This is a genomic window from Paenibacillus sp. FSL R7-277, from assembly GCF_000517965.1.
Classification (GTDB): Bacteria; Bacillota; Bacilli; order Paenibacillales; family Paenibacillaceae; genus Paenibacillus_AQ; species Paenibacillus_AQ silagei.
Genome location: NZ_ASPX01000108.1, coordinates 57,672 through 109,060, shown reverse-complemented (window position 1 = coordinate 109,060; position 51,389 = coordinate 57,672). Strand labels below are relative to the sequence as shown.

Below are 51,389 nucleotides of genomic sequence, written 5' to 3'. Positions count from 1 at the left end.
CCCCCCCTCCTCCCCCCGCCAGTCCCCGCGTCACCGCCGATAAGCCGGACAGAGACCGGGGCCGCTACAGCGGCTTGTCCGGTCACTGCCGGAAGCGGGCTGGGGCTGGCCACCGGCGCAGCTGTATCCTTGCCGCGTCCCCCTAGCTGGCTAAGCAGGATAACCGCCGCAATCAGAATGATCCCGAGGATGCTCCCTGAGATCAGGATTTGAAATCGGCTGCGGCTGACCCACCGCGCCAGCGGCGAAGCCAGCTGGGCGCGGGCTTCATTGTAGACAGTCTGCATAGCAGGCGTTGCTGTGTCGAGATGGGTTTTGCGGAATTCCCGGTTCTTGAACGCCTCGCGGTCACTCTTCAGGAAATATCTCAGCACAGCCCGCTTGTAATTCGGCCACAGCTTCTTGCCTGAGCTTGCGAACAGCCAGCTATGCTGCGACCAATCCAGGAACCGGTACACCGTCTCCTTGTCATTGCCCGCCTTGCGGACCACCAAATCCAGCAGCGCATCATAATCCAGCGGCCCGCCTTCACGTTCACTGCTGTGATAAAAGGCCAGCGGCAGCCGGTCGAACGGCTCCAGGCTCCGCGCTTCCTTCAGCCACCTCGCACCGAGCAGTTGTACATCGTCCAGCTCACGCGGCGTCAGTCCGGCAAAAATCTCCTCGTCCGGCGACTCCTCCCCGAACCAGCGGTAGGCCGCGCACAGCGCATTCGCTTTGCGCTTCGCAATCGCATCGAGCGGCGGCTGCCAGTCTGCCGTATCCCGGTAACGCAGGAACGAGATCTCTAGCAGCTGCTCCATAGTCAGCTCGTCCAGCGAGAGCCGGTTCAGCAGGAAGCGGTCAGCAACCGTGCCGAGCTCCTCCATAACGGACAAGGCCTCCGGGTATACGCCGCCTCTGCGGCGCTGCTTCTCTGCCTGCTGGACCGCTTCATGAACAGCCGTTACCGCCGCTACCGGATCGGATTCCCGCTGCAGCTTCTCCAGCAGATATTCCTTGAAGGTATCCCGTACCGCTGCCTGCTGAAGCACCTCCGGAAGACTCCGGCCGAAGTGGCCCACGAGGCGGAGGATATCCGCCGTTCCGGCAGCGGCAGCCAGCCGGGATTCCAGATACGGCTCGAACAGCGCCCTGCGGAAGAGAGATTGGGACAGCACTTTTTTGAAGAACGCCTCACTAAGCTCCGCATCGCTCTCAATAATCCCGTAAGCCGCCGCCAGCACATCCTCCCGGCCCCCGGACTGGCAGTTCAGCATCCCGTTGATGAAGTAATCGACGATCTTCACCCGGTAATTATGGCCCGGCAGCGCGTAATACGCCTTGAACTGTTCCAGGATCTCCGTTGACGGAATCCCCTTCTTACGGATCAGATCATATTCGCGGTCGAACCGCTCCAGGAACATATCATTCAGCCGCACCCGCGAGTCCAGCTTCCCCTCCGGCTTCAGATAGGACAGCAGGCCGCTAAGTATAGCGTTCTTGTTGTCTGTATATAAGGCTTCATTACCTTGCTCGATTTCATAAAAAACCGCCAGCTCATTGTAGAGCGCCAGCGACAGCTTACGCTCCGCACTCTCCCCGAGCAGCAGGCTATCGGCAAACTTAGCGAAATCACGGAGGCTTCCGCCCTTCTCCACCAGTGTCTTCCAGGCCAGATCGGCATAGATCTTCCGCGACTCGCCGAAATCGGTATTCAGGAACCTTGCGCCGGCCAGATCGAAGATATAATCCTTCTCGATATTGCGGTCGCCCGGACGCAGAGAGCCCTTCTCCACGAAGGTCAGGTGAATGTATTTGCGGCTCTGCGGCTCCTTGGCATACGTGATCACTCCCAGCCTGCGGCGGAAGTCATACGGCAGCGCAGCGAAGATGACCTCCGTCAGCCGGGCCGCACGCTGCGACAACTCACTGATCGGCACATCCAGCGCTACATAGATTTTCTTCTTCCCGGCTACGGACAGCATCACCGCCTGCAGCAGGGCCTTGAACAGATCTTCTGTGAATCCTAGACCTGACAGCACCGTACGCGGATCAGACGGCTCGTCCAGCTCGCGGGTTGCCACGGGAATCGACTCCAGCTCAGGCAGTGTCCCGCCAGGTTCCCCCTCATAGCTCCGGGCAAACCCCGCATGCAGCCAGCTTCCATACCCTTCGACAATCTCTTCGGAGCGGATAGGCGGCACCACGAAATTATGAGCAAAAAAAGCGCTCCGCTGCCCCGTGAAATCCGCCGCCAGATAACGGCTCTCTCCGATCACTGTCTCGTTGCTCTCCGTATGGAACAGATGCAGCGCAGCCGGATACAGCTCCTCATCCTTCTCGCCGCGTGCCGTAAGCTCAGCCGGGGCATCGTAGAGGCAGAAGGGGTGCAGGATTTTTTTGACAAAATTATTATCGAGACTCTCCGATTTCGCCACCGTATCGAAGCCCTCTGTCGAACGGTATACACCGCGGCGCTCGCGGGTATACATCTGCTGGGTGATCATGGACCCTGACAATCTGTTCACGGCCCGTCGCTCCCCTCAATATAATTCAGCTTGTGCAGCAGCCAGATGAACGGCTCATCGACCCGGATCGGACTGACCACGCCTTCCACCTTCTGATTGACCGGATTGCTGCCCAGCGCAGACACGGCGAAATACCCCGTATTGGCAAAATACACATCCATCGTATCCTTGAACGGCCGGTCCACCTTCTCAATGAAGCGGCGGATTTCACCGTCGATGTTGTGGAACTCGTCCAGGTTCAGCGTTTTGCGGTGTACATAGTTGTTGAACACATTGCTGTTCGACTTGATATAGTCGCCATCCTCATCCTTGAGGGAGTGGAGCATATCGCTTTTGGCCAGGACGACTGCGGTCGGAATCTCGGTCTTGCTCTTCTCCTGATAGGCGATGAAATCACCGAACATGGTCAGCACCACATCACGCGGCTCATCATACTGAGATACCCACTCCCCCGGACGGTCACCGAAGTTAATGCGGATCTTCTCCCGGACCGAACGGATCTGCAGCGGATCGACCATGAACAGAATCCCTGCGGAGTTCTTGATATGCTGGCCGTGCAGGCCCAGGTAATCCTGATCGACCATGCCTTCACCGGCCACATCGAAGAACACCAGCGTCAGCGGGGGCTTGGACTCGTCCTTGAACACGAACTGGAAAATAAACGGCTCCTGCATCTTCTCCTTCTGGGTAGACGCCAGCAGATCCCCCCGCTCGAACAGCGGCTCCTCATACAGGGTGCGGAATTTGCGGCTGATCTCGGCATTCAGCGGCATACAGGCTGCGTCGAAATGCCCTGCCGTTGTATGCTGGAGCGTATGGATCAGCGAGGTCATATAGACAGACTTCCCGACCTGGGAAGCTCCGATAATCGAGATAATATTGCTAGGCACCTTGCCGGCTGTTACAGGCAGCTCGTTATGGCAGGACGGACAGAGCCGTCTGCGGGTCATCACCCCATAGCGGTCGGTGAGCCCGGTCAGCACGTTGTCGGTATAATGATGGTACTCCTCCGGGATATCCGCCGGATGCAGAACCGCTTCCATATCATCTACCGTATCGAGGCCGAAGCGCTCCCGGTATTTATTCAGCAGATCATCCTCACCGAGCGCATAATTCTCATCATCCTCACGGCTGTGCATGGCCCGGAACACCACTTCCTCCGGCTCAAAGCGCGTGAAGCAGAAAGGGCAGACAATATCGTAATACAGCGGCCTCGCTGCGGGCTGATTCTTCTTCATGAAACGGCTAAAAAAAGACATCTCTCATCCTCCTCAGGGTTGTGTCAGCACCCGGTATGCTGCTCCCGCTCACTCGGGAACCAGCTCATAATACGCCCCGTATTTAGGCCCATCGGTGAAAAAAATACGGATAAAGTCGTCCTTGCCGACCTCAATCGGCGGGAGCTGGTTGCGCCCGGGAGCGAAGTCCTGGACGAACGGGAACCTTGCACCGTCCTCCTTGGAGGATGGGTGCGCATCCCGCTTTTTGACGTAGCAGAGCACTTCCTTCGGCACCGGCACCTCGGCAGTAATCGTCATCTGCACGGTTTTCAGCTTGCTGAATAACCCTTTTTTGTGCTGGACCGCGTAGTAGATCCTCGCTTTACCCGCGCTGACGAGCGCCCGGTTACCGCCATCCTGCTGGCGGACCAGCAGCGTCTCCCCATTCCCGCTAAGCCGCACGTAAATGGTATAAGCCACCATCCCGATCTCGTCCAGCCGGTCCCGGTACCCGTTATTCGCTTTGTACTCTTCACGCGTATAGAGCTTCATGCCCGAAGGCGGATGCTCATGACTGTCCGGTGCCTCCGCGGAGGCCTTATGAATATATACCGCCTGTACACCGTCCGGCCAGCGCCAGCGCAGCGTACAGAACCGGTCCTCCACTCTGGATACAACTTCGGTAATCACCGGTGCTCCAGCGTCTGCCTCGGCGTACTTCATGGCAACCTGCCCCTTTCCCTGCATCTGGCTTAGAACCCTTTACTGCCGCGGTTACGGCGGGGTGAATGAATACTGTCAGCAGGCGCATTAGCAGCTCCGGCAGCTCTTCCCCGGCGCGACAAGCGCCCTTCCCCTACAGGCACGATATATGTGAACAAGGTGAGAATAGCCGCCAGAACGAGCAGCGCCAGTAGCCGGGTCATAGGGTCCCAGAGCGTGTCGCCGTTCAGGCCCGATTCCAGAATCAGCCCCGCCACAAGTCCCGATACCGCGCCCCCGATACTGAAGCTCCGGGCCAGATGGCGGTTATCGAACACAATGCCAAGGCCCAGACCCAGCGCCGTGCCGAGCAGCATCAAGGCCAGCACACGCACCACAGCATAATATGGGCTGTCCGCAGTCTGGTCGCTGCGTTCGGTCAGCAGTGTCCGGTCTCCCAGACGGTCATAAATCTGCTGGAATACGTCACCGAGCCGGTTCGCATCGGCCACATCATAATACTGTCCACCGGTGCCGCTGGCGATATTCTGGAGCAGACTTGCGCCGGACGGATCATCCAGGGCCAGCCCGATCGTATTCACTTTTATTCCCCGTGCCACATAGTCTGTCAGCTCCGTAGAGGTATTGAACTGGCTGACACCGTCGGATAAAAGAATAACCATCGCCCCGCGGTCCGCGCCGTCTTCATGAATCACCTTCATCGCTTCGGCCAGCGCGCCGCTGATGTTCGTTCCGCCTTCGGTCGTCTTCAGACTGCTGATGACCTCCATGACCTTCTCGCGGTTCGCCGCTTTGGAGAGCGGGAGCAGCGGCTGGACCACGGAAGCCTCATTGCTGAAGGTAACTACAGCGACTTTGTTGTCTTTTTTGAGCTGCTGCACCAGATTCTTGGCCGCCGCGTAGCGCCGGTCTGACGGGTCGCTCTGCATCATGCTGCCGGAATCGTCAATCACCATGACGACATTCTTAACCGGCTTGCTGCCGCCGAAGTTGAGCTCGTACACGAACTCAGTCAATGTGCCCACGCCGAGCAGCAGCACAACCATGAGCGGGAACATTTTCCATGAGGTACCCAGATAACGCAGCTTCCAGGACTGTCCGTTCAGCCTCGGCGAGATCGTCTCTGCGACCAGAGCGCCTATTCCAACACATAAGGCCACGATGGCAAAATAAATGCCAACCAGCACCATCTGAGGTAAATCATACGGCCTACGGTCCAGCAGCAGCTCACCGAGCACAAACGCTACACCCGCGCCGAGCAGACTGAACAGCAGCAGGAGCAGATTGATTTTTCGCTGCATTGCATTTCATCCTTTCCGGGAAAAGCTTGATCAACACACGCTTCCCCATTCCATTCTGTTGCACATCCGGCAGCAGAATGAATGAGAATTGTCCTACAAAGCCTGTTAGTGTAGGCCCGTACCCAGGTCCGAGACCCGGAGCCTGGGCATTATTATGGTGAACCCTCGGATTTCGGCCGCACCCCTGTAATCAGGGGCATTAGTGCTCCTCATTTGGTGGTTCGGCGCACTTTCGGTAAATTCAGGGGCACTAGTGCTCCTCATTTGGTGGTTTGGCGCACTTTCGCTGAAATCAGGGGCACTAGTGCTCCTCATTTGGTGGTTCGGCCTACTTTCGGTGAAATCAGGGGCACTAGTGCTCCTCATTTGGTGGTTTGGCGCACTTTCGCTGAAATCAGGGGCATTAATGCTCCTCATTTGCTCATCTGGCGCGCGTACGGCGAAATCGAGATCACTATTACTTACACACGTCAGCACCAGAGGGATTCATCCCCTTCATTCAACCATCCAGCCCACTTTCAGCAACATTAGAGGGATTTATCCCTCTGTTTCCACCATCCGGCCCACTTTCAGCAACATTAAAGGGATTTATCCCTCTCTTTCCACCATCCGGCCCACTTTCAGCAACATTAAAGGGATTTATCCCTCTCTTTCCACCATCCAGCCCACTTTCAGCAACATTAAAGGGATTTATCCCTCTCTTTCCCGCCATCCGGCCCATTTCCACCAGCATTAAAGGGATTTATCCCTCTATTTCCGTCATCTGGCCCAATTTCCGCAGCACCAAAGGGATTTATCCCTCTCATCCCGCCGTCCAGCCTACTTTCAGCAGCACCAAAGGGATTTATCCCCTTCATTCCGCCATCCGGCCCATTTCCACCAGCACACGGTCAGCCGCCGAACTCGCGTGGACTATAGATCCTGCGGTTGTGTTAGCCTGACCTAATATGTTTGCGATAGTCTGACCTAATATGGTTGTGATAGTCTGACCTAATATAATAGTTTGTCATAGCACTCATCTAATCTAGTCCGCTCATCAGCACTCCGCTCATCTCATCCCGGCTCTGCTCATCAGCACTCATCCCATCTATTCCCTACTCATCGCATCTCCGGCAGTTTCTCTTCTTCCAGACCGTGTAGCTGGTATCCGTTGCCGGCATAAGTCTCGTAATAGACCTTGCCGTTGCGGTAGTAGAGCAGATCCTCCAGGTGGAAGCCGCCCATCAGGTTCAGCTTCTCCACGCCGCTGCGGCGCTGCTCATGTACGAAGCCGAGCCGGTAGATGCGCGTGGTCTCGTCTGCACTGAAGGCATAACGCAAGAATTCAGAGGAGCTGTCGCCGAAGAAGTACTTCTCCTCGTGGCGGTGCTCCTGCGTGTACTCGAACAGGCGGACATTCATCGCCGCCTCCTCCTCCAGACTGCGGTAGAGCTGCTTGAACAGCTCCTCCTTGGAGACGATATCCCGGTTCTCGTAAGCGGCTGCAACATTGGCGCGCCGCAGTAGCTCCTCCTCGAACGGGAGCGTGAACGGCCCCGCCGTAAGCAGCTCCCGGCGGCACAGCCCGATCAGCCGCTCAGCCACCGCCTGGCCGCCTCCGTTCACCAGCAGCCCGGAGAGACTGCCCATGAACCGCTCGCTGAAGAATATCCCCGCCCCGCGCCGGTTCTCGATGTCCTTCATGACCTCATCCGTCACCGTGCGGTAGTACTCCATAATATTCTGATCTACCGTCTCCTTGCTGCGGCCGATGCTGGCCAGAGCGACACTCTGCAGCTCCTCCTCCAGCGCTTCCATCTTCGCAACCTTGGTCTTGCTGTCTGCATGCAGCTGCTCCAGTGCAGCGTCATAGCGGAGACAGAGGGCCAGCTCGCTCTCCAGCAGCAGAAGCTCATACTTCTTGCCGTAGACGGACTCGAACAGGTAATGAATGAAATTGCGCACCGTCCGTTTGTCCAGCAGCGGCACCCGCTGGAACGGCTGGCGCTCCACGCTCTCCGCATAGAGCCGCTCCAGCTCCTCCTGACCGGAGAGCAGGGCGGAACGTAGTCCGCCCATATGCTGGCGCAAGGCCTGCAGGACGCTGCCTCCCTCACCTGTCTTCTCACTGGTCCATTCCGCCAGCTGGTAGAAGGTGACCGGGGAGGCTCCTGCTTCCCCGGCAGCCAGCACTCCGGCCCACTCCCGGGCCGGATCAATCCCGGCAGCCCTACGGGCAGACACCTCCGCAAAATTACTGCGGAAGTAAGCCTGCGCCCCTTCCCCGAAGAGCAGCTCCTCAGCCTCGCGCAGCGAGAGCATCCGCAGCTGCGAATAGGACGGGCGTCCATGGCTCATCAGCCCGGTCATCTCGGCAAGAGCAGATGCCTCCGGCAGCAATTCCGCCGCGCGGTCCCGCAGGGTATCCGCTCCAAGGCCAAGCATCGCCTGCCGCTCCTTGAGACTCCGGGTATGGCCTGCACGCAGCCGCCCGGACAGATAATGCAGCGCATGGTACAGCACCGCCAGCGCAATCTGGCGGTTCGGCCGCCGCACCGCCGAGAAGCCGGCAGACGCGTAGCCTTGTCTGCCTGTGCTGCCGCGGATGCCGCTTTTGAACGTCATATTATTGTAGCCGCCGTGCCCGGAGGCCTGATCGGCCGCAGGCCGGACCCGGTTCTTCAGCAAGCTGATGTGGGCGATAATCTCGTAATTATCGTCCATGCCATGGACGGACATGAGTCCGCGCTCGTTCTTGTCGGAGAGCAGATAGACCAGGTCGAACAGCGGAGAAGGGCCATGCGTCACCGGAATGGACAGCCCTTCCTCCGTCACCAGCAGCGGAGCGCTTAAGGCATAATCCGCCGCCTGCATCCCGTCCAGCTCACGCAGACAAGCCAGCCCGACCGAGCTGGAATAGCCGAAGTTATCCCCCTGCTCCCGTTCGTTAATCAGCGCATACAGATCCATCTGTACCGATTTGAATGACTGGCTGAGAATTGCGCGGGCCAGCAGCACGATCTCCGGCAACAGCACATTCTGCGGGTCATCGACCCGTGTAATGACAGACAGATGGATGACGTCAAAAGAAGAATATAGCCGCCCGTAATCCGCTATGCTATTGCTTAACTGACGCAGCGTCCGGTTCATGCCGGCCAAATACTGGCTATCCTCATGAAATTCACGGTATAGCTCACGCCGGACCGTACGCGGATCACGCCCTGCCGTATCCGGCAGGGTCATGTGCATCACGCGTTCATGGACGCTGCTGTTTCCGCTGCCGATCCGCCCCTTGACCCCCTCCTTCTCCTGTGTACTGCCGCTGCCGTTATGCGAACCGGCATGCAGTGCCATCACGCCGCCTGCATTGTCCCATTTACGCTGGCAGCGTTCCAGCACCGGACCGATGGCCGGGGTCACCTTATCGCCCAGGAACAGGAACAGCGCAGGGTAATGGATACTGCTGCGCCCATCCCCCTTATTATGCTGTGCTTCCTCCTGGGCAGCGTATTGCTCGGCATATTGTAAGGCCTGATCTCTGATCATAGGCCTACTTCAGCTTTCTGCGGATGCTGCCAAGCTTGCCGGTCAGGCTCTTGTAGAAGCCGTACATTTCATCTCCGTTGGCATGCTCTACCCGCTCATATTCCAGAGCGTCACGCGCCTCCAGGAACGAGACATACATCCCTTCCAGCTTATACAGCAGCGGAGTTACATCTTCAGCTGCGGTCATTTCTCCGGCCCGGCGCGCTGCCTTGCGGAGCAGGAGACTGCGGCTTTTCTCATCCAGCTCACGGAAATGGCGGTAGACGGCATACTCCACATAGCTGCGTTCCTTCATCAGATTCGCGAACGGCTCCCAGGCATCCTCGTCCTCGTCACGGTCATAGACATAGAGCGCGCCTTTTTTGGTGATGGTATCGGTGTACAGCGCTTCGATGAACTGGTCCAGCCATTTGTCCTCATCCAGATGCTGATGCACCAGCGCTTCCAGCTCCGCAGATTTGGCCGCCAGCGCATCGTATTTCGCCAGCTCCTCACGGACACGGGCAATGAGCTGCGGGGAACGGATCAGGTTCTCCTGGGCCAGCTCCAGATTAATGCTGCCGAAGATATCCTTCACGGCTTCGCGTTCAATACCTCCTGTGCGGAGTGCTTTGAGCTCCTCAGCGGCCTTGCGCACTTCACCCAGATTCGGACGCGGCGCATCCAGCTGCAGATCATAAGCGCCCAGCAGCTTGCCCAGATCCAGCGGCTTCGTGAAGATGACGGAGAAGCGGCTGCTGGTGTTCTCGTCCACACCCTTCTCTATGATCACACCGGATTCCAGCGCCCGGCCGAAATCCGCACGCACTCTGGCATTGTACTCACGGACCCGCGGATTCGCATACGTATCGCCCCAGGATTTCTCCGGGATCGGCGAAGGCAGATAGGTCCAGTTGTCCTTGTCGGTCATCACCAGATGGCGGCCGATGCCTTCCTTGTCGAGAATGGTCCGCTCGTAGTTCTCCTCGTACACCCGCAGCGGCGTATATACGAACAGCGGCACCCCGTTGCGTGTATTCAGCCAGAAAATCCGGTTCTTGACCTCGCTCTCCTTGATCGTAAACTGCGATTTGCCGAGTGCATTATTCTGATAATTCCGCACACCCTTCAGAATCCCCGGCGCCTTCACCGGCACAGAGACGAAGCCCCAGGACGGGAAGTGCAGACTGCCGGAGCTGTTGCTGAGGTGGAAAATCGGCACCGCATCCTCATCCAGACGTCCGGCAATAATCCGCTCCACGAACTTATCCAGCGGCTCCTCACGCCCGTATTTCATCACCAGGAAGTCCTCCATCGAACGGGTAATCAGATCCCCGAACTTGTCGCTGAGGAACTCGGAGATGGAGCGGACAATATCAATCTCCTGCTCCCTTACCCAGCGCCCGGAATGCTTCAGCATCTCGCGTGTGAAGTCACGGATCAGATCATCGCCGTCCTTCTGGTCCATGATTTTGGAGATGGTCGCCGAGATATCCGGCACGTTAACGATATTCCAATAGTAGGTTTTGTTGCCCTTGTGGTCTGCCTGCTCTTCGCCGTTAATCAGAATGTCGCCGTTCTTCTCGAAGATCGAGCTGAGCGCGGTCAGAATCTCGGTGAACACCCCATAGATCCGGCTGTTCTCTTCATTCAGCAGCTCATACAGATCCTCATAGAACTGGATCATCTGCTCGGTGCGCTCCACATCGGCATGCAGCCAGTATTCATTGATTTTGGCTTCAATATAGGCGTTCTTCTTCTTCTCCTTGGACACAAAAGCGCTCCGCGCATCGCCCAGCTTATCCTCTGCACTCTCCTGTGCGGTCTCAATATCACGCGGCAGGCGCAAGAGACTCTCGCGCAGCGCTTCAATATAAGACTGGATCAGCTTCAGGATGCAGAAGCCCTTCTCGGTGTAGAGCAGCCGCGACACATAGAACGGCCCCTGCTCAGGATGCAGGAAAATGCGCTCCAGCTCTTCGCCGAACCGTCCGGCAATCTCACCCGGAAGCTGCTTCTTGGATTTGATATATTCCTCACGCGCACGGGCCAGGAAGTTCTGCTCCAGCTCCGTATCCATGCTGACGACCTGATTCTTGACGACATTCGCATGGCTGAGGCGCTCGCTGTTCTGATAGCCCGGCAGCGGCTCCGGCACACGGGACTCGAACGTCTTGATCATCGTATCGAGATCGATGCCGAGCTTGCGCGCCATCTTCTCCACATCCTCCTGATTCGGGGCGTGATGGAACATCTTGTCCATTTTGTCGAAGAGGCGGTAGGCCAGGTATGTTGTCATTTCCTCAATCGGCAGCACGGCCGAGGATGCCCCGATAATGTTGTATTCATAGTTGGCAGGATAAGTCTTGTTCATCTGGGCAATGTTCGTGCGGATGTTGCTGATATAGTCATGGATGGCGAATTCCTCGCCGGAGGCCTTCTCTTCACTGGCCATGAAGTTGGTGATGTTCTCAGCCGTCACGTTCATGCAGTAATCGTAGGCATTCTCCAGCAGCTTGCCCTCCGTATTGGTTGCGGAGATGAGATGACAGAGATTGAACGGCGGCAGCGGCGAGTTAACGCTCAGAATATTGCCGTATTTCTGGCGGAAGCGTTCGCCCCGGCTGTCCACGTTCATCCAGTAGTCCAGCTCTTTGAGCGCGGCATACCCGTTCTTGCGGATATACTCGCGGGTATGCTCGCTGAGGCTCTTGTTCGACAGATTGACGTCCGGTGTGAACAGATAGCCCAGCGTATTGACACGGTCTATCCCGGCTGCGCCGTAGTCACGTTCAATGATGCCGCGCACGATGTAGGCTATATCCAGGAACGCCCCGCTGCCCGTTCCGCCGGACAGACCGGTAAGCAGGAAGACCATGAGCTTCTTGCTGGTGCCGACAGACAGCGTCTTGATCTTCTTGTCGATGGCGGCAACCACCTGGTTGATCTTCGTGAACAGCAGCAGGCGTCCGGCCTGGCGCACCCCGGCAGCTCCGTTCATGCCGTCTGTGATGCTCAGCTCCGGCGACAGCCAGTCTGTAATGTAAGAATCCAGGATGCTGCGGTTCTGCAGCAGTCCGCCGATCTCGGCATTGGCCAGCAGCACGAATTCATTCTGCGGGTCGAGGCCGATGCCCTTGTATTTTTTGCCGCGGTCCTGTTCATTGGTCTCGAACGCCAGGAATTCCACGTTATCGGGCTTATCCCGCTTCTTCTTGGACAACGGATCTTCAGGCAGCTTGAAGCGGCGGTTAATCTGGTATTTGAGCCGCAGCAGGGCATCGATGCCCGTGCCGCCAAGCCCGATAATGAGGATCGGGTTGTCGATGGTATCCACTCTGATCTTGTCGCTGACGATCCCTCCGCCAAGCGATACATCCAGCTGTTGAATATGTTCTCTTACTACCGGTTTCATAGGTTCTCCCCCAAAAGTTGTGATAGCCTACGCATCCCGAATCACTTCGCATGATTGCTTCGGGAGCGTACACTTAGCCTGCTTATCAGATCAAATATTCCAGAGAAATCGTCTTGTCTACCGTCTGCAGAGAGACCGTCACCCGGTCACCGCTCTTCATCTCCAGGCCCCGCGACGTATCGGCGGCACGGCCTGAGCGTTCTACAGTAATGCCCTCGCCGCTGCGCAGCAGCAGGCGGTCATTCGTTCCCGGCGTGAAGACCAGCTTCTCGCTCTCCTTCAGCTCCGGGGCCAGCTGCAGCAGCTGGTGAAGTGTGAATTTGCCGCGGAAGCCGGAGAGCTTCTTGTACTGCGGATAGGTTTTCTCCCCTGTGTTGTTGTCCAGCACCTCTACCACCATCTGTCCGACGAACCCCCGGTTCGCCTTACTGCGCAGCAGCCAGAATGCGGCTGCAGCAGCCAGCAGCAGCACAATGCCGCCGATGATATAGTACAGCGTGTTCGAGGTCTTCTCCTCAGCAGGCTCTTCGCCCGCAGGAGTGCCTGCTGACTGCGGGGTGGTCGCTACCGTTCCGGTCTTGGCATTGATGGTCAGCACATCGCTCTCCCGATAGAAGCTGCTCTCTTCGGCCCGGACCTTCAGCTCGTATTCATGATTATCCTTGATTTCAAAAGCACCCTTGAACTCGGCACCCGAGTTATCCAGCGGAATCTCCTGCACCTGGCCGGTGTCCTTATCGGTAGCCAGCAGCACAGCCTTCATATCCTGGTACAGACTGCTCTCCGTTACCTCTGTCCCGTTGCTGAACAGATGCGAGGAGATATCCACCGTGTCGCCTTTGCCGTAAGACTTGGAGGGCAGGGCATCCAGCTTCAGCTCCAGATCGTAGTTGAATACCAGATTGATGTCGATCTTATCCTTCGGCACTCCCTTGACCTGGAGCTTCCAGTCTCCCTCCTCCGGCGACAGCAGCTTGATCAGCGTATAGCTGGAAGACTTGGATAACAGCACTTTATCGGAGGGTATCGCTACTTCCTTCCCAGCAGGGTTACTGAGCTTCGCGGTCACCGGCTTCGAGGACATGATTGAGATATTCGCTTCGAGCACACTGCCGTTAGGCACATTTACCGTAACTTCCTGATAATCGCCGTTTGCCGTAATGGACGGCACCGGCACCACCTTCAGCTTCAAGTGGCTGGCAAAAATCTCGCTGAGAATCTGCGGCAGATCATCCGCGGAATTTGTGGTGAACGCCTTGCCGCCTGTCTCGGTGGACAGTCCGGCCAGAATATTCTTGTTCAGCTTGCCGTCTGCATTCAGTCCTATGGTATATACGGGATACCCCTTCTGCTTGGCAGCCTCTACTGCCGCCTTCAGCTCCTTGTCGGAATCGGACTGCTTCCGGCCGCTGGCTTCATTCAGGTCATTGTTGCCGTCCGCCAGCATGACGATCATCGGCTCATGGCCGGGATCGCTGCCGTTCTCCAGCACCTTCACCGCCTCTTCCATCCCGACCGCCAGGTCTGTGTAGGGTCCGCGGCTAAGCCCGTCGATGAAATTCTTCAGATCCTCCTTGTCGCCGGCGGATTTGATGCCAAGCAGCGCCTTCTCGCGCTGCACCTTATCGGTGTAGGCCACAATGCCTACCTTATCGCCTTGGGTGGACAGCATATCTATGAACATCTTCATCGCTTCATTGGCAATCTTGTTCTTGTCGCTCTTGTTCATCGAGTTACTGACATCGATCAGCAGCACAGCGTCAATATGCGAGGGTGCGGCCGAAGCCGCGCTGGCTCTCGAAGCAGCATATGGGGACAGAGTGATACATAGAATCATGAGCAATACAGGCAATATGCGCTGCAGTCTATTCTTGGCCTTGCTGAAATTACGTTCGTTACGAAGCATAAATAGGGCTCCTCTTGTGTGAAATTAGGCGGATATGGCAGATCCGTAACGCATAGCTAAATTCTGTCAATAGCATGCCATTATGATATAATTAAACCTTGTAAACTTCAACATAGTGACCGCTGGACCGGCACTTCCGCGAGTAACAATCGCCATCCTCAGCCGGATAGACTATTCTAAGTATACGCCGCAATCCTGAATATTTGATTAAAAGACCGTAACCAGAGCAGAAAGGAAGAGTTCCATGATTACATACGCCATACTCGGGATAACGTTTCTCTATGCTGTGATTCAGATCATTCTATATGCTTCCCGCCAGCGGAAGCCGCTCACCCGTGAGGATATCGACGAGCGCCTGCTGGCTGCATTGAACGGAGGGGATACGGCCCGTGAGTAAAAAGAAACCCGTCATCTTCCGTCCCTTCAAGGCCCCCCGTTACGCCTTCGAGAAGCTGCGCATCTGCCGCCGCTGTCACCGTTACACAGCGCTGGGCGAGGAACGCTGCACCCGCTGCGGCCGCGCCTCGCTGACTCCGGTGGAGAAGTATGCAGTGTCCCAGGCCGGGCGCAAGGTCCAGACCCGGCTGCTCGTTATCCTCCTGCTGACCCTGGCCGGAATCTATTTCGGGCAGAATCTGCAGCAGATGGTGCTGTGCGGCGCAGGCGGCCTCGTATTAGCCGGACTGGTCTACTATACGCAGCGGAAAGTCCGGCAGAACGAAAATCTGTATGCGCTGAACAAACTGCTTGGCCGTAATATCTATAGCATCAAGGAGGATCTGGAGCTGAACCGCCAGGAAGCCGTGACGGTGCTGCGTGAGAATGATGTGCTCGCTTATGAGAAGCTGCGCGAGATCTCCGTGCTGCTGCGCGGAGACCGGATCTCCCGCCAGCGCGTCGCCCTGCTGCACGGCTTCCAGCTGCGCAAGGACATGACGCTGGAGCTGGAGCAGCTGCTGCTGAAGGACTTCGAGCCGCTGCTGGCTGAATATATCGGCGAGATCGCCAGGGTCCGTCCCGAGCTGATCAAAGACCGCACCCTGCGCTATGTCAAGAATTACGAGGTGCAGATTCTCGAAATGGATAAGGGGCTGGACATTATGACCGCCGTTGCCAGTGCTGCGGTCCGCATGAAGCGATACGCGCTGCTCTACTCCGGCATGATCGGCCGCTATGTGCAGGAGCTGCCCAAAGACCGGTTCCTGCGCTTATCCAGACTCATTGCCGCGAATCCCTATGAGCCGTGGAACGGCCTGGATGTCAAGGTGGAGGAGATCCGTGAGCTTAAGTACCGCTGGGACCCTGAAGTATAAGGTTAGAAGCCGACTGCCGCTCTAATCCTTATCTATCTATAAAGGGGCTATATTATATGACGATCATACGGGCTATAACCCTGCGGAATATTATGATTATTCTGTGTATTTTGATGCTGCTCCCGCTGGGACAGAAGGCGCTGGGGATTAAGAATAAGCTCCAGGATGTACAAGAAGCCGGAAAATTGTACGCCGTCGGGGAGCTTATTGCTGCCGAGAACCGGTACCGCCAAGCAGCGGCCAATCACGCGATTTCTTATAAAGAAGAAGAAATTTCGGCAAGACTGGCAGAGCTGGCTCCCATCACCAGTATCCGCAGCAGTCTAAGCAGACTGTCCTTAACGCTTGCGGACCAGCTGACTGTGAAGGATTTCGCAGGGATGATGGAGAGCTACGCCGCTCTGCTCAGTCTGAAGAGCAAATATATGACGCCGGGCAGTCCCTATGAAGCCTATTATCGCCAGCTCTCGGCAGATTCAGGTCTCTCAGACAGGATGACAGCCGGGTTCCGGCTGTTCAAGGAGGAGTATCTGGCCGGGCTCGCCGCAGGTTCGTCTAAGGGAGCAGATTCGGGGACGGGCAGCGACAGTACGGACAGTCTCAAATGGAGCCTGCTGCAGATTCCGGCAGACTATTACGGAGGGGTGGCGGCCAAAGAGGAGTTATTGGCTGCGAGCTTCAAGGCCCATGATACCGCGAGGCTCAAGGCTCTGGCCGCAGCCGGAAGCTTCGGGCCTATGCTGGAGAGCGCCCTCTCTATGGAAGAAGCTTATAAGAATCATAGCTATACAGCGCCCTGGCTTAGCAAGCAGGTTCAGGAGAGCGCTTCGATCATCCTGAACAAGGATCTGGACGGCGGCAACACCGCCGCCTTCGCCGGACATGCCGCCCGCTACCGCAGCTATGCGGCATCTGCCGGCATTACCAGCTCCAAGGTGCTGAAGCTGATCGACAGCAGCATCGCCCGGCTGCTCCGCGAGGGCGCGCGCCATGTGCGCGGCGGCCGGTATGCGGATGCCATCAGGCTCTATGCGGAGCTGGCCCCAGTGCAGGACACCTCCGGGGAGACCGCTGCGGCAACGCTGGCCTGGAACCTGGCCGAGCCGGTACGGCTGCTGCCGGGCGGTGAAGTGCAGGGCAGCTATTCGCTTACGGCCTCCGTCACTGACAAGTACGGTGCCAAGGTGGCAGTAGCCGGAGTAGATGCTGGCGGCAAGCTGGTCTACGCCGAGATGAGCGGGGACGGCACGGTCTCCACCCGGACCGGGGAGGTGATCCCGGGTTCGGGGATGCTGAGCGCTCTTTCTTTTGACGAAGCGTTGTCTGCTTACTCCGAAGTTCCAGTAGTTGTAGCTAACAGCGGTGAGACTGACGGACGCAGCACCTTCACAGGCTATGCCATCCGGCCGGAGGGAATCTCCCTGCTGTTCAGCTTCACAGGCAGCAGCTATGAGCTGATGGCGGAGGATGGCTCCATCCGCGTAATTAACACGGATCTGGCCGATGGTGCTGCCGGCAGAACCGCTATCTTCCGCCAAGTGAACGGGGCATATGAATTCTCGGAACTCTATCAGGAGTCCGCCGCCACCTATACTCCAATTGATGCGGCACAGCTTGAGCTTCATCTCAATGAGAAGGTGATGTTCTCCTGCGAGATTATCATCGACTCCGCCGGAAGAACCGTTGCACGCGCAAATGGGCGTGATCTGCTCCTCCAGGGCGAGGTGCCGCTGTTTACCGGCCCCGCCGCAGTCAGCGGCCAGTTCGGGAATGAATTCGGAGAGGTGGAGACGGAGATTGGGGTACAGTCTGTGCCTGTGTTTATGGTCGATTCGGCGCAGAGCTTAAGCCTGATGGCACCTTGATGGCGGCCCGGCTGAATGCTTGGTGGACTGTGAGGACGCTATTTGATCAATAAGACAACTTTTCTGCCCGTCGCGGACTGGGAGGCCGTTAAACGGCGCGTTGACACTGAAAATGAGTCGATACAGGTTAGTTAAGGTCCTCTGAGTCCGGATAGGTTACTGGAATGGCGTAAACGGACCAAATAAAGGCCCTCCAGTCCGCATGGACCGAAAATCCCAAAACGGAACACAAAGACGCAAGCGTCGGACGGCACGGATGCCGCTTGACGCTTGCGTCTTCTTTTTGGCGCGGGAGATGTGTGATTATCGTTCACGAACGGCGGGCCTTGGCAGCCATCTGACGTCCCTTCTTACGGCTGAACAGCCTGAGATACCGCTTCCGGGTAGACAGCACCTCCGCCGATGCGCTCAGCGTCTCCTTCACCTCGCCAAGCACCTCCTGAGTGTCCTTGACCGACTGCATCATCCGCCCAAGCTCCGACTTCACCCCGTCACTCCGCAGCTTCGCCGCCTCCACCGTCTCCTGCATATTCGCTTTGAGCTCATCGACCGGAGCCTTCAGCCCATCGACGGATTGCTTTACCCCGTCCAGTGACTGCTTCAGCCCATCGATGCTGCTCTTGAATTCCTTCAACGGATTGCCCATATCGTCGTCCCTCCTAAGCTCTCTTTCTCTATATTACCCAGAATGAAGGGGGCGGGATTCAGCTCACCTGAAACTCAACTCTATTACGGTATGTGCAGATGCTCCGCACCTTTGCGCTTGCTGCTGTGCCGGAAGGAGTACAGCGGCCAGACGGAGGACAGACCGACTGCCGCTGCACAGGCTACGAACACCGCCACATAGCTTCCGTTCGGCCTGTTCCCCCCACTGATCATCAGACCGCCGGCCGCCGTTCCGAACATCATGCCGATGTTGCGGGATAACGCCAGTAGACTGCTGACCCGGCCAAGCTGCGATTTTGCCGCCAAACCCATAACGATGCTTGTGTTAGGAGAAGTAATCATCCCCATAGCACAGCCTAGCAGCACGACCGGCAGCACCATCGCACCTGTTCTCAGAGCAGGGGAGCCCAGGCCAAGCGCCAGCAGCGTGACACTCATCAGCAGCAGGCCTGCGGTCAGAATGCCGAGCGGCCCTTTGCGGTCCGCGATGTTCCCGCTGACAGGGGCAGTTACCACCAGCGCCAGCGGATAGCCGATCATGATCAGCCCCACCCACGCAGGCTCAGCTCCCGATAGACGCAGCAGCGAAGGCAACGCCAATTGTGCGGCAAAAGCAGCCATATACGTGATAACCGTAATCACAATCCCCGCGGCAAAGCTCCGGTCCGTGAACAGGCTGAAGCCGTTCTCCGCAGGCGGGGAGATGCGCTGAGCGAAACGGGCGTATCCCGTATAACCCGCTGCCAGCCCTACCGAGACCGCGAGCAGCAGCAGTACGGATACAGACAGGAATGAGGAGCGGCTGCCGAGATCGACGGCAATCATCAGCGAAGTAAGGCAGGCCGCCATCCAGGCTGCGCCGGCCAGATTCAACTGGCCTCCGGCGGTCTCTGTATCCCGGGGAATCAGCCTATGTGCGAGCACACCCACGGCTCCCGCAACAACGGCCAGCAGCCAGAAGTTGCTCTCCCAGGCAAACCACTGGATCAGGAAGCCGCCTAAGGCCGGACCTGCCATCGAACCCGCAGCCACGAAGGTGCTCATCAGCCCCAGCGCCCGACCCCGCTGCTCCGCCGGGAAGAGCGAGACGATCAAGGCCATGTTGGTTGCCTGATACATGGAGGCTCCCGCTCCCTGCAAGACTCTGAAGCCCAGCAGCATCGCTTCATTCTGGGCGAGCGCGCAGCCCAGCGCCCCTGCTGCGAAGGCGAACAGCCCCAGATTATGCACCTTACGGCGGCCGAATCTGTCCCCCAGCCTCCCCATCACAGGCAGCAGCACTGAAATGACCAGCAGATAGATGCTGACCACCCACTGTGCAGAGGCCACGGGAATCTGGAGATCAGCCGAGATATCAACCAGCGATATATTGAACATCCCGGCGGACAGATTGGACAGGAACGCCCCGAGACAGATGACCACCTTAACCGCCGTGAGGTTTACGGCCCGTTCCGGTGACGGCATCGCGAGGCTCATGACAGCTGCTGCAGCACAGGCTGGTTCCAGATCTTCCAGCCCGCTTCAATCTCTGCGGCTGAAGCAACCACACCGAAGTATCCCTTCATATTTTCCAGCGTCATGTCATGCGCCGCCCGGGAATAAGAGGCACATGCGTCCTGAACCATCACAATCTGATAATCCAGCATGAACCCGTCCCTTGCGGTCGACTCCACACAGACATTGGTGCTCACTCCAGTCATAATCAGGGTTTCGATCCGCAGCGAACGCAGCACCGAATCAAGCCGGGTGTTAATAAAAGCGCTGTACCGGTGCTTATTGACAATAATCTCCTCCGGAAGCGGGGATACCTCGTAGAATTCAGCCCCCCAGCTCCCCCGGCGGCAGACGCCCAGCGAGCCGCGCCCGGAGCGGGAGGTCCAGACCTGGGAATCGGTCGCTTTTTCATGGTAGGTCTGGATGTAAATGATCGGCACTCCCTGCGTTCTCGCCGCCGTAATCAGCCCGTGGAGCTGCGGCATCATCTCCCGCACAGCGGATACATCATTGCCTCCAGAAGCCAGTGCGCCCTCCTCATGGCAATAATCATTCTGAACATCTACTATAATAAGCGCCGTTTTATCAGGGATAATCAGATCGGCAGTTAACTCCATTTTGGTCACCTCTTTCATTTTTGAAGACCTGTGGGTCTCAGCTTACTTCGCTGCTGTTTGGTTCACAAACTGCATATCGACCAGGTCATCATAGGTATACTCGCCTTTGTAGATTCCGGTCTTGATCATTACATCCATATCCTTATCCAGCGCCTCCTGCGAGATCACCCCATCCGGACTCCAGAGCTGGTCGTCATACGCCCGGTCAAGCGCAGCTTGGGCAGCAGCATCGGAGAGTGTAGGGAATTCCGCCTTCAAGACACGCATCGCCAGTTCTTTATCCTCCTGGATAACCTTCAGCGCCTTGACGACAGCATTAACCGCCTTCTGTACCGTTTCCGGGTCCTTCTCCAGGGTAGACTTCTTCACGCTCAGCACCGAGTAAGCATAGTCACCCAGATCATGGAATTTGTAAAAAGGTTCATCCCACACCCCCTTGCTCATCCCGTCACTGATCTGCGGCTCCGCGCCGTTCGCAATATCCGCGGCCCCCTGCTGGACCATCGCCACCACCGTGGAGCCATCCGCAGGCTCCAGCAGCCGCACATCCTTCTGCGGATCAAGCCCAAGCTCCAGCAGCAGATATTGGGTCAGCAGGTTCGGCGTTCCGCCATGCCGTCCGGCATTCAGCTTCTTGCCCTTCAGGAAGGCTGCCAATTCTTCAGCTGAGCTGCCTGCCGGGGCTGTCCCTTTTTTGGCCATCAGATAGACATTCGCCCGGTTCACCACATTGCTGACCGAGACGATCGGGTCTGAGTTGCCGATATTCGCCAACGCATTGGACTCCGGCCCGCCGATGACCGCCCAGGCATCCCCGCTGACCACCGAGGTGACATGCGTGCCGCCCGCAGCCTGCAGCATCTCCACCTCAAGACCCTCCTCGGCAAAATACCCCTCACGCTGCGCCACATACAGCGGCAAATAACCTGTATAATGCAGCGGCTCGGCGATAACCAGCTTCTTCAGCTTCTCCGTACCGTTCCCGGCAGCGGCCGCTTCCACTTCAGCATTGCCTTTACCGCCGCAGCCGGACAGCAGAATTACAGAGGCCAGCAGGACGGCCGACAGCTTCATTGTAGTAACATTCTTCATTGGCTTCTCTCCTCTATCTTGTTGAAATGATTGCCCGCTTCTTAAGCCTTTTTCATCCCATATCCCTTAGACAACCACTTCTCCAGCAGCACCACTCCCGCATACATGACCATCGACAGCGCAGACAGAACGACAACCCCTACCCAGACCAGATTAATATCGAGAATAGTACCGGCGTAGATGACCATACGGCCAATGCCATGGCTCGAAGCAATGAATTCTCCGACAATCGCACCGGCCAGCGAGAGGGCAATATTAATCCGCAGACTGCTGATCATCCAGGGCATCGCCCAGGGAATGACTACTTTGGTAAATACCTGATGCCGCTTGGCCCCGAGCGAATACATCAGCTTCTCCATGTCCTTGTCCACACTCTGCACGCCGCTATGCGCCGACAAGGCCGCCACAACCACAGTCATGGCAAAAGCTAGCGCCACCTTCGAGAAGAAACCAATGCCCAGCAGAATCACCAGCACCGGGGCAAGCGCCAGCTTCGGCATGGCGTTGAGCAAGATCAGGAACGGTTCACTGATGCCGGCAAATTTGCGGGACCACCAGAAGGACAGACCGAGCAACGAGCCAATCAGCGTTCCGCCGATGAAGCCGAGAATCGTCGAGCTTGAGGTATAAGCGATATCCTCCAGCAGCGTCCCCTCTGTCATCTGAGTCCAGGTTGTGCTAATAATCCGCAGCGGGCTGCTCCAGTAGTACGGGTCCATCCAGCCGATCCGGGTGAACAACTCCCAGCAGAGCACGATCAGCAGCGCCACAGACAGCCGTCCAATCCCGATAATCCGCCGCGTCCGCCGTCTGGCGGCTTCTTCATCAATGATGACGGGCACTTTCTGCATTTTGTCCGGCTTGACTGAATAGACCGGGGCAGCTTCCAGCTTGTGAATGACATAGCCTTTCTTGTGTACACTCTCCATGGTTGTCCTCTCCTTCAACAGTTTATGAGTTCTAAGAGATACGGGTGGCTGGCTCCTGGTCCCCGCTTGACAGCAGATTCAGCAAATGGGCTTTCAGCTCCATGAATGAAGCAGATACCGTATCCTCCTGGTGTCTTGGACGCGGCATATCTACAGAAATCTTGGAGATGATCCGTCCCGGCCGCCCGGAGAAGACATAGATGTCGTCAGACAGATAGATGGCTTCATCAATATCATGGGTGACGAATAACACTGTCTTGCGGAAGTCTTCCCAGAGCTCCAGCAACCAGTTCTGCATAGTCAGCCGGGTCTGGGCATCCAGTGCGCCAAAGGGCTCGTCCAGCAAAATAATATCGCGCTCATACAGCAGCGTACGGAGCAGCGCTGCCCGCTGGCGCATCCCGCCGGACAGCTCTGCCGGGTAATGGCCGTCGAAGCCCTTCAGTCCATAGCGGTCCATCAGGGGCTTGGCCCGGGCTACCGCTTCCTTGCGCGGCACCCCGCGGATCTCCATGCCCAGAATAATGTTGTCCAGTATCGTCCTCCAGGGCAGCAGCATATCCTTTTGCAGCATATACCCGACATATCCGGTCTTCCCTACGATATCCTCTCCGTCTGCAAGCACACGGCCGGTGGAGGGCGGAATCAGGCCCGCGATAATATTGAACAACGTGGACTTGCCGCAGCCGCTGGGGCCGATAATACTGACAAATCTGCCTTGTTCTATGGAGAGATTCGTCTCCTGCATGGCCATAATCTCCTGGCCGTCACGGCGGAACCACTTGCTGACACCGGCAATCTCAATTTTGGTTTTCATAGAATCAGCTCCTTAAGAAAGTAATAGCATAGTTACGATAAACAAAAAGCCGCCAGTTCTGGACACAGCCCCGCAGGGAAATGTCCGAAAACTGACGGCAGGCCGGCTCTCCGAAAGATCAGAGTTCCAACGTAGCGTTCAGATAATGCTCAAGGTCCTTCTCCAAAATTATGATCGTACCGGAATACTCGGTCTCCACATCATAATCTTTAAGAACGGCCTTAATATTGACTTGAAATTCATCCAGAAATGCCTGCTTGATCTCGGCTTTGAATACTTCATGCAGCACCAGATTCATCTGGCGGCTTGCCGCAGGATCATGGGTATCCAGCACCTTAAGTACGGGCACCCGGCTATTAATGGATAAAATAATAATCTTGTTGCCCACGAAGTCGACCTTCTGCTGCTTAACGCCGGCGTTGAACAGCTTCTTGTTGATTTCGTTGTAAATCCGTAGAATATCCTGTTTCCATTGTCCGGCGGAAGCGATCATTAGCGATCACACCTTTGCTGCAATAGATTATGTTATGAAATGTGACTTGTAAGCAACTATATCGCCTGTGTGCCCACCGCTTATACATCATTATAGATAAATATAAAGACTTGTCAATAAAAATACGGAAGATAATATCACATAATTAAAATAAAAATATATATTATGGCAGAATATATAACATTTAAGTCGCCGGGTTCACGCGAAGCTCCTCTAGCAGCTTCATGACTGCCGATTCTTCAACCGGAACAGAATAAGAACCGTCGGCAAAACGCTTCATCCTCCCGATACCGTCCTGAAAGACGACGCGGATGCGGCCATTGCGTACTTTTTTGTCTGTGTACATGTTGTCCACTAGTGCCCGGTTTGAAATGTACTCTGGAAGCTCTGTTGGCAGGCCTGCCTTCTTCAGCAAAGCCACCTCACGGCTAGCCTGCTCTTCCGTCATATAACCAAATTTCACACCCAGCTTCGCCTGGATGACCAGCCCCACTGCAACTGCCTCGCCATGCAGCAGCCGGTAACCGCTGAGCGCCTCAAGCGCCCGGCCTGCCGTATGCCCCAGATTCAGAATCTGCCGCAGATTACTTTCATGCTCGTCCTGCTCTACCACTTCATATTTGATCCGGCAATTCGTCAGCGCAAGTTGCTCGCATACCCCGGCATCCAGGATCAGCTCCCCTTCTTCCGTAATAATTCTGTCCATATTCGCTTCCAGATAGCTGAAGAACTCCTCATCACTCATGCAAGCGTGCTTGATGGTCTCGGCCAGACCGCTTCTGAATTCACGGGATGGAAGTGTCCGCCAAGCGGCCAAATCTATGTATACTTTACGGGGCTGGTGGAATACGCCGATTAGGTTGGTCGCGACAGGGGTATTCACGCCTGTTTTGCCGCCAACAGAGGCATCTGCTGCTGCCAGCAAGGTGGTAGCATAATTCAGGGAAGGCACTCCCCGGCCAAAGGTCCCTGCCAGAAACCCTGCCAGATCAGTCACCGCTCCGCCCCCTACCGCGATAATACAACAGTCTCTGCCGTAGGCTTGGCTTAGCATTTGGTCCTCCAGCAGCGCTTTGGTCTCACGGGTCTTCGAGCTCTCCCCCGCCGGAAAAGAGAATAAGTCCACCTGGAATCCCTCGCGCCGCAGCAGCTCCAATAAAGGACGGCCATACAACGGCTCCACCGTAGAGTCTGCAATAATAGCATATTTGCTGACTCCCGTAATCAGCCCCTGCTTCAAATCTCGGACTACTGAGGCAAACAGATGCTCACCGATTTCAATAGAGTACGAGTGATCGACTACTTTTTGGAGGGTTACTTCAAAGCTCTTGGACATGGGTTGAGCCCCTTTCATCAATAAACTGTAGCTTGCAGGAGAATGCACCTTGAAGATTTCATTTACGGATCATCGTCCGGTAGACGAACTTCGGCAGCGCAGATTGTCTGCGCCAGCGTGACTTCTGGCCTTTGGCGACGGGTGAGAATAACAGTCTGTGCGCCCACTCCAGATTCATTTTTTTCCAGATGGCCGGTGCCGGTCTTACTTTCCCCGAGATCACATCCAGACTTCCGCCCACGCCAAAACCAAGCTTAATTCCCTGCAATTCATCCTTGTGCTTATACAGCCATTTATCAGAGTAAGGCGCTCCCATGGCAAGAATGAGCACATCCGGCTTGGACTGCTGAATACTGGCGATGATCCCTGACTCTTCATCTGGCGCAAAGAACCCGTGATGCCTCCCGGCAATCTTCACCTGCGGATAGCGCAGATTAATCTGCTCCACCGCCAGTCTGCTAGTAGGCTCATCTGTTCCCAGAAAATAAAAACTCCAGCCCCGCTCATTTCCTTTCGCAAGTAAACTCAGCAGCAGGTCGTAGCCGGTCACCCGCTCCGTGATAGGATTTCCTTGTCTTCGCGCAGCCATCACAATGCCGATCCCGTCAGGGACAATCAGGTCTGCCGAATGGATAATTTCCCGCAGCTGTTCGTCCGTCTGACTCGCCAAAGTAATCTCCGGATTCGCCGTAATGAGATGAAACAGCCCTTCCTGCCCGTCCATGATCTGCTCGTCCAGCAGCGAAGTTGTCTGTTCCAGCGTCAGTTTGGAGAAGGGGACTCCCAGAATATACACCTTGTCCTTCATCATCTCACCTCTCCCATTTGTCTAATCCCATTCATTCCTCAAAGTACTTCCACCACTCCACCAGCCAAGGCTCATCTAAGCCGCGCAGGCGGAATTCCTCCAGCAGCACCCGGCGGACCCGCTTCTCCATCTTCACAAAGCTGTTATCCTCCTGATACATTGGCGCATAGGACAGATCTTCTGATAGGTATTGCCGGAAGTCCTTCATGCAATCAAGCACCCTTATCCCCACTGGAAGGTGCTCTGCTACCTGTACAAGCCATTTATCATACGGATAGGGGTGGCCTTCCACTGTGATGGCACAGCGTAGGGCCTGCTTGAACACCTCCACCGCCTGAAAAAGAATCGGAAAAGCCTCTCCCCGGCGCACGGGATTATCCAGGCTTTTGGCAGCACTCCGAAGGTCTATGTATGTCTTCTTCCGCAGACTCATCAAATGTTCTGAAGGCAGCGGAACCGCTTGCGCAAACAGCGCCTTCAAAGCCAACGGGTCATGATAGAGACAGGCGACTGCTGCATTCCACAACCAATCCAGTTGTCCCTTCTCCAGCGCCTGCTCCAGCTCCGATAATGTGAGCAGGGTGTAGTGTCCTGTTTTGCCGCTGGGCAGATGCACATCTACAAACAAGCTGCTTCTCTCCGGGATCAACTCTGCCCGTTCGAAACGGCTCGTAATCGGCTCATAGCATTCATCCCGGCAGACCAGGATCAGATCAATATCCGAGCTGTCGTCCACAATCCCGAGCGCCGTTGATCCATCCAGCAGGATGCTGATATGCCCGCAATCCTCCGCAAGCAGCGGGTGATTCAGAATGTGCGTGCTGATATAGCTGCCAATTTCACGAAGTAATTCATTGTGCCGTTGCCGGTTGTCCGGCTTCAGCAGCAGACTGGCTAGACTTGCCTTCCATAGCACACGCTTCCCTCCCCCTCATAGAAATTCCGCTCCCTGCAACCAACCGCACAGAACATATTTCCGGAATATTATAACATAATTTAGGAGAGTTACCGTCTGGATTATCTCATAATCGTACTTTGGGTTTACCACAAGCTAACAGGAAGGGAGACCTTGAGAAGAATGAACGATGAAACGATTTATAGCCATGAGGACACGCTGAGGATGCTGGACTCTTTTTTCCGGGACGAGGGGGAATGGTGGGATGGTTTCTATGCGGATAAGGAGAAGGGCATTCCTTTTTTCCCGGATTGTCCCGATGAGAATCTGGTGGAATGCTTCAGCGAAAGGGCGCTCCTATGCTGTAGGCGCTGGAACAGTAGTAACTGTATTTTGTACAATGGAATGCTGTAAAAAGGGCATCGAAATAGATTCTATTGTATTCGGTACATTTGAATTTTGAATAAAAGCCATTTTTCGCTCAATAAGCAACATTCCACTGTACGAAATACAATAGAATCTCATTTCATGGTCAAATATGAGTTTTCTATTGCAGGAAATACAATCAGCTGCTTTCAATTCAAGCGTAGAAGTCGGCGATGGGTGCAGTATCTGCCTGATATCATCGTTCATGCCTCCATTAAGGTACAAGCGATTAGCTTAAGTGCAATCTGTACAACTAAAACGTCTGATGTACCATCGAATCGCGTTTTAGCTGTATTTCGTACATCTAAAATACCTTCATACCCCGGTTCTCAACCATTCAGGCAAATTTAGTTGTACAGACTACAGTTAGGAGAGGAATGTTTGCCATTTCACGGTTTTTAATTGCGTAGAATACACTTATCTCAGAATAATGTCTTTCAAAAATCGCCTCGCACATTACCGCGTTAATGCAAGAACCCACTTCTATAGTTCACATGAGTTCACACACGAAACTCCGCATCATCCTGCACAACAAACAGGCGGGGTGCCTTGTGACCCATGCGCCCCGCCTGCCACATGCAGCTTAACTACCTCCGCTTACTGTACCCGCTCCGTAAACAGCCGCCCCGCGTAATCGCTGATCAGCCCGCGCAACGCCAGCTTGCCGCTCCAATCGGCCGGAATGCCGCTCAGGCCATAGTAGGCTCCGGCGATCTGGCCGTAGATGGCGCCGGTGGTGTCGGCGTCATTGCCGAGATTCACAGCAAGCAGCGCGCCCTCTGCGAAGCTGTCCGACTTATGGAACGCCCACAGCGCGGCTTCCAGCGACTCCACGACATAGCCCGAGCCTTGGATCTGCGGCGGCTCCTTCAGCTTGTAGGAGCCTTGCTTGATATTCAGCATATGCGGCGTCAGCGTATCTTCATCCAGCCATTCGCGGAAGGCATCCGGCGCCAGCATCTCCTGCTTGCTCCAGCCGTGCAGCCCGACTAGAATATATGCCGCGAGCAGGCGGCAGGCAGCCAGACACTCGGCAGCCCCGTGCGTGGTTCTTGAACTCATTGCTGCATAGCGGATCGCCTCAGCGGGCTGCTCCGCATAGTACATCACCACCGGAGCCAGACGCATAATGGAGCCGTTCCCGGCAGAGAACGGATCCTCTGAGCCGCTGTTAGCCTCCCCGCTCGCTTCATACCGGTGCAGCGCTTCACGCGTCGCGTTGCCGATGTCGAAGCAGCGGCCTGTACTGCTCAGTGCTCCCTCGCGGTACCACTTCACATACCGCTGCATCTGATCCGCCGGATCGAAGGCCTGAACGGTTAACAGGCTCTCCGCCAGACAGAGCGCCATCGAGGTGTCATCTGTCCACTGACCCGGCTGCAGAGCGAATACCCCGCCGCCGACAATATCTGTCATTGGCTTGAAGGTTCCGGGTGCCTGGAATTCTACAGTTGTGCCCAGCGCATCCCCGGCGGCCAGCCCCTGCAGGCAGCCCTGATAACGGTCATCAGTCAATGTCACTTGGTCTCCCCCTTTCCCGGAAGCTTCCTGCCCGCACTTATTCGCCGGGATACTTCAGTCCCCACTGCGCCCGGACTTCATCCAGCAGCTTCATCAGCGCTACGGATTCATCCAGCGTCATCACCGGGCTCTCGGTAAGCCCGGCCTGAAGACAACGGCCTACCTCTTCCGCCTCGAAGCAGTACCCGACCGAAGCGCGATCATCTTCGAACCGCTCCGCCAATTCGCCGTTTACGTAGAGCTCGGCTGATTTCGGATTAACCAGGGTGCCATTGACCACGATACGACCTTCCGTTCCATAGATATGGGCTTCATCGTCCAGATTCAGGCGGATGCCGGCATGGAGTGAAGCAGATACGCCATTCCCGTAGGACAGCAGCAGCGAGAAGTGCTCATCCACGCCAGTCTCCCCGATATGAACAGTGCTGGCGATCGACTCTGGATGAGGTCCGAGAACCATCGAGGTGAAGGAGACCGGATAGATGCCGACATCCAGCAGCGCACCGCCGCCAAGGACAGGATTCAGCAGACGTCCTTCCGGGTTCCAGTCAGAACGGAACCCAAGGTCCGCCTTCACTAGCTTCACCTCTCCTATGCGCCCGGCGGCCAGCCATTCCCTCACCTTCACATGTGCCGGGATATACCGGCTCCACATCGCTTCCATGAGGAACAGCTTATGCTCCCGGGCATAGGCCACGACTTCCTCCAGTTCAGCACTATTCACGGTAAAAGGCTTCTCGCACAGCACAGCCTTGCCCGCCCGCAAAGCCAGCAGCGCATTCTCCCGATGAAACGGATGCGGTGTGCCGATATAGATGGCGTCCACATCAGGATCGTTCACCAGCTCTTCGTAGGTGGCGTATGCGACAGGAATGCCGTGATCGGCTGCGAATTTATCCGCGCTCTCCTGCGAGCGCGAGCCGACTGCATAGGCCACCCCATTGCTGGCGTGGGCCAGATCCGTGGCGAACTGATGGGCGATCCAGCCTGTGCTGAGAATGCCCCATTTTATCGTGTAAGCGTTATCTTCTGCCATAGTAATATCCTCCTCGTAATGAAGCTCAGGTCCCTCTGATTCTATCAAAATCTCCCTGGTGTGTATATGTCCGCCGACCGGCAGGAGCCTCCAGCTCCAGACAAGTGTGTATTACAGCCCGAACAACACATTCAAGCGTTCCTCCGAATAACCGTCCTCCCCGCGCCAGTTGGCTACAGCGTTGAAATCATTGTCTCCGCCCCGCCCCTGGCGCGGCTCCTCCTGCGGAACCAGAATTCCAGCATATCCCCAGATCTCCATCACGACATCCCGTTCATGCCGGTTCGAGGGGAATATATCCTTCCAATGCTTCTCCAGCTTCCGTGCACCATCCTTGCTGCCGCATAGCTTCACGGCTTCGGCCATATCCTGCAAAATACGAATATCCTGCGGAGCAGCCTCCACCTCCTCTTCCCGGCTGAACAGCTCCAGATCGAGCCAGCAATACAGCAGCTTATTAAGGCGGATGCCGCCCCATTTGACCCGCTCGAAATTGAGCACATTCAGATCCACAGCGTTGTACTGCTGATCAGACATCAGGTGTTTGGCATCACAAGCAGCACAACTGCTATACCTTGGCTGCTCGGCGGGGGGCTGGGCGAATTCATGTGCAGGCAGCTCCGAGGTCAAAACCCAACTGGACAAGGCGCTCCGCAGATGAACCTTCCGGGTAGACAGGCTGTGCAGAAAAGCCGCCGCCACCTTCTCCCGGGTCACACTCCCGCTGTGCAGCACCCGCAGCTTCTCCACCAGCTCATCATGGGTGATCGTGAGGGGATCGAACATGACCCCCTTGCTCTTCGCATAGTCGAACTCTTCACCGGAAAAAGGCCCGTATGTCCCCTTCCAGCCGCTGGCGCTCCAGAACGATTTTTGCAGTATAGTTTTGGCCTTACGATCCATGTATCTTAACTCCCTTCCTTACCTGATGGTCCTATTGAAAGATTATGTATCTCTTATACTTAACCTGAAGGCGGGGATTTGTACCGTCACAAAAAAACACCCTACCGGGTGAAAGATGCTTTCATGGCGATGCTCAGCCTCCCCCTCGCCAGTTCTGAGAGTCTTCTCTCACCGACCGCTTGCATGGATAGATTGTTGCACATCTTGCAGGATTTCTCTAAAAAGTCACGGGCTGTGGAGCACGCACCACGCGCCAGCACAATGTAATCGGTTTTTCGATTACATTCCGCTCATACACCCCGCGCTGGCCAAACGTGTTCGCTTTTTCGCATACATCCGCATCTGGCCCACCGCCTTCGCCCCAGCCCCAGTCACAGCAAAAAACCCTCCCCGCCAGCCGCGAATCCACGGTAACGGGGAGGGCCATCCACAACCCTATGTTATTTCTTAAGCACCAGCTCCAGGCGCACCTCAAGGTTGTTCTCGGTACTGAGCACGATGGAATGCGGATTGCTGAGGCCGAAATCCTCGAAGGTTACGGTAGTCGTACCCGACAGCTTAAGCTCTCCGCCGCTATATGCAGCCTGCGAGTCGAACGTGACTTCCTTCTCGATGCCTTTCACGGTCAGCGTCCCCTGCAGTTGTACGGGCACCGCTGTACCCTCTGTCCATTCCTTTGGCATCTCCGAGAAGGACTTCACCGTGAAGGTGGCCTCCGGGAACTCCGCTACGGACAAGAAGTCCGCTCCCTTGACATGCTCGTCCCGCTGGGCGGTTCCCGAATCAAGCGCGCTCATGTCGACCGACCCTTCGCCGGTCATTGCGGAGGCATCCTCCAGATTCACCTTCCAGGTACCCTTCACGGAAGGATCTACGAAGTTAACCGTTTCTTTGGATGTGGTCACGGACCAGTAGACCTTGGACGGCTCTGCAATGTTCCAGGTTCCGTTCAACTGCTCCGGCGTTACAGCAGCGGCGGCAGCAGCCGCATTGGCCGTTCCTTCCTTCTGGGCTCCGCTGTCCTGCGCCTGCTCAGGAATCACCGATTCAATCTCCACCTTATTGCCAAGGCTGTTATTCACTAAGATGAAGGCGGTGATGGCTCCTGCAATAATTACAATGGCTGCGGTTATAGCGACTGTTCTCTTCTTCATACGATCTCCTCCATTCCATATTCTTATCTCTGCTCTATTGGCTTGGCTCCCATTCTACCAAAGCAATATGTCGGGAATAAGTCAAAGCATACTAGCCTGCAAATGTGTTAGAATTGTCGTAATTTTAGTTAAGGGACTGAAGCTCATGCAATCGATACTAATCGTAGAGGATGAAGAAGCCATCGCCCGGGTGCTTAGTGCCTATCTGCGAAAAGCAGGCTTTCACGTCACCCGGGCCGCAGACGGCCGGAGTGCCCTGGACGCCTTCGAGGAGGCGCCTCCCTCGCTGGTCCTGCTCGATATCATGCTGCCGGCGATGGACGGCTTCGAGCTGCTGCAGCTCATCCGTGAGCGGAGCAGCTGCCCGGTCATCATGCTCACCGCCCGCGACGGGATCAAGGACCGGCTGGCGGGTCTGGACGGGGGGGCGGATGACTATATGTCGAAGCCCTTCATCCCGGAGGAAGTGGTCGCAAGGGTGCGGGCGGTGCTGCGCCGCCCCTCGCAATGGTCGGACGGCAGCCGCAAGCGCCATTACGGCAGCCTGTTCATCGACTTCTCGGCCCGCAGCATCTTCCTGAACGGGGCAGAGGTCAGCCTTAGCCCGCGCGACATGTCGGTTCTGCTGTTCCTGGCCGAGCGGCCGAATCAGATTTGCACCCGTGACCAGCTCCTGGAGCATGTGTGGGAGATGGATTATGACGGAAGCGACCGTGCCGTTGATCTCTCCATCAAAAGACTGCGCCAGGCGCTCTCGCACTGGCCGGAGGACGAGGGCGAGATCCGCACACTGAGAGGAACGGGTTATCAATTATGGACAACATAAATAAGAGTAAGAAGAACAGCAGCAGGAAAAAGAAGACCACCTCCATTCTCACTTACTGGACGCTGCGGTATCTGCTGATCATCAGCATCGGGCTGCTGGTGACGGCGCTGTTCACCCTCTGGTGGATGCAGCAGGAGGCGATGAGCAACCGGATGCAGACGACCGGCCTGCTGGCGCAGGAGATCGCTGACCGGAGCGTGGATACAGACGGTCAATTAGCGATTACCGGGGGCCTGAATAGGCTGGTAGAGGACCGCAAACGCTTCTTCAAGGTCACTGAAGAAATGTGCGTAATCATCACCGGACCTGAAGGCGAATTGTTATACTCCCAGCCCCCGATGACAGACGAGGAAATGCGACACAAGCTCAATGATAGCCTGACCGATTCGCGAACCTCTGAATACAAGGCCGCCGCCGCACAGATCCAGGGGGACCAGGGCACACTGGGGCAGGTGCTGGTTATGCAGTCCAAGCGCTCCCTGCGTCATATTCCGACAGAGGAGATCACCTTCTTCTCGATTATCATCGTCTTCCTGATTATCCTAAGCTGGCTGACGATCTATCTCTTGTCGATCAAGCTGGCCAAGCCGGTTCAGCGGGTGGCCGCCGCCGCCGCGCAGATCAGCAGCGGCCAATATAATATCGCGCTTGAGACCGGGGCCAAAGAACGTGAGATTCACGAGCTGCTCGTCTCCTTCCAGGAGATGGCGGGCAAGCTGCAGCAGTTCGAGCAGTCGCGGGCCATCATGCTGGCCGGCGTGTCCCATGAGCTCAAGACACCGGTCACCTCAATCAAAGGACTGCTTCATGCGGTCCGCGAGGGCGTTGTCGAAGGCGAGGAGGCCAATGAATTCCTCGATATCGCTCTGCTTGAGACCGGGCGGCTGCAGCATATGGTCGCCGATCTGCTGGACTACAATGCGCTGACAGCGGGCATGGTTGCCGTCCGTCATGATAAGCTCGAAGCGGCCCCGCTGCTGGAGGAAATCCTCTATCAGTGGATGCTGACCCAGAACGGGGAGGTTAATAAGCCCATCCTGCTGCTGCCGGAGAACCCGCTTGTGCTGCGGGGAGACCCGCTGCGCATCCAGCAGATTATTGTGAATCTGCTGGGCAACAGTCTGCAGGCGAAGACGCCGGACTGCAATCTCCAATTGAAGCTTGAACTTACGGCTACGCCGCAGGGGCAGGCCGAAATCTCCGTTACAGATAACGGGCCGGGCATCCACCCGGACAGCCGGGAACGGATCTTCGAAGCCTTCTACCGCAGCTCGGGCAAGCAGAGCCTGCTTCGCGGACTCGGGCTGGGCCTGACCTTCAGCAGACTGCTGGCCGAAGCCATGGGCGGCAGCCTGGAGTTGGGCAGCAATCCGCCGCAGGGCTGCACCTTCGTGCTGCGGCTCCCGCTGGCAGAGTAAACAATCCATGGAGAGGCGCTGTAGTCCATTGTCCCGCTGCATGCTATAATCAACTGACTACAAGCGGAAACGGTATTGCCGTCCTTTTAAAGGACGGTACCGTTTCAGCGAGAAATAGAAAGATAATGTATAGCGTGAAACCTATACATTTTTATATTTCAAGTGAACCGGAGGCGTATATGCTTACTTTTGAACAGAAAATAGCTATTCTTGATTCCTACCCCCAGCTGGAGGCGCGGAAGGTCTCACTGGGACGGGTGAATTATCACCTGGAGCAGAGCCGTCACGATAAGAAGACCGTGGCTTCGCATATTCACCCGAACGGGAACGGCTTCGTCTATGCCGGACTGCTGCGGGGCTATGAGACGGATGATAAGGGACTGGTCAATATCCGCGATTATTCGGAGGCTGCACTGCGCGAGCTGCTGGATGCGTCGATCACTTCTCTCTTGATGTACATTCCCGAGGCCCCTGCCCCTTCCAAAAGAAAGAAAAAAGCGCAGACGGGCGGAGCTGAAGCGCAATCGCTGTGGACGAATGAGGACGGGCATACGCTGAGCCTGAGATTCGAGGAGGATCTGTGGTATCTCTATGCCGGACTACAGCTTGAGATGGCCTTCGAGACGGTCGCTGAAGCGGAGGAATATCTCGCTGAAGAGGGGTTTGCCCGGGTGGCAGACGAATTACAGGAATAGAATGGGTCCCGGCCCGTAAATCGACGTTTATCGACGATTTACGGGCTTTTTCGCATGAATTCCTGCATATTCCGGCAAATTTATAGAATTTCCCGGTGAGTCCCCTTATACTATAGCCAATGGCATTTTCCATATATTTCACAAGGAGGAATCACCATGAACAATCCGGAAGGCGGAACACCCTTCACGAATCCTGAGGGACCTAACAACCAACCTGGGCAACCGCAGCCCCAGCGTAAGGTAACCGAGCAGTTCAATAATCTGCTCAAGGATGAACGTGTACAGCAGGCACAGGCAGTAGGCAAGCAGTATTGGAGCTTTTACCTGAGAGCCCTTACCCGCCCGTACAGTACAATGAGGGAAATTCCTGTGGCCCATTTCATGAACAGCCTGATCACCATGGGCCTTACGGCGTTGTTAACGGCCTTATATTTCCTCACCCTGTTCATCAAATGGGATGTCTCGGCCATCTTCGGCCCCGGCTTCCTGAAGCCGCTGTTATTGACGGCGGTTGGCCTGGCCGTTGCTTGCGGAGCCACTTATGCCGTTCTCCGGCTGGAGAAGGTCAGCTTCGATTTTAAATTGCTGATTACCCGGATGGGAACGCTGCTCGTTCCGGCCGTGGCGCTGCTGGTGCTGGCGATTCTCACACTACTTGTCAGCCTGTACTCCTTCTCGACCACACTGGTGGCGTTGTCCTTCCTATTCGTCTTCATCAGCATGAATACGGCTTTGTTCCAATATCCGCTGAACACTGGCGGCAGCCGGGGCATTGACACCTTATACCCGATTGCCATCGCCAACATTGTGACCGGATATATTTTCTACAAGCTGATCACCTCCGTCATTGCCGGCGCAGCCTTTGGTATGCTAAGCAACTCGTTTAATTTATAAAATCACCCCCCAAACAATTCACGTCAAAAACGGCGCTGCCGTCCTAATCAGGACAGCAGCGCCGTTTCCATATGTTACATTGCTATTCAGCGGGTAAGCCTGTTACGGAGTTGTCGGGGTTGTTGGCATTTCAACTTCCTTCGCGTCCAGCGCTTCCTGCGGAATCTTGATCTCATCGACCTTGTTGTGCTCGCTGATGGTCGCCTTCATATCCATATCAATCGATATCGTCTGGTCATTGCTGGTCATATCCATGACCATGGTTACATCTGTACGGGTTGGATAATACGTCTTCTTATCAACAGCATAAGCGATGTTCATGCTCTTGATGTTCATCTGCTCTATCATAGCAGCCATCTGAGGATCGGCACTGCCGCCCTGGTTCATATAAGACTTCGCCAGCTCCTTGACGTCATCGCCGGATACCTCAGCAGACAGCAGATAACTATCGCCTTCCTCGGTGATTTTTGTCTTCTCGGTAAGCGCCTTGAATTGCTCCATTTGCTTCTCAGGGTTCGCGGACTGCTGCATAGCAGCTAGGACCTGTTCACCCATCGTAGCAGGCATCTTCATCCATTGCCCGTTCATCTGGGAATAGAAGCCGTCCTTAGTCACATATTGCTCGATCTTCTGGTCGCCCTGGGCCGTCTTCATCTGCACCTCCTGATGCATCATCAGCGGCTCCTTAATGAACTTGGATTTCGTGGTCATATCGGTATCTTGCGCATTGTCCCCTTGTGCCGTCTTCACATTGATCTTCTGCTTCACCTGCGATTCCATCGCGAAGCTCTTCAGATCACCCGATGCGGCAACCGACTTCTGAATCAATTCATCCACCGTTGGAACGCCGTCTGATGTCTGTTCAGCAGGCGCTGCCGATGCGGAGGCTTCCGGAGCCGCGCTTCCTGCAGGTGCAGCTGTTGCAGCGCCCTCCGATGGTTTGAGCTCCTCATTATTGCCGCAGCCAGCCAAGGCAACAGTCAGCATAACACCCATAAATATCGTAGTCCATTTCTTCAAGTTCGATTCCTCCTAGTGATGTTAGCAAGTAGTATTGTTAAATCTTGTGATGTATTTAACCACAGGAGCCCCTCTTTTAATCAGCCGTTTAAAAGTTACATCCAAAGTCATGGTCGTCCGGGTGTTAAAAGAATGCTATGAAGACAGGCAAAACTGTGCTTATATGAGGAAGAATACTACTAAATCCTAAAGGGAAAGAAGCGTGGACCCGCATGAGTTTTGAAATCGTAGAGGCTACCCTGTCTGACATTCAAGCCGCTCTGGATTCCGGGGAGATCACTTCCAGACAATTAGTCCTGATGTACCTTGAGCGCATAGCGGATCATGACAAAAACGGTCTGACGGTGAATTCTGTACTGGAGATTAACCCGGATGCGCTGTTCATCGCTGAATCCCTGGACGTAGAGCGCCAGCTTCAGGGTCCGCGCGGACCGCTGCACGGCATACCGGTGCTATTGAAGGATAACATTAATACCGGGGATAACATGCATACCAGCGCGGGCTCGCTCGCGTTGGCGGACTCTTTTGCCGGAGAGGATGCCTTCATCGTCAGCAGGCTGCGCGAGGCGGGAGCTATCATTATGGGCAAGGCTAATATGACGGAATTCGCCAACTTCATGACGAACGGCATGCCCTCCGGCTACAGCTCCCGTGGCGGGCAGGTGCTTAACCCCTATAACATCTCCACGCCGACAGGCGGCTCCAGCGCCGGGTCTGCGGTAGCAGTGGCCTGTAATTTCTGCACTGTCTCCGTTGGAACAGAAACCTCTGGTTCCATCCTCAATCCCGGAAATCTGGGCTCCATTATCGGCATTAAGCCCACGGTTGGGCTGATCAGCCGCTCCGGTATTCTGCCGCTCTCCAGCACGCAGGATACCGCCGGGCCTATGGCACGAACGGTCCGGGATGCTGTCCTTCTGCTGAATGCACTGCTCGGCCAGGATACCGGCGATGCGGCCATGGGTACGAACAGAGGTAAGGTTCATGAGGATTATACGGTTTTCCTGGATGGAGACGGTCTGCGGGGAGCAAGAATCGGAATTCCGCGCGATTATTACTTCGAGGAGCTGACGGAGGAGCAGCTTGCACTGTTCAATGCCTCTGTGGAGAGAATGCGGGAGCTCGGAGCAATCATCATTGATCCGGCCGAGATTACCACGGCGCGGGAGATCAGCTATTCATCCGTGGTGCTGAATGAATTCAAAACCTCGCTGAACGCCTACCTGTCCCGCCTGGGCCCGGGGGCACCGATGCGTACTTTGAAGGATATTATTGATTTCAATCATGCCCATCCGGTCCAGACGCTGAAGTTCGGGCAAGCGACCCTGCTCGATGCCGAATTAACAACCTCCGGCACCTTCACTGAGCCGCAATATCTGCGCGACCGCATGACGGATCTCAGACTCTGCAAGGAGCTCGGGATTGACGCTACTATGCGCGAACATCAGCTTGATGCCCTGCTGTTCCCCGCTGACTTCGGCGCACGGATTACCTCAAGAGCCGGATATCCGTCGATCGTGGTGCCGTCAGGCTATACCTCAGCCGGTGCCCCCTTCGGCGTAACCTTCTCCGCCCGGGCCTATGAAGAACCGGTGCTTATCAGACTGGCTTACGCCTATGAGCAGAACTATAAGGTGCGCAAGCCGCCTTCACTCCGCAGCTTCATCTGATTCCGCTTCATGCCATCATGGGACAGGCCCCAGGGGCGCAGCTCACAGCTGCGTACCCCCTTCTCAATCATAGTCATGCCGGTTCTCTTCATCGGCAATGCTCTGAATCTCCTCTGCATGCATCAGATGCAGCTCATAATCGCCTTCGGCATGCAGCTTCACGACCCGCTCTTTGGTGAACTTCGCACTGCTCTCCGCCGCATCCTCGTCGTAGAACAACAGAATCCCGTCGCTTTTACGCAGCAGCAGATCATCTCTGGCCTTGAACTGCCAGCTCCCGTCATAGGGAGCATTGCTAACGGCTCCGTAGTAGTCAGCACCGGCTACAATGCGGCGGTATTCATTCTGCTTCTCTTCCTTCCACTTCTCCTCCGGTGACGCATGGGCTGTAATAATGCCCAGCTTCAGTCCGGGATATTGCTGCTTCAGCTCCAGCACCACCTCGCAGGCCCACAGATCAACACCATATTGCCCGGGAGTAATGACCCATTCCAGGCCCTCCTCCACCAGCGGAATGATCCGGTTCGCGAGTGCTTTTTTGATATAGGGAATGCCCTGATGCTTGCTGTCATAAATGCCGAGCTCATGGGCCCGGTAGCCTGTGACCAGTAAAGTCTTCATGTGCTGCGCCTCTCTCCTGACTGCTTCATTCCGAAATGTATGGAACAACCTGTACTCTATGCATTATATCTTATTTCGCGTGGCAGGGCTGCCGGACCCGGGGAGCATATAAGCCGGACCCACCGTGCCAAATTATTTTCGGTAATTACGAGTAAATTCAGATAAACTTTGGAAAACTTGATGAGAAGAAAGACGTCTGCTTCTGTCCTGACATTTAAATTACTGCGGCTGGGGATGATCACACTGTTCGCTTCCATTGTATCTTATATACCCGGCTGGGCAGTCTTTGGTCAGGCGGGCGTAGCTCTGCTCGTTCCACTGCTTCTCACGTTACTGTATAGATCGCTCTATAGGCTGGTAGGCAGCGGCCGGGGCCAGATAGGGTACGGCTCCAGAACCGTTCGCCAGACCCAGCCGCCTGCACCTGCCCCCTCCAGCATGGCGGGTACAGCTCCCTTCAGCGGCAGCTACAGCAAGGATCTGCTCGCTGTGCAAACCGCCATTGGAGACAACAGCGATTTGCATTTCAGGGAATTCACATTAGCGAATACAGGTGCCCGGGCCGTGCTTGTCCATATAGACGGGATGCAGAATGACAGACTGCTGAATATGCAGATCATGCAGTTCCTGATGTACGACTTACCCGAAGAGCCGCTGTCTTCTGCAGGCATTGCCCGCCGTCTACTCCCCTTCAGCGAGCTTAAGGAAGAGACCGCTATCGAAGCGTTCAATAAATACATCCTCTTCGGACACGGAGGCCTGCTGATCGAAGGCCTGCCCTGCGGACTGCTCATCGAAGTGCCAGGCGCTGCTAACCGTGCCATCGCGGAGCCGGTCTCCGAAGCCCTGCTCCGCGGTCCCCGGCTGGGCTTCTCCGAGGTGCTGAGCGAGAATACCTCCATGCTGCGCCGCCAGGGCCTGAGCGACCAGCTTGAGATGAAGTCTTACCGGGCAGGCAGCACGATAGAGCGGGAGATTGTGATCGCCTACATGAAGGATATCGTCAATCCCGACCTGCTGGAGGAGATCAAGAACCGGATCTGTAAAATCGATATTGATTTCGTAGCCGAATCCGGTTATATCGAGCAGCTCATTGAGGATAATTATCTCAGTCCGTTCCAGCAGCTGCAGAATACAGAACGGCCGGACAGAGTGATCAGTGCCCTGCTGGAAGGACGGGTTGCCATCCTGCTCGACGGTACACCCTTTGTACTAATCGCACCGGTAACGTTCAGCATGCTGCTGCAGTCGCCGGAAGACTATTATGAGCGCTGGCTGCCGGGAACGCTTCTGCGGCTGCTGCGTTTTGGCGCTTCCTTCTTTGCCCTGATGGCTCCGGCCCTGTACATCTCATTCATCTCCTTTCATCCGGGGCTGATTCCTACAGAGCTGGCGATCACGATCATCAAGACCCGGCAGGGCGTGCCCTTCCCTTCACTGATTGAAGTGCTGATTCTGGAGGTCTCCATCGAGATCCTGCGCGAAGCCGGCATCCGGCTGCCGAAGCCGATTGGTCCGGCGATGGGGATCGTCGGCGGTCTGATCATCGGCGATGCTGCGGTACAGGCGGGTATTGTCAGCCCGTTCCTGGTTATTACGGTTGCCGTAACCGCCATCTCCTCCTTCTCCATTCCTATGTACAGCGCCGGAATCACCCTGCGGATGCTGCGCTTCGCCGGTATGCTATTCGCCTCGGTGCTGGGAATGTACGGTACCATTCTGTTCTTCCTGCTGATCTGCTGTCATCTGAGCAAGCTCAAGAGCTTCGGAGTGCCGTATCTGACCCCGCTCTCCCCTTTCCGTCTCAGTGACTGGAAGGATCTGTTTCTGCGGGCTCCAATGGCTCTGATGAAGCGCAGACCTCTCATGATGAAGACCCGGCAGAACAAACGTAAGTCATAACCGCGCCTGCGCGTAAGGAGGACGTATCATGTTCATACGCACCGATGACAAAATCACACCTACACAAACCGCCGTTTTCCTGAACAATACGCTGCTGGGCGCGGGGATTCTTACGTTGCCGCGCAGTGTAAGCGATAGTGTCAAAACTCCGGATGGCTGGATTTCCACCCTGCTCGGCGGGGCCATTGTGATGCTTGCTGTACTTCTTATGGTGAAGATCAGCCAGCAATTTCCGGGAAAAACCGTCTTTCAGTACTCAAGGCTGCTGACCGGCCGGTTCGTCGGCGGCATTCTGTCCATGCTGTTAATCCTGTATTTCATCACTATCGCCGGCTTTGAGATCCGATCACTGGCCGAGGTTACCCTGTTTTTCCTGCTGGAGGGGACTCCAATCTGGGCAGTAATTCTTCCTTTTCTCTGGCTGAGCACCTACCTCGTGTACGGAGGCATCAACTCTATTGCCCGTGTCTACACCATTGTTTTTCCGATCAGCATCATGATTCTGCTCATCTCCTTCGTGCTCAGCCTGCGGATGTTCGATATCGATAATCTGCGTCCTGTGCTCGGCAATGGGTGGTCCCCTGTATTCACAGGGCTCAAATCCACTGTGCTTGTATTCACCGGCTGTGAAGTCACCATGACGCTTGTGGCATTCATGGAGGACCCCAAAAAGGCTGTCAAAGCTATGCTTGGCGGCCTGAGCATCCTGCTGGCCATCTATTTCCTGACCATTACTATAGTGATCGGAGGCATCTCTATTGATTCCGCCATTACCAGCACCTGGCCCACTATTGATCTATTGCGCAGCTTTGAGGTGCCGGGATTTTTCTTCGAGCGTTTGGAATTCCCGTTCATGGTCATCTGGCTGATGCAGATGTTCTGCAACTTCAGCAGCTTCTTTTTCCAGTCCTCACTGGGTCTCTCCCAGATTTTCAAGCTTAAGGTCCATCCGATTATGTATGCGCTGGTTCCGCTTCTGTTCATTTCGGCGATGCTGCCGAAGTCCTTAAGCGACCTGTTCGCACTCGGGGATACCATAGGCAAGATGGGGGTGGTATTGTTCCTGCTGGTGCCTGTCCTGCTCTCAGTCGTCTGGCTCATCCGGGTGAAGGGGCTGAAGCAGCATGTGTAGACGAATCCTGGTGGTGCTGTGCAGTCTGCTAATCCTTGCCACACTGACCTCCTGCTGGAGCAGTAAAGAGATTGAGGATCTGGCCCTATACGCAGGGCTGGCTCTGGATGTCGGAGAGTTCTCGCCCACAGAGCAGGAGCTGGAGGACAAGGGCGCTACTTATTATAAAAAGAATAAAATCACCGCCACTGTGCAGATGGTTCCGGCTAACTCCGTGGGAGGGGTAGATAAACAAGGCGGCAGCAGCAGTAGCGCACCCTATATGAATGTAACCGGAACCGGAGATTCTGTGCTTGAGATCTTCCGTCAATATTCCATACTGCGTGAACGACCGATCATCGGCCACCACCTCAAGGTTATTGTGATCTCCAGTGAGCTGCTCAAGCAGCAGAGTATAAACCAGTTAATGGATTTCGTGCTTCGGGATAATGATATCCGTCCCAGTACGATGGTGTTCATAAGCCAAGGCCGGGCAGCAGACACTATGGTCGCGAAGCAAAAAAATGAAATTCCTGCCTTTCATATTAGAGATATGCTGCGCAATCAGAAGAGAACCAGCAAGGTGCTGGACCCTGTTATTTTATCGAAAATGGATGCCAATATGTTCTCCAAACGCAGTTATGCGCTGCAGAACCTGGTAACGGCAAATGGTGAGGTAGAATTCTCGGGAGCCGGAGTAATCAAGGGAGATACCGGACACTGGGTGGGGGCGCTGACTCAGGAGGAAACCGAATGTCTGAGCTGGCTGACCAACGGGGGGCAAAGCGGTGTCATCAAGACCTACGACTGGAGCAATGAGCCGATTACCTATGAACTCAAGTCCATGAAGAGTAAAATCACTGCCAAAGCAGACGGCGGCCAGCTATCCTTCGACGTCAAGCTCACAACGGAAGGAAGGCTAAGCGAAACCTGGAACGTAGAGGAATACCCTGCGGCCACCCATCTTCCCCAAAAAGCAGAGAAGCTGTTCAAGGAGCGGCTGGAGCGGATGATGACGGGTATGCTTCACAAGCTGCAGTCGGATTACAAAGCAGATGTGGGCGGATTCTCCACCAGGCTCAGCATTCAGGAGCCCGCCTTATGGAAGAAGCTTGAGGATCATTGGGACGAGGTGTTCAGCCGGACTCCTATTCATGTCACGGTTGATTTGAAGATTACGGACTTCGGCTCCTTTACCCAATAAAAGGAGTACTGCGTAGGCTGTGGCGTTCTCTTCCGGCTACTGCTGTGTTAGCATCCAGTGAGCATCAAGTATAACTCCAGTCCTCGCTTCCGATAGTTTGAGCCCGCCCCGGTAACAACAAAACAGCAGGCAGCCCCCGTCACGGGAGGCCGCCTGCTGTTTGAAGTTTCAAGAATTACAGTCTGTCTGACAGAATCAGCACTCCGCGCCCGGGAACTGTAGTGGAGCCGCTGAACTTCTTCCCGGTAAGCAGATCGGTCCGCTCTAGGGTACCGATATCCGCACGAAGCTCCTCTGCTGAATGGTTCAGCAGGAACAGATAGGATACGCCGTCCTTCACACGCTGAACGGACTCAATACCTTCCGGCGCGCTGACCAGCGGTGCAATGCCGTTATCGGCGCACAGGTTAGCCAGGAAGCCGCGCAGGAAGGCCGCATCCGGGCTGGTGGCCACATAATAAGCCTTACCAGCGCCGAAGCTGTTCACCGTTAGGGCAGGCATACCTTTATAGAAATCCGCACCATACTGAGCGAGCACCTCTGCGCCTTCGGGATGAATCAGGTCGCAGAGCAGGCCGCAGGCATAAGAACGGTTCAGAGCCCCCCATTCCTTATTCATTATGATTTCATTGCTCATGCCCGGCAGCAGGGCATCGATCTCCTCGGCCCAGATCCCCAGCACCTTACGCAGCTCTCCCGGATACCCGCCAACCGTAACCAGATCATTCTCATTGACAATCCCGCTGAAATACGTCGTAATGAAGGTGCCGCCTGCCTGGACGAAGGCTTCAACCTTCTCGGCGAAGCCCGGCTTCACCATATACAGCACCGGTGCAATGACAATCTTGTATCTCGACAGATCCTCTTCTACGCCGATCATATCCGCTTCAATATTCTGCTGATAGAGCGCATCATAATACTTATGGACCTCGTCCACATATTTCAGTGCAACAGACGGGCCGCTGGAGAGATCAAGCGCCCAGCGGTTCTCCCAGTCGTAGATAATCCCGATCTGCGCCGCACTGCGTGCATCCAGCAGCTCGCTGCCCAAGCTCTCCAGCTCCCGGCCCAGCTCAGCACATTCGCGGAATACGCGGGTATGCTCATGCCCTACATGCTCAATGACCGCTCCGTGGTATTTCTCGCAAGCGCCGATGGACCGCCGCAGCTGGAAGAACAGCACGGTGTCAGCACCGCGCGCTACCGCCTGATAGCTCCAGAGGCGCATGACGCCGGGACGCTTCAGGGAATTGTACGGCTGCCAGTTCTGCTGGCTTGGCGTCTGCTCCATCAGCATGAACGGCTGGCCGTTCTTCAGGCCGCGCATAAGATCATGTGTCATCGCCGTATGGCTGACCGGCGTGTCCAAGTACGGATAGTTGTCCCAGGAGATCACATCCATATGTTTCGCCCATTCAAAATAATCCAGCTCCGGGTAGAAGCCCATCATGTTGGTTGTAATCGGAATGTTCGTGCTGTGCTGCTTGATGGCTTCGTACTCCAGCTTGTAGCATTCCAGCAGGCTGTGCGACATGAATCTCCGGTAGTCCAGAGAAATTCCCTGGAAGTTGGTCCGGTTACCGCCCCACTCTTCACTGAGTTCATTCGGAACAACGATTTCCTCCCAGTCATAGAAGGTATGGCCCCAGAACCGGGTGTTCCAGGCTTTGTTGAGCGCATCCAACGTTCCGTAACGTTCCTTCAACCAGACACGAAAAGCAGCCTCGGACTGCTCGGAGTAATCATATCCCCCATATTCATTGGAGATATGCCAGGCCACCAGGCCCGGGTGATCCTTATAGCGCTCAGCCAGCTTACCGGCCAGCAGTGCCGCATATTTGCGGTAGACTGCGCTGTTCGGGTTGGAGTTGTGGCGGCCGCCGAATTTACGCTTCCGGCCCTGAACATCCACGCGGGTGACCTCCGGATAGCGGTGAGCCATCCAGGCCGGATGTGCCCCGGTACCCGTAGCCAGACATACATAGGTGCCGTTCTTATATAAGCGGTCGATTAACTCATCCAGACCACTGAAATCGTACGTATCCTCAGACGGCTGAATCAGCGCCCAGGAGAACACATTAATGGTTGCTACGTCTATGCCCGCGAGCTTGAACATCCGCTCGTCCTCTGCCCAGTCCGGGGCCTCCCATTGCTCCGGGTTATAATCTCCACCGTACCAGATCTTAGGTAATTTCTCGTTGATCACGCTACGCACATCCTTTATAGTATAAGTATATTCTTATTTTAATCGCTACCTCTATCGCTATAAATATAATATTAATGAATTGGAATATAATAATATGGAACACCAGGAGATGAACCGGAATGTCACTGGATACCGTCCGCAGAATCGTATTCGCCCAGGAGAGCGGCCAGCTGCTCCCCATCACCCTCGACAGTATGGGTTATAACCCTGATCAGGAACAAGTCTCCCGGCCGCAAGGCTATCACACCTATCACTGGCTGCAGACGGCGCATGGCGGCGGGATGATCCACTTTGACAACAAGAAGCTCACACTCACCGAAGGCAGCGGCATTCTGCTGATGCCGGGGACACCGCACCGCTATGAAGCACTCTCCTCAGAGACTTGGCGCACCTATTATCTCACCTTCGGCGGGACCTCAGCCCGGCATATTCTGGATTCGCTCGGGATGAACACCAGCCTGTTCTACCGTTGGGAGAGCGGGGCCCCGCTGAGCTCGATGCTGAAGGAGATGCTGGACCGCCACGATACTTCGAATGACATGTTCAGTCTCGGGGAATCCAGCGATGCCTACCGTTTCCTGCTGACCCTGAACAAATACGGGCAGCTGCATAACAACACGGCAATCTCCCGCAATGTGGACAAGCTTCAGCCGCTGCTGAAATGGATGGACAGCCATTATGGTGATCCCGAGGTAGGCCTCAGTGATCTCGCCTCCCGGCTTGAGGTGTCCGGCAGATATCTGAACAGCCTGTTCCTGCAGACCTTCGGGCTATCGCCTTATGCTTATTTCGTCCGGCTGCGCATCCGCAAGAGCAAGGAGCTGCTGGTTGCGAATCCCCAGCTTACCGTTAAGGCCATCTCGCAGCTGGTCGGCTTCCGCGATGTCAGCCATTTCGTAGCCACCTTCCGTAAGCAGTCGGCGGTTACGCCAGAGCAGTTCAGGAAGCTGCACTAACTCCTGGACATACAGAGACGGATACCATCCACCTAAGTGGGGTATCCGTCTTTTGCGGCACGAATATAGGATCTTATCCTACTTTTATGACTTCACTGCTGCCCGTTACTCCACAGGACCGCTGCCGTTCTGCATCCTGTCTGTCCCGCTCACCGCTTCCGGCAGCCCTGCCTTCAGCTCTTCGATGAACTCCCGGAACGCGCTCGTCATATAGAGGTCACGCCGCCGGATGAATACCGTCGGCACCTCCGCATACTTCTCGGGAAACGGATAGATCCTTATCCCCTCCGTGACATTCATCCGGGTGAAATAGGATAACGGCAGCACCGCATACCCTATTCCCGCCCTTACACAGCCGAGTAATCCCTCCATCGTCCCGAACTCCATCATCTTACCCAGCCGTCCGCCCTCTTCCGCCAGCCAGCTCTCCAGCTTGTTCCGGTACAGGCATTCTGCATTCAGCATCAGCAGGGTCTTGTCATGAACAGAGAGGATGCCCTGATAATCCATACTATCGGGAATCACCAGCCCGATCCGTTCGTGGATGAGCAGCTCCTGGACAATCTCCGGGTGCTCCACCGGCCCGTCCATAAAGGCCCCCTGGACTTGATGCTGCAGAACCGACTCGATCAGCTCCCCCGCCCGTCCGACCTGCAGCTGCACCTCCACCTCCGGGTAGCATCCTCGGTAAGTGGACAGGATAGCAGGCAGCCGCACTGCCGCCGTCGTATCCGAGCCGATGGTAATCAAGCCTGTGGGCACCGGCGAATCCAGCACCGCCAGCTTCGCCTCATCCAGCAGATTAAGAATCTTGACCGTATACTCCATGAACGTCCGTCCGGCCGAGGTCAAGGTAATTCCCCGGCTATGCCGGTAGAACAGCGGAGTCTTCAGCTCCTGCTCCAGCTGCTGGATTCTTGCCGTTACATTGGACTGCACATAGTTCAGGCTTTGGGCTGCCTTAGAGATACTTCCTTCTTCGGCAACCGCCAGAAATACTTTGAGAAGACCCGTATCCACGCCGTATCGCTCCCCCCGGATCACCCATCAGCCGCAGTGATGGCCTCCATCATTTCCCTTCATTATACATGATCCGATACACCGTTTATGATGGAAATATAACAGGAATGCGAGACCCCGACTAAAAAATGGCTAGGAGTGAGAGCAGTGGAAAACAAAAAGTGGAAGTTCCAGCTGCCCGGTAATCCGGATGGCATAGAAATAGCTATCGGTACAAGTGAAATCAGAACTGTCCATGACCTCCTAAGCCGGTTCCGCCAAGAGGAGCTTATGGCGGCGCAGAAGCAGCAGGCCGAGAGACGGAAGCCACAGCCGAAAGCTCCTGTGGTCTCCCTGGCCTCCCGTCTGCAGGAGAAGAGACGTCACCCTACTGCCTGACTCCAGCTTCCTGCAGGCCAGAGCTTACAGCTTGCAGAATCTGAACAGCAAAAGGCGGAAGCATGACGGTTCCAGTCTCCAGATTGCCGGTTAGCGCGCTGCGGTAGTGCTTCTCCAGCCGGATGCTCTGAGCCGTCCGGCTGAGGTTCAGCAGGAACAGCAGCTCCCGGTTCTCTCCTGTACGCTTGAAGGCCTGAACGCCCTCCGGTAATTCCGCGAACTGCTCAAGCCCTGCGTCCAGCGCGATATCACCCAAAAGCTTCAGCCAATAATCCTCCCCGGGATCGGTTCCGATATAATATACCTTGCCCGCCCCGAAGCGGTTCAGAGTAGCCGCAGGAACTCCGGCATAGTAATCATCTTCATACCAGGCGATCGGCTCCGCTCCCTCCAGACAAAGAATGTCGCACCAATGGCTGCATGCATACAAATTCCCTTCAGCATCACGGAGCGTATGAATCTCGTCTCCAACCGGATCATACTCCTCCACCGTTATGCCGGCCGCACGTGAGAACAGCCCGGGAAGAGGCTGCATTACACAGATATTATTCATGTTCTTCACACCGCTTCGGCTCATCAAAATGACTGTGCCGCCGCCTTCCGCAAAGGATTCCAGCGCCTGTGCCGCCTCTTCATCATGCAGGTACAGGCTCGGGACGATAACCAACTTGTAGCCCTCCAGCGGCTGACGCCAGTCCACCACATCACAACTGATGCCACGCTTGGTTAACGCCCGGTGATATTGCTTGATGTTATCATAATAGTCCAGCCCCTCCGCCTGGGGCTGAATCCGCAGCGCAGCCAACTGCTCGTGCGAATACAGGATAGCCGTCTGACTCATGACTCCGGTCCCTTCCAGCAGCGGAGCCAGAGCATTCACCTCACTGCACAGCTGCCCGAATTCGGCAAATCTCCGCCCGGGCACATTGCTGTGGTCGATGAGGCCGTGCCAGAACTGCTCTGCTCCGGCGGCTGCGCTTCTCCAGCGGAAATGCACCACGGTATCCGCACCTCTGGCAATCGCCTGCCAGGCATATGCACGGATCAGTCCGGGATACGGAGTGCGCCACATCGGGAACCAGCAGCCCGGAGGGCCGCTAAGCTGTTCCATGATCCAGAAGCCCCGGCGTTTAATCCCGCGGGTCAGATCCAGGGATAAGGCCCCGCTGTATGGTGCAGTGGCCTGTTTCTTAGGCGAAGGATTCGGATAGTAATCGAAGGCCGCCACATCCAGCTCCTCTGCCAGCCCGTGCATGTCCAACCGCTGCGGATAACTGTGAAAGTTATGGGTGATAAAGTGATGTGGGCAGATCGCCCGCAGCACATCAATCTGCGACTTCTGGAAGGCAATCACTGAATCCCATTGGAACCGCTGGAAGTCCAGCAGCAGCGAAGGGTTCTGAAAAGGTGAAGCGCCATAAGGAACTGTCAGTTCACTCCAGCTGCTGTAGCTTCCGCTCCAGACCACGGTTCCCCACTCCGAATTAAGCTGTTCCAGCGTCCCGTACTTCTGCTGAACCCAGTCCCGGAACGCCAGGTTGCAGCTGTCACAGTGGCAATCCAGCATACTGAATTCGTTATCCGTCTGCCAGCCGATAACTGCAGGGTGACTGCTGTACTGGCGGGCAAGCGCCTCAATAATCAGGCTGCCATGTTTCCGCAGGGAAGCGCTGTTATAACAGCGGTGGCCGCGCACGCCCGGATGGAAGACGCCGCCGTCCGCGAGTACAGGCAACACATCCGGGTAAGCGGAGGTCAGCCAGCGCGGCGGTGTTGCTGTAGGCGTCCCGATCACAATCTGAATCCCGTACGCATGGAACAAATCCAGCGCCCGGTCCAACCAGGCGAAGTCAAAGCTGCCGTCCGAAGGTTCCAGCCGGCTCCAGGCAAATTCCGCTACCCGGACAACCTTGACCCCGGTTTCCTTCATTAACTTGATATCCTTCTCCCACATGGACTCGTCCCAATGCTCAGGATAATAGTCGACACCGATTTGCACGTTGCTGTAATCATTCCGCTCCCGAATTGTGCCCAGCTCCCTCTTATCGTAATGTACAAGACTTTGATTCGAGTATACCTCAATCACCAGTTAGCCGAAAACCATAAAGGACGCCCCGCCTCACCTCATTCACTGAGATGGGCATGAGCGTCCCGGCCAAACCACTCTATCCAATCTGTTCCCTTTCAGATTATTTCTTCAGCTTATCCCAGGCAGCCTGCATGCCCTTCTCCCAGCCGGCTTCATCCACTTTGCCGGCAATCAATTCCTGAATGGAGCTGGCGAATTCCTGTGTAACGCCATCAGGGAATTTGGATGCTTGCAATCCATAGACCTTGCCTTCTTTTACATAATTCCAGACATCCGCACCCAGCAGACCGATATCCTCAGGGGTTGCCGGAATGGTGGACAGCGCAGGAATGAACTTCCATTTCTTCACGATATACTCTTTCCCCATATCCGAAGTGACCAGCCAGTTCAGGAACGTCTTCGCTTCTTCCTTGGAGCCGGATTCCTTGTTCACTACCAGGTTCGCCGGAACACCCACCGACAGCTTATCGTTCATTGCCGCATCGTCGTTGATTGGCATCGGGAACATCCCGATGTTCATGTCCGGCGTAATGTTATCTACCAGTGTCTGTGCCCAGTTGCCTTCCTGCATCATAGCCGTTTCGCCCTTGGCGAACAGCGCCAGGTGAGTGTTAGCATCCGTGGTCAGAGGATTCTTCTGGCCGTATTTTACCGTCAGATTCAGCAAGTTGCTCCAATCCTTGAACTTCTCATTCCCTACGATGGATGCGGTTCCGTCGTTCAGGCCCTTGATGAATTCATCGACATTATCCTGCTGTGCAAAAGCTACGCTAATCCCCTGAATCCCCAGCAGCCACCATTCCTGATAAGCGTTGCCGAACGGAGTTACGCCAATCGCCTGCAGCTTTTTAGCTGCTTCTTCAAGCTGTGAAATGGTTTTTGGCGTCTCTGTAATCCCGGCCTTGGCGAACAGGTCCTTGTTGTATACATAACCGATTCCTTCAAGGTTCATTGGCATCCCGTAGGTTTTGCCGTCCTTGGTCATAGGTTCTGCTGCAAGTGGAATCAGATCCTTCACCCAAGGCTGGTCGGACAGGTCTTCGAGTTTGTCTTGCCACAGTGCCATTTCAGCATACCCGCCGTTACTGAAAATATCAGGAGCATCGCCGGAAGCGAATTTGGTCTTCAGCGCTGCACCATAGTCTGCGCCGCCGCCCACCGTCTGGATATCCAGCTTGATGTTAGGATGCTCTTTCTCGAATTCCACCTTCAGCTCATTCAGGCCTTCCACGATCTCAGTCTTGAACTGGAAAATCTTAACCGTCTTCACAGCGCCGCTGTTGCCAGCGCTTCCATTAGAAGCATTATTTGAGGCAGACTTATCGGCATTGCCGCCACAAGCCGCGAGCACTACTGACATTAGCATTACGGATGACATCATCAGTGCAGAATGTTTCTTCTTCATTAGATATTTCCCCCTTGAATAATTTAACTG

General features: G+C 55.5%; 43 protein-coding genes. 14 read left to right on the top strand and 29 right to left on the bottom strand.

Annotated elements, in window-relative coordinates; all coding sequences use genetic code 11:
• The 9 genes from C173_RS27985 to C173_RS27945 all read right to left on the bottom strand — a co-directional run.
• Positions 1 to 2,510 (bottom strand): GAP1-N2 domain-containing protein (locus C173_RS27985; RefSeq protein ID WP_155991667.1); only part of this gene is annotated, 2,510 nt, incomplete at its 3' end.
• Positions 2,507 to 3,769 carry a hypothetical protein gene (locus tag C173_RS27980; RefSeq protein WP_036731360.1) on the bottom strand — a complete coding sequence of 421 codons (1,263 nt, stop codon included), beginning with the start codon at positions 3,767 to 3,769 and terminating at the stop codon, positions 2,507 to 2,509. The genes C173_RS27980 and C173_RS27985, both read right to left, overlap by 4 nt.
• Positions 3,770 to 3,817: 48 nt before the next feature.
• The gene (locus tag C173_RS27975) at positions 3,818 to 4,453 is read right to left on the bottom strand and encodes a hypothetical protein (protein ID WP_036731358.1); all 636 of its coding nucleotides are present in this window, start codon (positions 4,451 to 4,453) and stop codon (positions 3,818 to 3,820) included.
• A 29-nt stretch (positions 4,454 to 4,482) separates the two neighbouring features.
• Entirely contained in the window at positions 4,483 to 5,754 is a 1,272-nt protein-coding gene (locus tag C173_RS27970; RefSeq protein ID WP_036731356.1) for a vWA domain-containing protein, read from the bottom strand.
• 499 nt (positions 5,755 to 6,253) lie between these two features.
• A complete protein-coding gene (locus C173_RS27960) occupies positions 6,254 to 6,466 on the bottom strand; it encodes a hypothetical protein (RefSeq protein ID WP_155991666.1) in 213 nt (70 codons plus the stop codon).
• Positions 6,435 to 6,611, bottom strand: coding sequence for a hypothetical protein (locus C173_RS35155; RefSeq protein ID WP_235192052.1), 177 nt, complete (start codon positions 6,609 to 6,611; stop codon positions 6,435 to 6,437). The genes C173_RS27960 and C173_RS35155 overlap by 32 nt, the downstream gene beginning before the upstream one ends.
• A 241-nt stretch (positions 6,612 to 6,852) precedes the next feature.
• The gene (locus C173_RS27955) at positions 6,853 to 9,279 is read right to left on the bottom strand and encodes a transcription initiation factor TFIID (protein WP_051478509.1); all 2,427 of its coding nucleotides are present in this window, start codon (positions 9,277 to 9,279) and stop codon (positions 6,853 to 6,855) included.
• Positions 9,280 to 9,283: 4 nt separating this feature from the next.
• A complete protein-coding gene (locus C173_RS27950) occupies positions 9,284 to 12,673 on the bottom strand; it encodes a tubulin-like doman-containing protein (protein ID WP_036731349.1) in 3,390 nt (1,129 codons plus the stop codon).
• An 85-nt stretch (positions 12,674 to 12,758) separates the two neighbouring features.
• On the bottom strand, positions 12,759 to 14,579 hold the full coding sequence (locus tag C173_RS27945) for a vWA domain-containing protein (RefSeq protein ID WP_036731346.1): 1,821 nt from the start codon (positions 14,577 to 14,579) through the stop codon (positions 12,759 to 12,761).
• Positions 14,580 to 14,823: 244 nt separating this feature from the next.
• Between C173_RS27945 and C173_RS34345 the strand changes: the two genes are divergently transcribed.
• Genes C173_RS34345 through C173_RS27935 form a run of 3 tightly spaced genes read left to right on the top strand, consistent with a single transcriptional unit; the run spans position 14,824 to position 17,757 of the window.
• Complete coding sequence (locus C173_RS34345; RefSeq protein ID WP_155991665.1) at positions 14,824 to 14,976, top strand: hypothetical protein; 153 nt, start codon at positions 14,824 to 14,826, stop codon at positions 14,974 to 14,976.
• Complete coding sequence (locus tag C173_RS27940; RefSeq protein ID WP_036731341.1) at positions 14,969 to 15,892, top strand: hypothetical protein; 924 nt, start codon at positions 14,969 to 14,971, stop codon at positions 15,890 to 15,892. The genes C173_RS34345 and C173_RS27940 overlap by 8 nt, the downstream gene beginning before the upstream one ends.
• Positions 15,893 to 15,948: 56 nt before the next feature.
• On the top strand, positions 15,949 to 17,757 hold the full coding sequence (locus C173_RS27935; RefSeq protein WP_036731338.1) for a hypothetical protein: 1,809 nt from the start codon (positions 15,949 to 15,951) through the stop codon (positions 17,755 to 17,757).
• A 310-nt stretch (positions 17,758 to 18,067) separates the two neighbouring features.
• On the opposite strand, the gene C173_RS27930 is transcribed toward C173_RS27935, so the two are convergent.
• The 10 genes from C173_RS27930 to C173_RS27885 all read right to left on the bottom strand — a co-directional run bounded on the left by C173_RS27930 (position 18,068) and on the right by C173_RS27885 (position 26,925).
• A complete protein-coding gene (locus C173_RS27930; protein ID WP_036731335.1) occupies positions 18,068 to 18,403 on the bottom strand; it encodes a hypothetical protein in 336 nt (111 codons plus the stop codon).
• An 83-nt stretch (positions 18,404 to 18,486) separates the two neighbouring features.
• Positions 18,487 to 19,899, bottom strand: coding sequence for an MFS transporter (locus C173_RS27925; RefSeq protein WP_155991664.1), 1,413 nt, complete (start codon positions 19,897 to 19,899; stop codon positions 18,487 to 18,489).
• The gene (locus tag C173_RS27920) at positions 19,896 to 20,534 is read right to left on the bottom strand and encodes a cysteine hydrolase family protein (RefSeq protein WP_036731332.1); all 639 of its coding nucleotides are present in this window, start codon (positions 20,532 to 20,534) and stop codon (positions 19,896 to 19,898) included. Before C173_RS27920 ends, C173_RS27925 begins: the two co-directional genes overlap by 4 nt.
• A 42-nt stretch (positions 20,535 to 20,576) precedes the next feature.
• A complete protein-coding gene (locus tag C173_RS27915) occupies positions 20,577 to 21,626 on the bottom strand; it encodes an ABC transporter substrate-binding protein (RefSeq protein WP_051478507.1) in 1,050 nt (349 codons plus the stop codon).
• Positions 21,627 to 21,667: 41 nt separating this feature from the next.
• Positions 21,668 to 22,477, bottom strand: coding sequence for an ABC transporter permease (locus C173_RS27910; RefSeq protein WP_442792680.1), 810 nt, complete (start codon positions 22,475 to 22,477; stop codon positions 21,668 to 21,670).
• A gap of 109 nt (positions 22,478 to 22,586) precedes the next feature.
• Positions 22,587 to 23,372: an ABC transporter ATP-binding protein gene (locus C173_RS27905; protein WP_036731326.1), complete on the bottom strand. Its 786-nt coding sequence runs from the start codon at positions 23,370 to 23,372 to the stop codon at positions 22,587 to 22,589.
• A 118-nt stretch (positions 23,373 to 23,490) separates the two neighbouring features.
• Complete coding sequence (locus C173_RS27900; RefSeq protein WP_200869600.1) at positions 23,491 to 23,865, bottom strand: Na-translocating system protein MpsC family protein; 375 nt, start codon at positions 23,863 to 23,865, stop codon at positions 23,491 to 23,493.
• A gap of 184 nt (positions 23,866 to 24,049) precedes the next feature.
• Positions 24,050 to 25,201: a 3-dehydroquinate synthase gene (gene aroB, locus C173_RS27895; protein WP_036731323.1), complete on the bottom strand. Its 1,152-nt coding sequence runs from the start codon at positions 25,199 to 25,201 to the stop codon at positions 24,050 to 24,052.
• 58 nt (positions 25,202 to 25,259) lie between these two features.
• Complete coding sequence (locus C173_RS27890; protein ID WP_235192051.1) at positions 25,260 to 26,012, bottom strand: WecB/TagA/CpsF family glycosyltransferase; 753 nt, start codon at positions 26,010 to 26,012, stop codon at positions 25,260 to 25,262.
• A 28-nt stretch (positions 26,013 to 26,040) separates the two neighbouring features.
• On the bottom strand, positions 26,041 to 26,925 hold the full coding sequence (locus C173_RS27885) for a hypothetical protein (RefSeq protein WP_036731321.1): 885 nt from the start codon (positions 26,923 to 26,925) through the stop codon (positions 26,041 to 26,043).
• 162 nt (positions 26,926 to 27,087) lie between these two features.
• Here C173_RS27885 and C173_RS27880 point away from each other — a divergent pair, with 162 nt between their 5' ends.
• Positions 27,088 to 27,318: a hypothetical protein gene (locus C173_RS27880; protein ID WP_036731318.1), complete on the top strand. Its 231-nt coding sequence runs from the start codon at positions 27,088 to 27,090 to the stop codon at positions 27,316 to 27,318.
• A gap of 609 nt (positions 27,319 to 27,927) precedes the next feature.
• On the opposite strand, the gene C173_RS27875 is transcribed toward C173_RS27880, so the two are convergent.
• The 4 genes from C173_RS27875 to C173_RS27860 all read right to left on the bottom strand — a co-directional run bounded on the left by C173_RS27875 (position 27,928) and on the right by C173_RS27860 (position 31,944).
• Positions 27,928 to 28,851, bottom strand: a complete 924-nt coding sequence (locus tag C173_RS27875) for an ADP-ribosylglycohydrolase family protein (protein WP_036731316.1) — start codon at positions 28,849 to 28,851, stop codon at positions 27,928 to 27,930.
• A gap of 37 nt (positions 28,852 to 28,888) precedes the next feature.
• Positions 28,889 to 29,887 carry a Gfo/Idh/MocA family protein gene (locus C173_RS27870; protein ID WP_036731313.1) on the bottom strand — a complete coding sequence of 333 codons (999 nt, stop codon included), beginning with the start codon at positions 29,885 to 29,887 and terminating at the stop codon, positions 28,889 to 28,891.
• Between the two features lie 111 nt (positions 29,888 to 29,998).
• Positions 29,999 to 30,790: a hypothetical protein gene (locus C173_RS27865; RefSeq protein WP_036731311.1), complete on the bottom strand. Its 792-nt coding sequence runs from the start codon at positions 30,788 to 30,790 to the stop codon at positions 29,999 to 30,001.
• A gap of 440 nt (positions 30,791 to 31,230) precedes the next feature.
• The gene (locus tag C173_RS27860) at positions 31,231 to 31,944 is read right to left on the bottom strand and encodes a YceI family protein (protein ID WP_036731309.1); all 714 of its coding nucleotides are present in this window, start codon (positions 31,942 to 31,944) and stop codon (positions 31,231 to 31,233) included.
• A 145-nt stretch (positions 31,945 to 32,089) separates the two neighbouring features.
• Here C173_RS27860 and C173_RS27855 point away from each other — a divergent pair, with 145 nt between their 5' ends.
• From C173_RS27855 to C173_RS27840, 4 genes are all read left to right on the top strand, one after another.
• On the top strand, positions 32,090 to 32,770 hold the full coding sequence (locus C173_RS27855) for a response regulator transcription factor (protein WP_036731306.1): 681 nt from the start codon (positions 32,090 to 32,092) through the stop codon (positions 32,768 to 32,770).
• A complete protein-coding gene (locus tag C173_RS27850; RefSeq protein WP_036731304.1) occupies positions 32,758 to 34,188 on the top strand; it encodes a sensor histidine kinase in 1,431 nt (476 codons plus the stop codon). Before C173_RS27855 ends, C173_RS27850 begins: the two co-directional genes overlap by 13 nt.
• A gap of 179 nt (positions 34,189 to 34,367) precedes the next feature.
• Positions 34,368 to 34,883, top strand: coding sequence for a hypothetical protein (locus C173_RS27845; protein ID WP_036731301.1), 516 nt, complete (start codon positions 34,368 to 34,370; stop codon positions 34,881 to 34,883).
• Between the two features lie 156 nt (positions 34,884 to 35,039).
• Entirely contained in the window at positions 35,040 to 35,777 is a 738-nt protein-coding gene (locus C173_RS27840; protein ID WP_036731299.1) for a hypothetical protein, read from the top strand.
• A 102-nt stretch (positions 35,778 to 35,879) separates the two neighbouring features.
• On the opposite strand, the gene C173_RS27835 is transcribed toward C173_RS27840, so the two are convergent.
• Entirely contained in the window at positions 35,880 to 36,797 is a 918-nt protein-coding gene (locus C173_RS27835) for a DUF6612 family protein (RefSeq protein WP_036731297.1), read from the bottom strand.
• A 212-nt stretch (positions 36,798 to 37,009) separates the two neighbouring features.
• Between C173_RS27835 and C173_RS27830 the strand changes: the two genes are divergently transcribed.
• Positions 37,010 to 38,467: an amidase family protein gene (locus C173_RS27830; RefSeq protein WP_036731295.1), complete on the top strand. Its 1,458-nt coding sequence runs from the start codon at positions 37,010 to 37,012 to the stop codon at positions 38,465 to 38,467.
• Between the two features lie 63 nt (positions 38,468 to 38,530).
• Here C173_RS27830 and C173_RS27825 read toward each other — a convergent pair whose 3' ends face one another.
• Positions 38,531 to 39,088, bottom strand: a complete 558-nt coding sequence (locus C173_RS27825) for a DUF1273 domain-containing protein (RefSeq protein ID WP_036731292.1) — start codon at positions 39,086 to 39,088, stop codon at positions 38,531 to 38,533.
• 234 nt (positions 39,089 to 39,322) lie between these two features.
• Between C173_RS27825 and C173_RS27820 the strand changes: the two genes are divergently transcribed.
• Genes C173_RS27820 through C173_RS27810 form a run of 3 tightly spaced genes read left to right on the top strand, consistent with a single transcriptional unit; the run spans position 39,323 to position 43,305 of the window.
• Entirely contained in the window at positions 39,323 to 40,990 is a 1,668-nt protein-coding gene (locus C173_RS27820; protein WP_442792679.1) for a spore germination protein, read from the top strand.
• Between the two features lie 28 nt (positions 40,991 to 41,018).
• Positions 41,019 to 42,122 carry a GerAB/ArcD/ProY family transporter gene (locus C173_RS27815; RefSeq protein ID WP_036731289.1) on the top strand — a complete coding sequence of 368 codons (1,104 nt, stop codon included), beginning with the start codon at positions 41,019 to 41,021 and terminating at the stop codon, positions 42,120 to 42,122.
• Positions 42,115 to 43,305, top strand: a complete 1,191-nt coding sequence (locus tag C173_RS27810; RefSeq protein ID WP_036731287.1) for a Ger(x)C family spore germination protein — start codon at positions 42,115 to 42,117, stop codon at positions 43,303 to 43,305. The genes C173_RS27815 and C173_RS27810 overlap by 8 nt, the downstream gene beginning before the upstream one ends.
• Positions 43,306 to 43,480: 175 nt before the next feature.
• Here the strand turns inward: C173_RS27810 and C173_RS27805 are convergent, their stop codons facing one another.
• Positions 43,481 to 45,511, bottom strand: a complete 2,031-nt coding sequence (locus C173_RS27805; RefSeq protein WP_036731285.1) for a beta-galactosidase — start codon at positions 45,509 to 45,511, stop codon at positions 43,481 to 43,483.
• A gap of 119 nt (positions 45,512 to 45,630) precedes the next feature.
• On the opposite strand from C173_RS27805, the gene C173_RS27800 reads away from it, so the two are divergent.
• Entirely contained in the window at positions 45,631 to 46,467 is an 837-nt protein-coding gene (locus tag C173_RS27800) for an AraC family transcriptional regulator (RefSeq protein ID WP_051478505.1), read from the top strand.
• Positions 46,468 to 46,572: 105 nt separating this feature from the next.
• Here the strand turns inward: C173_RS27800 and C173_RS27795 are convergent, their stop codons facing one another.
• Positions 46,573 to 47,487 (bottom strand): LysR family transcriptional regulator, encoded by a 915-nt coding sequence (locus C173_RS27795; RefSeq protein ID WP_051478504.1) that lies wholly within the window; start codon positions 47,485 to 47,487, stop codon positions 46,573 to 46,575.
• Positions 47,488 to 47,634: 147 nt separating this feature from the next.
• Here C173_RS27795 and C173_RS27790 point away from each other — a divergent pair, with 147 nt between their 5' ends.
• On the top strand, positions 47,635 to 47,865 hold the full coding sequence (locus C173_RS27790; protein ID WP_036731282.1) for a hypothetical protein: 231 nt from the start codon (positions 47,635 to 47,637) through the stop codon (positions 47,863 to 47,865).
• Here the strand turns inward: C173_RS27790 and C173_RS27785 are convergent.
• The gene (locus C173_RS27785) at positions 47,855 to 49,951 is read right to left on the bottom strand and encodes a beta-galactosidase (RefSeq protein ID WP_235192050.1); all 2,097 of its coding nucleotides are present in this window, start codon (positions 49,949 to 49,951) and stop codon (positions 47,855 to 47,857) included. The genes C173_RS27790 and C173_RS27785 overlap by 11 nt on opposite strands.
• A gap of 103 nt (positions 49,952 to 50,054) precedes the next feature.
• On the bottom strand, positions 50,055 to 51,359 hold the full coding sequence (locus C173_RS27780) for an ABC transporter substrate-binding protein (RefSeq protein ID WP_036731279.1): 1,305 nt from the start codon (positions 51,357 to 51,359) through the stop codon (positions 50,055 to 50,057).
• Between the last annotated feature and the right edge of the window lie 30 nt (positions 51,360 to 51,389).

Coding starts and splice junctions, on each gene's coding strand:
- C173_RS27980 (WP_036731360.1), bottom strand. CDS start 3,769: ATGTCTTTTTTTAGCCGTTTCATGAAGAAGAATCAGCCCGCAGCGAGG.
- C173_RS27975 (WP_036731358.1), bottom strand. CDS start 4,453: ATGAAGTACGCCGAGGCAGACGCTGGAGCACCGGTGATTACCGAAGTT.
- C173_RS27970 (WP_036731356.1), bottom strand. CDS start 5,754: ATGCAGCGAAAAATCAATCTGCTCCTGCTGCTGTTCAGTCTGCTCGGC.
- C173_RS27960 (WP_155991666.1), bottom strand. CDS start 6,466: ATGGCGGGAAAGAGAGGGATAAATCCCTTTAATGTTGCTGAAAGTGGG.
- C173_RS35155 (WP_235192052.1), bottom strand. CDS start 6,611: ATGAAGGGGATAAATCCCTTTGGTGCTGCTGAAAGTAGGCTGGACGGC.
- C173_RS27955 (WP_051478509.1), bottom strand. CDS start 9,279: ATGATCAGAGATCAGGCCTTACAATATGCCGAGCAATACGCTGCCCAG.
- C173_RS27950 (WP_036731349.1), bottom strand. CDS start 12,673: ATGAAACCGGTAGTAAGAGAACATATTCAACAGCTGGATGTATCGCTT.
- C173_RS27945 (WP_036731346.1), bottom strand. CDS start 14,579: ATGCTTCGTAACGAACGTAATTTCAGCAAGGCCAAGAATAGACTGCAG.
- C173_RS34345 (WP_155991665.1), top strand. CDS start 14,824: ATGATTACATACGCCATACTCGGGATAACGTTTCTCTATGCTGTGATT.
- C173_RS27935 (WP_036731338.1), top strand. CDS start 15,949: ATGACGATCATACGGGCTATAACCCTGCGGAATATTATGATTATTCTG.
- C173_RS27930 (WP_036731335.1), bottom strand. CDS start 18,403: ATGGGCAATCCGTTGAAGGAATTCAAGAGCAGCATCGATGGGCTGAAG.
- C173_RS27925 (WP_155991664.1), bottom strand. CDS start 19,899: ATGAGCCTCGCGATGCCGTCACCGGAACGGGCCGTAAACCTCACGGCG.
- C173_RS27920 (WP_036731332.1), bottom strand. CDS start 20,534: ATGGAGTTAACTGCCGATCTGATTATCCCTGATAAAACGGCGCTTATT.
- C173_RS27915 (WP_051478507.1), bottom strand. CDS start 21,626: ATGAAGAATGTTACTACAATGAAGCTGTCGGCCGTCCTGCTGGCCTCT.
- C173_RS27910 (WP_442792680.1), bottom strand. CDS start 22,477: ATGCAGAAAGTGCCCGTCATCATTGATGAAGAAGCCGCCAGACGGCGG.
- C173_RS27905 (WP_036731326.1), bottom strand. CDS start 23,372: ATGAAAACCAAAATTGAGATTGCCGGTGTCAGCAAGTGGTTCCGCCGT.
- C173_RS27900 (WP_200869600.1), bottom strand. CDS start 23,865: ATGATCGCTTCCGCCGGACAATGGAAACAGGATATTCTACGGATTTAC.
- aroB (WP_036731323.1), bottom strand. CDS start 25,201: ATGTCCAAGAGCTTTGAAGTAACCCTCCAAAAAGTAGTCGATCACTCG.
- C173_RS27890 (WP_235192051.1), bottom strand. CDS start 26,012: ATGATGAAGGACAAGGTGTATATTCTGGGAGTCCCCTTCTCCAAACTG.
- C173_RS27880 (WP_036731318.1), top strand. CDS start 27,088: ATGAACGATGAAACGATTTATAGCCATGAGGACACGCTGAGGATGCTG.
- C173_RS27870 (WP_036731313.1), bottom strand. CDS start 29,887: ATGGCAGAAGATAACGCTTACACGATAAAATGGGGCATTCTCAGCACA.
- C173_RS27865 (WP_036731311.1), bottom strand. CDS start 30,790: ATGGATCGTAAGGCCAAAACTATACTGCAAAAATCGTTCTGGAGCGCC.
- C173_RS27860 (WP_036731309.1), bottom strand. CDS start 31,944: ATGAAGAAGAGAACAGTCGCTATAACCGCAGCCATTGTAATTATTGCA.
- C173_RS27855 (WP_036731306.1), top strand. CDS start 32,090: ATGCAATCGATACTAATCGTAGAGGATGAAGAAGCCATCGCCCGGGTG.
- C173_RS27850 (WP_036731304.1), top strand. CDS start 32,758: ATGGACAACATAAATAAGAGTAAGAAGAACAGCAGCAGGAAAAAGAAG.
- C173_RS27845 (WP_036731301.1), top strand. CDS start 34,368: ATGCTTACTTTTGAACAGAAAATAGCTATTCTTGATTCCTACCCCCAG.
- C173_RS27840 (WP_036731299.1), top strand. CDS start 35,040: ATGAACAATCCGGAAGGCGGAACACCCTTCACGAATCCTGAGGGACCT.
- C173_RS27830 (WP_036731295.1), top strand. CDS start 37,010: ATGAGTTTTGAAATCGTAGAGGCTACCCTGTCTGACATTCAAGCCGCT.
- C173_RS27825 (WP_036731292.1), bottom strand. CDS start 39,088: ATGAAGACTTTACTGGTCACAGGCTACCGGGCCCATGAGCTCGGCATT.
- C173_RS27820 (WP_442792679.1), top strand. CDS start 39,323: ATGATCACACTGTTCGCTTCCATTGTATCTTATATACCCGGCTGGGCA.
- C173_RS27815 (WP_036731289.1), top strand. CDS start 41,019: ATGTTCATACGCACCGATGACAAAATCACACCTACACAAACCGCCGTT.
- C173_RS27810 (WP_036731287.1), top strand. CDS start 42,115: ATGTGTAGACGAATCCTGGTGGTGCTGTGCAGTCTGCTAATCCTTGCC.
- C173_RS27800 (WP_051478505.1), top strand. CDS start 45,631: ATGTCACTGGATACCGTCCGCAGAATCGTATTCGCCCAGGAGAGCGGC.
- C173_RS27780 (WP_036731279.1), bottom strand. CDS start 51,359: ATGAAGAAGAAACATTCTGCACTGATGATGTCATCCGTAATGCTAATG.